Source organism: Paraburkholderia sediminicola (assembly GCF_046027825.1).
GTDB classification, from domain to species: domain Bacteria; phylum Pseudomonadota; class Gammaproteobacteria; order Burkholderiales; family Burkholderiaceae; genus Paraburkholderia; species Paraburkholderia sediminicola_D.
The window spans coordinates 1-56797 of sequence record NZ_JAQQDU010000047.1 but is presented as its reverse complement, the minus strand read 5'-3'; the positions used below and the strand labels follow the sequence as shown (position 1 = coordinate 56797).

The following is a 56797-nucleotide window of genomic DNA, read 5'->3' as shown; positions in this document are numbered from 1 at the left end:
AGTTGCTTATGGAAGAGCTTCCACAGGTCCCGATACGGCTGGAAGATGCCTGGGCCGCGTGCGCGTTGCACACGCTCTTCCCATTGCAGGATGACGCCTTGCAGAAGCGGTGACAGTGCGATGACGGTCACCACCTGGGCAATCTGGAGGGCGACGTCGCGCATGTTCATGCACCCTCCGTGAAGACGAAGGGTTGCCGAACGACACCTTGGGACCGGATTTCAACGCACGGGCTGATCGCTACGCGAAGGCGCGGCAAAGCGTACGGACGGGGGCGGCAACCATTGCCGCGCGGCGACTCGCTTGCGCATTCCATGTTTTTTGCGTTCTTGTAGGCAACGATATGCCCGGAATGCTCGAAAAGGCGAGCCGGCTGAAAAATGCCTACCGGCCCCGAAGCGCCCGGGGACCCTGTAGGCATCATTAGCCGCAAAGCCTGCTAGCGGCGGTTAGGGAGGAATGCCATCTCCACAAAAATCAGTTTTGAGTATAGGTGACGCGCCGACGCTTGCAAGGTTTGCGTTTCCTTCTATCCCGTTGACCGGCCGAACAGGGAAAAATGCTTCGACGGTTTGTGCGGGACGTCGTTACCGATCACACCGAACTCAATCGGAAAGCGCATGTAGAAAACGTGCACGTTTTCTGCGCGCACGAGATCCAGAAGCTGCCCAGCTTCCTTTTCAGTCACAGCAAGAATGATCTGCACCGGCTGATCGTCGAGCCTGAGCATGTGGGCCGCATGATGCGAGCCCGCGTGGCCGATGCCTTCGGCGCAATTGATGACGGTCGCGCCACCGATACCGAGTTGGCGAACCTCATGCAGCAGCCATTCGCATACGGTCTGATGGCCGTGCTTCCTGTTCTGCTCCGTATAGAACGTCAGTTGATAGCCGTTCATCGTGCATCTCCGCCGCCCACCGGGTCCTTGCGGCACGAGCGGCGCGCACGTGGCTGCGTCCACTACCCGGAGTAACACCGCGTTGCTCGACCGGGGCAGGCCCGGTCATCACCGCTTGATTCATTCTAGTTCACAGCCACTGCAACACACGATTGTGCCATGCAGCATCGCGCCCGCGCAGCGGGCGATCGTCCGTGCCGGGTGACGGAACTCGCGCGTGACACCCCATGACTGGATCCAGCCTTGCCGTCAGGCACCTTCTATGAGTGCTGCCGGAATGAGTCCTTGCCGGCAAACACGGCGTCCCGCCCCAGCATTCTTTCGATTGCAAGCAAACGGTTGTACTTCGCCACGCGTTCGCCGCGCGCGGGTGCCCCGGATTTGATCTGGCCACAGTTAAGCGCGACCGCCAGGTCCGCGATGCTCGTATCCTCCGTCTCGCCCGAACGGTGCGACACCAGGCACGTGTATCCCGATGACTGCGCGAGCCGCGCAGTATCGAGCGTTTCTGTCACCGTGCCAATCTGGTTAAGCTTGATCAATATGCTGTTGCAGCAGCCCTCCCGGATACCACGGCTCAGGAACTTGCGGTTTGTGACGAACAGATCATCACCGACGATCTGCACGCGCCCGCCAAGCTGCGCGGTCAGACTGGCGAATCCCGTCCAATCGCTATCCGCGAGCGGATCTTCAAGCGAGACGATGGGGTACCGGGCAACCCACGTTTTCCAGTAGTCAATCATCTCGTCCGACGACAATGTCAAACCGTCACGCGTCAGGTGATACCGGTCATCGTGATAGAACGACGATGCCGCAGGGTCCAGACCGATTGCGACATCGTCTCCCGGACGATAGCCCGCACGTTCGATTGCGCGCATGATCGCTTCCATTGCCGCGACGTTCGACGGCAGGTGCGGAACGAACCCGCCCTCGTCGCCTACGTTCGTCGCCGTCCCCAGTTCTGCGAGAACTTCGCGCAGCGCGTGATATGTTTCAGTGCCATAGCGCAGTGCTTCCCGAAACGTCGGCGCGCCGAGCGGCACGAGTTTGAATTCCTGAACATCGGGACCGTGATGTGCATGTTTGCCGCCGTTCAACACGTTGAACATCGGCACAGGCAGCACGTGTGAATTGGCGCCTCCCAGGTAGCGGAACAGCGGCAACCCACAGGCCTGTGCGGCAGCTTTCGCGCACGCCAGCGATACGCCGAGAATCGCATTGGCCCCGAGGCGACTTTTGGATTCCGTGCCGTCCAGCTCGATCAGGGTCGTGTCAATGCGCCGCTGGTCGTCCACTCGCATACCTTCCAGCGTCTCGGCGATCGATTCGTTGACGTTGCGCACGGCATCAAGCACACCCTTGCCGCCGTAGCGGGAGCTATCACCATCGCGCAACTCAACGGCTTCGAATTCCCCCGTCGACGCACCGGAAGGAACCGCAGCGCTTGCCTGGATGCCATCCAGCAACTCAACGGTGACCTCGATCGTCGGGTTGCCCCGGGAATCGAGCACTTCGTCCGCGGTAATGCGCTCTTTCGCTGCAAGCGTGCCCATGGTCGTGCTCCTCGCCGGCGCTGTCGCCGACATCGACTGACTCCATGACGGATCGTCGCGCGGGCCTGAATGACCTCCCGCGGTAAGTTCTCGCCGTTCGGCATAGCACTGGGGTCCGCTACTCGCCGCCGTCTCTCACGCCTGCGCCCAACACCTCGTATTCGATACGACAGCGCGTGTAGAAGAGTTCAACACCGCCGTGTCGAAGGATATCGAGCAGTGCATCGATGCGTGCATCCTCCGCGGCCACCGTGACCACGACGGGCTGGTCAACCAATTCAAAAAAGCGCGCCGCGTGGTACTTGCCATGCGCGTCGATGCTTTCGCTCACTTCGATCACCGTTGCGCCCTCAATGCCGGTTTCTTTTGTCTTGCCCAGAATCCAGTCGACGACGGTCATGTGACTCTTGCGGTGGCTCTGATTGGCTGCAAACACCGTCAATTGACTGCCTTTCATGAGGCGCTCCAATTGGTCCACGAAGAATGCATGAAACGTCGTTGCGCGCCGGACGCGCCACGATACGCACGGATGCTTCGAGTGACGGACACGTACAACCTTGCCGCAATGATGATAAGCACAGGAAGCCAGATTCGAGTCGGGTACAAATCTGGCCAGCGGGACGCGGGGACATGCCCACGACCTCCTGACTCAGGAACTCGTAGGCATCATCAGCCGGGCTAGACCGGCGGTTCGGGGAGGAATGCCATCTCCACTGCATTCAGTGTAGCAAGGAAACTGCAGGGCGGTTCAGCTGTAGCTTTGTGCCGGGACTACGGTCCTGATTGCATTTCGCACCGCAGCAGTTCGATCCCGTGACCAAAAGCTCTGATCAAAAGGCTCGCAACAAACGCCGCAGAGCTCGTGATTGCGCGCGTTGCAAAGCGCGAACGCGGTGAATAGAATGAAAATGTCAAGACGGGAGATGGCATTCCTCCCTGAATCGCTGCTTGCATACGCTGCGGCTGATGATGCCTACAGTCCCCTGGAGAAGGGCAGTAGAGCGGCAACACCCCTCTTGTCCAGGTTTGCTTCGCTGTTCGCAATCTGGGCATTCTGACGTGCGCACCTTCCCCTCGGTTTCCCCAAATTGCGTCTCGCGTGCCGACGCTTCGGGTTTCACGCGCATGCGTGGTCACGACCTATCCGGGAGACGATGCCATGCATGAAGCAGGTAAAGCCGAATCCGCGCGAACCTTCGTGCTATCAGACGGTGAAGTGGATTTCCTCTGGTGGTTTATCCAGGGCAGCATCATGGACCCCGGCGTGCGCGCGCGCCTTTATGCGCACTGGGGCCTGTGCTCGCGCCATAGTCTCGCCTTCTTTGTCGTCGAAGCGGCATTCCGCCCTCATCTGATTCACGGCTGCACGATTCTGTATGGGGAACTGATGCGCCGCGCGATACACGTCCTGGACGATCGTGGCATCCATAGCCTTGTCCCGGGCAGTGTCTCGCGGCACCTCTTGCATGCGCCCGGCCCGTGCCATCTTTGCGACCTCGGCTACCACGAGCGCTCCGAAGGCAATGCGCCACCCGATCGGCTGGCGCAGGGACGGGACATGACGAACGCCGCGCGCTTCGCGGCGGACAACCGGCGTGGATGGCTCCCGTATGTATGCGGCCGGTGTGCAGGGACCGATTCGCCCGTCCTTTGCCGCTTGCATCTGATCGAGGCTATGGAGCGTGAAGGCGCGCAAACCGCAAAGTCCCAGCATGCAAACATCGTCAGCATTTCCGCCCACCTTTCGACGTTCGAGAACGCGTTCCGATGGGATCTGCGGGGCACCGATACGGAGGAAGATCGGGGCGCACTCATTAGCGCCATCGGCTGGTGCAGTGGATGGGCCGAATTGGTCCGAAGTCTGTTACCGCTTGAGGGAAAGATATGCAGGCCATGAACGTCATGACGGCGTCCCGGCTCCGTCCGCTACAGCAATCAGGAAATGGCGAATGCGTCGGTTACGTTCGACCGGACTGCTGCGTGTGCGATAGGCGGTACGCTAAACAACCTTCGACAGATCGGCAGAAGCGGGCTCGCCATGGGCGTGCTCTTTACCTTGTGACAGAAAGATCTGCCTATACAGATCTTCTCCATAGCTGGTCTCCAATGGCTCAGCATCTACCAATCTGAACGTGCGCTCTCCGTCGGGTCGCCGCTCCGCTCTCAGGAACATCATGCCCTGCGTCTTCTGCTCATGCAGCCCGTGAGCCAACGCGTACAGGTGCGTCACGAATACGATTTTCACGCGTTTCTGCAACAACGCCACGATGATCTGTCGTGCGATCTCGGAACCCTCGCGCTCGTTGGTTGCGGAAAAGGATTCGTTGCACAACAACAGTGAGTGTTCCTTGATGTGTTCGACAATTTCGCCCATTCGCTGGAGTTCCTCATCGAGCTTGCCGCTCTTCATCGATGCATCTTCCTGCCGCTTGTAGTGGGTCAAGATCCCGTCGCACACGTTCGCCGAGAACGACGCCGCTGTGACGAACATTCCGCATTGCATCATGATCTGCGCCAGTCCAACCGCTCGCAGGAACGTCGACTTGCCGCCCTGATTGGCACCCGTGATGACGACGAGTTCCTTGCCATCCCCGTGCACGTCATTGCCGACGGGGGCGCGTCCACTGCGCAGTGCCAGGCTCGCGCCGTACAACCCTTCAATGGCGTGCCGTCTTTCAATACGCTCCCGCGGAACCGGAACGCACATGGCGAGGCCCCGCCGTGTCAGTTCGTGATGCAGATTGACGCAACCGAGGTAGAAAGCCAGTTCAGTGCGCAACATCGTAAAGAAGCTGAGAATATGGTCGGCTGATTGCGCAAGCGCATTGGCGACGAGATTGATCCCCCGCGCCTCCAGTTCCGCCAATGCACGGGCGCCATTCTCGTCTCGATCGGCAATACGGAAGGTCAACGACGGCGACCGTTTGACGAGCAGGCGCATCAGAAAATTGGGATCCTTTCCGTGCGGCTTTCGAAGCACGTAGCTGATTCCCTTGTTGCCCGTGCCCAGTCCGGCACTGATCAGCACTCCTCCACCGAACTTGAGCTCCTTGAGACATTGCCGGATCGCCACAAAATACTCGTTCGTCAACTCAAGCTGGATCATCGAGAAAAATTGGGCGAACCCTTCTGACTGGAACTGCCCCGCCTGCGAGTCCGCCACAGTCCTCAGCGTCTTCAGCACACCGACAAATTGCTGGATCATTTCCCGCGCACCGTACAACACCGAACTGGCTGACGAGGAGAAGAAACTGTAGTAACTCTTGCGCTCTGTTTCGATCGCCTCGATCGCGATAGCGTACAGCTGTCGAACCGTGGCTTCGTGAATGATGCAGTCGTTGAGAATGCTCTGGCGATAGGCAATTTCGTCCAGAATGACCGAGCTGACCGGTACGACCCGCTTGATGACGTCGTAGAGAAACGCGTCTCCCTGCGCCATCGTCTGATAGAGCGTGTTCAGTTCCAGGTCCTGTACCAGCGCCGGCTCGTTCCACTGCGCCTCCCGGTGCATATTGAAGTCGTGGTCCCTGTAGAGGAGATATGCCTTCATAGCCCGAGCCGCTCCTTCAGATGGTCATAGGTCAAGCCATAGTGTTCTGCAACCGACACCGCATACGCCCGACCGTCAGCGGGTTTTCTTCTCACCCGGTAGGTGCGGGAAGCCGGGGCCCCCGGCTTGATCTCGCTGACCATGCTCACGACCTGTTCGCCGAGATGCGCGAGCTCCTCGATGAAGGTGACGCAAACGCACAACGCTTCACGCTCCAGTATCTCGCCGACGACTTTCCTACTCAGGAGGAGTGCGTCAGTCAGCGTTGTCGAGCTGAAGATCTCGTTCATGATGATGACGCTGCGCGACGTGGCGTGCGTCATGATGTGATGAACGCGCATCAGGTCGTCCTGGAGTTTGCCGCGCAGATCCTTGGTATTTTCTTCGCGCTCGAAATGCGTAAATAGCCGGTCGTACAGAAAGAGCGTGGCATTGCGGCCAGGAACTGGACAACCAATCCTCGCCAGATAATGCAGTTGGCCAAAGGTGCGGGCAAAGGTCGTTTTCCCGCCGTTGTTGGGACCCGATACAACAATCAGGCGTTCTTCGCCATTCAGATGAAAATCATTCTGGACGACACGCGCGTTTTCTCTCGCAAGCTTGTGCGCGAGCGCCAGATCGAATGTCTCGTCGCAGCGCTCGGCCTTGTTGCTGGATGACACGCGCGGGTAGCAAAAAGACAGGCCCGCCGCTTTACAGCTATCGATGTAGTGGCGGTACGCGAGGTAAAACTGGACTTCCCGGTCGAACGTCCGGATCGTGGCATCGAGATAGCTCGCGTTGTTCGCGCAGTATGTGGCGAGCTCCGCGAACTCCTGCGGGTGCAGTTGCGCGACGAAGTCCAGGACGTGGGCTTCGACGTGATTCATGTCCAGCCAGTCGCGCAACTCGACGCGATGATCCTTGACCACCCCCTGCTTGAATTTTTCGAAGATCCGCAGAACGTCGCCACTGTAGTCAATTTCCGCATCGTAGTGGCGTACCGTGACGGCGTGTCCCTTGATGAGCACGCAATATCGAATCGCCGAAAGGCACTTCTTGATCTGGTCTGCGTCATGTGTGAGCGACTGAAAGCGCTCCGATGCAACATATCCAGTCAGGTATTGATGAAACGTCCTTAGTCCTTTCGACATGGGCGCCGCCAGCGGCAGATCCCGGGCAAAGGCCGCAAGTGTCTCGCAGTGGACCACGATCGCTTCGAGGAACCACCACTCCTTCTGGAGCGGGTAGCGGAGCTTTTCCGCCTGTGCCAGGTGCTCGCGCATTTTGCGCATGCCCTGGGCGAAAGCATTGATGCTGCCAAGCACACCGGCATTGTCGAGATCCTGCATGACCTCGTGCCGATACGCGATCGCTTCCTCACGCGACAGCTCGGTATAAAAGAACGGCTTCAGATTGTAGTCGTCCCATCCGATCGTGACGGCGGAGACTATCTGGTCGAGATTGAGATCACGGAAAAAATCCGACTCCGGCACGTCATCGCGCGTGGGTCCGTCCCCTGATTTTTCGAACAGGATGCTGTGAAAGACCATGCGTACCTCTTCCCGTTTGGCAGCCGCACACCTGCGCCTGCAACCAGATTCCGTCCACCGCGCGAGTACTACTTCCACGCGGCGGGCAGAGCCTGAGCAGAGATTCCTACGTCCGGCTACGCGCTCAACTGCAATCAGCGACGCGGACAGAAGTGATCGGTACGGTGATGAGAACTGGGAGGGAACGCCAGCTTGACGATGGCGCGCGCTTCAGACAAACGAAGCGAGTCGAGGCGTGCCCACAGTACCCTAACCCAGGCCTGTAGGCATCATTAGCCCCTGCGGGCGGTTTTGGAGGAATGCCATCTCCACTTCAATTCTCAGTCTATGCCGTGCAACACACGGATACAAGCTGCTGGCGGAGTCAGCCTCGCCGCGCGGACCTGCAGCCCAGTTCGACCCGTTGCCGACATTCAGTATCGGCGTTGGTGCGGCGGTTACGGGTTGCTTTGCGGACATTCACACCTCGACAGCCGCGAGACGCTATAGGGGACCATGTTGGTGAAGACAGCGAGGTCGACGAGCGCCTCGAACTATCCGGAGAGATTTGGCGAGATCGTGGACTGGGCCGCGTCTGGTTGGCCGGCGCTACGTGCGTTAGAGCCACACCCGTCGTGGCGGCCGACGCAACTCTAGCTGCCTTGCGCGCATGCCGAACCCTGAGCGCCCAATCAGGAAACAGCGAATGCTCAGTGCCCGACGTCCTTGCGCGTCGCCGACGCCGCCGTGGCCCGCTTCCTCCCCGGCCTGGCACGCGGACTCTGTCCTGACGCGTTGAACTGGCTTGGACTGCATCCGAAACGCGATCTGAACCACCGAGTGAACGCGCTCGGCTCCGAGAATCCGAGCAAGCCCGAGATTTCCGAAAATGGCCGTTCGCGCCGCTCCAGATAGCGCAACACCAGTTCGCCGCGCACCGCATCCAGTATCGACGAGAACGTCGTGTCCTCTTCGGCGAGATGTCGGTGCATCGTGCGACGGCTCATGCCCATCAGCCGCGAAATCGTGTCAATCGAACTACGACCTGAGGGCAGGAGCAGAAATACCAGCTTGTGCACCTCGTCGGCCAGCGGGAGATCGCCCGCATTAACCACGTCGCCCAGATAGCGGTGCACATATCGCACCATCACCGGGTCTGCCGATGGCAGCGGTAGCTCGAGATCCTTGACGTCACAGACGATACCCGTGAACGCATGGCCGAACCCGACGTTCGGCCCGAATACGCGCGTATGGACCGTGCGTTCGGCGGGCGCTCCGTGCGTGAAGCAAACCGCTTTCGGATGCCACTCGTCGCCGAGAAAAAAGCGCAGCAAGCGGAACATGACCGCGAGCGCTAGCTCGGCTCCCTGGCGCACAGGCACGCCCTCGCCTGCCAGCAGTTCCTCGCGAATGATCGCCACATTCGCCTCTTCCTCGATGCTGATGAACAGCGCCTCGTTCTGGAGATGGCTGTAGCGTGCCGCGGCGTTCAGCGCGTGGCGCAGCGTCGGCTCGTCGCGCACCGCGAGCGCGAGCGGACCCAGATTCGATGCCCGGCGCGTCTCGGCCATGCGCAATCCGAATGTCTCGACGCCACTCCTCTGGGCTGACAGTTCGAGCAGCAGCGCAACCTTTTCGGCCGGAATCCTGAGGTCGATCTCGCTCAGGCAGTCCACCGGCAGCCCGACTTCCGCAAGCATGCGATAGGGGTCGAGCCCCGAGGCGCGGGCAACGTCCGCGTAATGGGTCAGGCTCGCGCTGCGTACGAGTTTCGGCATGAGGGTCTTCCCGGGTTGTCCCCATATGTTAAGAAGTTGACCCGTAAAGTCAAGCCTCGATGAGGACCGGCACCTAGAATCGGTTCATCACCTGCACGACTGTTGCACAGAAGCGCGATGCAGGTTTCCCCATTAAATGCGAAGGATTTCTTCTTATGAACACGAACGGCGCCAAGGCCACCCCGATCTGCGATGCGCTGCGCGCGAGCGGCAACTGGAATCCGAACTGGGAGCCGTTTGCGAAACTCGATCCTGCCTGGACCGAGCAATTCATGGCGATGGGAATGGCGCCGATGATCTCAGGCGTGCTCGACGCGAAGACAATTGAGTTCATCGCAATCGCCGTCGACGCGTCGTGCACGCATCTGTACGCGCCCGGCGTGCGGCGGCACATCGGCAAGGCACTCGAGTTGGGCGCGACGAAGGAAGAAATCACCGCCGTGCTGCAGTGCGTATCCGTGCTCGGGATCCATACGATGAGCCTTGCGGCCCCGATCCTGATCGAAGAGGCGGCAGCGTACGAAAGCCGGGTAGAAGCCACCCCAAAGTAAGCAACAACCGATTCCAGATTCCACAAGGACACATCATGCAATTTCTTGACGACTCCCTGTTGCCCGAGAACCAGGACAAGCTCGTGATCCAGGTCGCGCCCTATGGCCCTCAGTTCCTGCCGAGCGACTCCGACGATATCGCGGTGAGCATGGACGCGCAGATCCAGAAGGCCGTCGACTGCTACAACGCCGGTGCCACTGTGCTCCACGTGCATGTGCGCGAGGAAGACGGCAAGGGCGCGAAGCGCCTGTCGAAGTTCAATGAAACGTTGGCCCGGTTGCGCGAAGCGGTGCCCGACATGGTGCTGCAAGTGGGCGGCTCGATCTCGTTTGCGCCGGAGAGCGAAGGCGAGGCGGCCGAGTGGCTCAATGACGACACGCGGCACATGCTGGCCGATCTCACACCCGCGCCTGACCAGGTGACCATCGCCATCAACACCAACCAGATGAACGTCACCGAGCTGCTCACTCCCGAGGACTGCGGCGATACCTCGATAGGCCACCCCGCTTACTTCCACGCCTACAAGGAAATGTGGATCCCCTCGGGGCCGACCTTCGTCGAGGAGCACCTCAAGCGGCTGCAGGCCGCCGGCATCCAGCCTCACTTCATGCTCGGCGATGTCGGTCAGCTCGAGAGCGTGGAAAGGCTGATCCGGCGCGGCCACTATACCGGTCCGCTGGTGCTGAACTGGGTCGCCATCGGAGGCGGGGCCGATGGCCCCAATCCGCGCAACCTGATGGAGTTCATCAATCGCTGCCCGCAAAACGCGGTGCTGACCGTCGAAAGCCTGATGCGCCACGTGCTGCCGCTCAACACGATGGCCATCGCGATGGGCCTCCATGTGCGGGTCGGTATCGAGGACAACCTCTGGGGCAGACCCGGCGAACGCATGACATCCGTGCAGCAGATCGAACAGGTGGTTCGCATTGCTCGCGAACTGAACCGGGACGTCGCAAGCGGCGAGGATGCGCGCCGCATCTACAGGATCGGCGAGCGCTACGGCAGCGTCGACGAGACCTTGAGCGCACTGGGCTACGCGCCGAACCGCCGGCCCGGCCAGCGCGGATTCCGGATCGCGGCCTGAATGCGCGGGGCTGCGGGCGCACCCGCCACGCAGCCCCGCTTCACACCCGTCGTAGAAGAGCACGACAAGACATCACTCGAGCGGAGCGGATCCATGGAAACATGCATGGCCTGGAAGAAGTACCCCAGCGCGATATTGGCGACGCTGCTGCTCACCCATATCCTCGCGCACATCGACCGCAACATCCTGCTCGGCTTCTCATCGAGCCTGATCGCCGACCTCGGGCTTTCCAACCTCCAGTACGGGCTTCTGGTGGGCGCCGTGTGGGTCCTCAGCTATGCGGTGATGGCCCTGGTCACAGGCACATTCGCGGACCGTTTCAGCCGCACCTGGGTCATCGCGGCAGGACTGCTCGTCTGGAGCATCTGCACGGCCGCGTCCGGCTCCGCCCACAGCTTCGGGCAACTGGTCGCCGCCCGTTTCTTCGTGGCGACCGGCGAAGCAGCGCTGGTCCCGGCAGCGGTCGGAATCCTCGCCGAGGTCTTTTCGGCGCGTCGCCGCGGCACGGCGCTCGGACTGTTCTTCATCGGCATTCCGCTCGGAGTCGGCTTCAGCTTCCTGCTCGCCGGAACCTTAGGCGCGGCGTACGGCTGGCGCACGACGTTCCATGCGCTCGGGGCAATCGGCGCCCTCATGGCAGTGTGCCTCGCACTCCTCAAGGACGACCGCGCGCAAGATGCCGGCACCGCACGCGGAGCGCCGTTCGCCGAGCAATTGCGCGAAGTCCTGCGCGTGGTGCGCGGCAACCCTGCGCTGCAACTGGCGATCGTCGGGTTCGTCCTCGCGCATCTGGTATTTGTCGGCCTCTCGTTCGCCCAGCTTTGGCTCGCGCGCGAACGCGGACTGGATCCGGCCGGCATCACGCGCGTCATGGGCGGTGTGCAGATCGTCTTCGGCACGCTCGGTGCCATCCTCGGCGGCGCAACGGGCGACCGTTTCGCGCGGCGCTGCGCCGGCGGGCACGCAGGTTTCATGGCGATGCTCGTAGGCGTATGCGCGCCGCTGATGATCGCTTACCGCTTCGCACCTGCGGGCTCCCCATTGTTCTACGCCGGCATGTGCGCGGGCGCCTTCCTGCCGCTCGCGCTCTACGGGCCGGCCATCGCCGTTATCCAGGGCCACGTGCCGGCGCGGATGCGCTCGACGATCACGGGTCTGACGATGACGCTCATCAACATCTTCGCGATCGCGCTCGGTAACTTCGCTGCCGGTGCGCTGATCGACCGGCTCGCGGCTGCCGGCGTCCACGGGCCGTTGACCCTGGTACTGCTGGGGACCGACCTGCTCGCCATTGCGTCGTTGCCGTGCTTTCTCGCACTCGCCCGACGCTCCGGTTCGCGAGACACACAAGGTGGCGCGGAACTGGAGAGCGCAGGCACCGATTCGCCCCACCAGCAACCCCAGAACTGAAGGAATACCAATCATGCAAAGCACCATCGAGCAATCCCGCGCGGGCGAGCGCCCGCTGACTCAGCGCGTGGCGCTGGTGACGGGCGTCGGGCCCGGTCTTGGCCGGGCGTGCGCAGTCGCGCTGGCCCAGGCCGGCGCCGACGTTGCAATCTGCGACGTCGACACCGCGACCCTGGAGGCGACCCGCGCCGCTGTCGAAGCCGAGGGTGCGCAATGTCTTGCAGTTCGCTGCAATGTGTCGTCCAGCGTCGACGTGCAGGGCATGTTCTCGCGGTTGACCGAGCGGTTCGGCACGCTTCACATCCTCGTGAACAATGCGGCACTTACGCCGAACCGGCCGGAGGACGCGCGCCGGCGCAACATTCACTACGGCTATGTCACGACGCCCGTGCCGAGGCAGTCGCTGGGATTTACGAGCGGCATGAGCGACGAGGACTGGCAGCGTTACTGGGGGGTGAACGTTCATGGCGTGTTCCATTGCACGCGGGAAGCACTCAGGCTGATGGAGCCGCAGCGCTACGGGCGGATCGTCAACGTCGCGTCGATTGCCGGCATCAGCCCCATGAGTGCGCACAGTCCGCATTACAGCGCGAGCAAAGGGGCCGTCATCGCATTCAGCAAGTCGCTGGCGGCCGAGGTGGCGGGCGCCAACATCTATGTCAACGTACTCGCGCCCGGCGGGGTCGCCACGCCGGAGTTCAACGCCTATCTCGGCTCGCTTGGTGAAGAGGCGCGCAACCGGCTGTGGCAGATGGTTCCGTCAGGTCGCCTCGGCACACCCGAGGAATACGCATCCACGGTCATCCACCTGGCCGGCGATCACTACCTCGTCGGGCAGGTCATCAGCCCTAATGGCGGAGCGGTGATCTGAGTCTCACTACGCCCGGTTGTCCGCCCGATGCCGGACGACCGGGCGCCCCGGTTTCATTCGAGCATTGGCCTTACGTCCGCCGGATCGATCCGGTCATCCCACACAAATCTGGAGACGAAATGAAATTGAAGTGGAGTGGCGCTGCGGCGCTTGTGGTGTTCGCCGGTGCGGCGCACGCGCAATCGTCGGTGACGCTGTATGGCGTCATCGATTCAGGTTTCCTCTATCAGAGCGCGAATGCGGCGAACTTCCAGTCCAAAGTTGATCTCGGCCATGTCTACGAGCTCAAGGACGGCGGCATCTATTCGAGCATCTGGGGTTTGAAGGGCACGGAGGACATCGGCGGCGGCTACCAGGTCAACTTCAAACTGCAGGGGGCCTTCAACAGCAGCAACGGGAAAACCGGATTGGCCGACGCGCCGACCGCCACTGCGATGTTCAACCAGCAGACGACTGTGGGCGTTTCGTCTCCGTACGGCTCCCTCGACCTGGGCCGGCAGATCGTGCCGATGATCTACGCGATGGCCGACACCGACGTTCGCAACGCCCAGTACTTCGGCTCGGTCCTGACCGGCTGGCTCGGCCTGAACCAGGCTGCGGGCTGGCAGGGCACCAGCACGAACGGCCCGATCGGCGCGCTCTATGACGACAACGCGATCGTCTACCGGTCTCCGAAGTTCTATGGCGCATCGCTTGCGCTCGAGTATGCGCCAGGTGGCGTCGCGGGCCAGTTCCAGGGCGGCACGCGCGAATCGGCCGTGCTGCAGTACTCGAACTACGGCCTGAACCTCGCGGCCGTGTATTACAACGGACATGACACCAACCCGTTCACGACGACGTCCACCGGCACCATCGTCACCGCGCCGTCGACCGGGCTGAACAACAATCAGTTCTACTATCTTGGCGCGCAGTACACGTTCCGCGGCTTGTCCGTATCGTCGTCATACAGCCGCGCCAGGGATCCCGCGAATACGGGCGGGCCTAAAGGGTTCAACCTGGAGATGTTCTCCGGAGGGCTCGGCTACAGGTTCGGCCCGACCTTCAAGGTCACGTCGGGCTTCTATTACCTGCACGACCGCAACGTTGGAGCCAATCACTCGACTGAATACGCTCTGGGCGCCGAATACAACCTGTCCAGGAGCACCCTCGCCTACGCTCAGTTCGGCTACGTCGACAACCATGGCGACATGAGCCAGACGATCACTTACGGCGCGCCAGTTCCGGAAGGCAGGTCGGCCACGGCGGCAATGATCGGCATTCGCCACAGCTTCTGATCCCACTGCACACAACAACTGGAGCATTGCATGACGACAAAGAGGATACCCAGGATCGCCGGCGCCGTACTGTTCGCGCTCGCATCCGTTCATGCCTGGGCGCAGGCGGACGCAAGTGCAGCAGGCGCCGCTTCGAACGCGACCACCGCCGCCTCAGGCGGCTTGACAGGCAAGGACACCCGCGCGGCCAATCGCGCGCTGCGCAGGAAGGTCTACGCCGCCATCGTCGAGCACAAGGAGATCAACGCCGGTGACATCAGCGTCGTTGCGAAGGGCGGCGCGGTGACGCTCAACGGCACGGTCGTGGACGCTTCGCAGATCAACAAGGTCGCCGGGATCGTCCAGGGTGTTCCCGGCGTGAGGTCTGTGACCAGCAAGCTGACCGTCAAGAAGCCGTTCGGCGGCCAGTAGGCGAGGTAGGCCGGTCAACCGGCGCGGCAGCGGCTTCTCGCGGCGTCTGGTTCCATGCATCGGCCACTCGACGGTGCGTGCCGGCGAGCCGGCACGGAACCTCTAGCCAAGGGTTGGGGCGCACGCATCGTTCGGGACGGATACATCGGAGGGCAACCCGGCCATGAGCTTTATCTTGCCGACTATCGTTGCTTCAGAAACGACAATCATTCTGCTGTTGCTGACTCTGCGGAGAAGGCCACAGCAGGCTCCGCTGGCAAAGTGGCGCGTCGAACTTCAAAATCGCTTGATGCGTTACGTCGCGCGCGCCATCAGTGATGCCGCGGCGGTGCGGCCAGACACGTCGGTGCAGGCTAACGGAGTCGAACTTCCCGACATTTCCGTCGATCTGCCCCGCCCACTAGCGCCCCCCGAGCGCGCTCGGATGGATGCCTTCGGGCGTGAAAATGGCGAAAATTACTTCCGCGAAATTCTGACATCATTGCTGGTTGCGATCCTGATTCTGAACGAGCGCGGCATAATCGTGATGCTCAGTCCACACGCCGCGGAGTTGTTTGGGTACGGATCCGATGAGCTAATCGGCAAACCCGTTGAACTACTGGTTCCTGATCTTCGTTTCAACACCAACGCTGCTGATCACGCAGAAGTCCTGACGCTCCTACGATCACGCTTGACGACACTTCCGCGTGAATATGTTGCGAGGCGAAAAAACGGCATCGAATTTCACGCGGACATCGAACTCAAGGCATTTCGCTTTGGCGAAGAGAGCGTTACGTTAGCGTTCATCGCAGACAGAACCGATCGATACGAGCTAGCCTGCAGCCGCCGGGAACTGTTCCACGTCGCCCGCGTGTGCACAATGGGGCAACTCGCCCCATCGCTCGCGCATGAACTGAATCAGCCACTCACCGCAATCCTGAGTAACACGCAGGCCGCCCAGCGATTCATGATGGCCGACCACGTCGATCTCGTCGAAGTGCGTGAGATTCTCGCGGACATTGTTCGCGATAACTATCGGGCAAGTGAAGTGATCCGGCATATTCGCTCTTGCGTCCGGAAAAGCGATCCAGAAGTCGCGCCACTTTATCTCGCGAGCCTGATCCGGGAGGTGGTTCTTCTGGTGCGCAACGACGCGATCGTGCGCGGCGTACGCGTCGTGCTTGATATCGACAACTCCTTGCCGACGGTGCAAGGTGACCCGGTGCAGTTGCAGCAGGTTCTGCTCAATCTGTTGCTCAATGCTTTCGATGCGACCGCGCTGGTGCCTGCTGTTGACCGGGTGGTGACGGTGACGCTAAAGAGCGCCGGCAGTAACGTGGTATGCATGTCCGTACGCGATTGTGGTCGTGGGCTCACTTCGAAAGAGCTCGAAGAGATATTCAAGCCCTTCTATACGTCAAAGCCCCAAGGGCTCGGTCTGGGACTGTCGATCGGCCGATCCATTATCGACATGCACCACGGACGACTCTGGGCCGAAAATAACGCTGATCGAGGCGCGACGTTCTTTATCACATTGCCGACCGGTGATGCGACAGAGCGGAAACAGTCGCGATAGAGAGCCATGAATGATTGCGATTCGCTTGTGTTTGTCGTCGACGACGACGATTCTGTGCGCCGGGCATTGGGGAGGTTGATCCAGTCTGCCGGCTATCGGGTGCAGACGTTCGGCTTGGCCCGGGAGTTTCTCGACGCGATGCGATCTGTTGCATCACCGGCGTGTCTGATCCTTGATGTCCGCCTGCCAGATATCGATGGGCTGGAGTTACAAGGCGAGCTGAAAGCGGCGTTGCCTATCATTTTCCTCACCGGTAACGGCAACATTGCTATGACAGTCCGTGCGATGAAGGCGGGTGCTACCGATTTTCTGACCAAACCGGTGAGCGATACCGATCTGCTTCGTGCGGTTTGCGCGGCGCTGGAGCGCGCCGCGCAAACACACGCCGTCCGTTGCGAGCTTGACGCGATCCACCTCCGTTTCGAAAGGCTAACCCCGCGTGAGCGCGAAGTCATGATGCTCGTTGTGAGGGGTCTTTCAAACAAGCAGGTGGCCGAAGAACTAGGCACGGTCGAAAAGACTATCAAGGTCCATCGCGCGCGAGTAATGGCGAAGATGGAGGTTACGTCGCTGGCGCAGCTGGTTCGACTTGCGGACAGGGCCGGATTCGGTGGTGCCACTGAACTGTATGCTTCGCGCTGAGGCTTTACGTCGAATTGTTAAACCGTCCGCAACAGCGGATCGTTTATGCGCCCGGGGCCGCACTCCAGGACGAAGGAAAAGGCCTCAACATCATCACCCATCGTCCATTACTCGCTCGCAAGCGGCCGCTCGAAAGGGTTAGTTGGATGGCTGAAGATGGCCGGTCCTTGCCCATCGGCAATCGGCGGCAAGCAGGCCGCTGGCTTGCGAGCGGCTATCGACTCCAAGCGAGCCGATGAGAACACGACGGTTTTTTCACTTACTGCGGCCGTGCGCGACGGATATTTCACTTTCCGTGGCACATGCTGACCGCTCGGTGCCACTCTTCCCGAAAAATCGCCTTAAATTCAACGACGCATTTCAGTAATGGTGGCGCCCGACACGTAGGGTAAGAGACTAGTCGGAGCCCGGTATATCCTTGCCCTTGCGCCAATTTCGCTGCCATCTCTCTACCACTTGCGTGCTTCCAAGGTCAGCGTGTTGCTGGACAGCGGCCAGCGCAAACTTTGCATTGTTCGGGAAATTCTCTTGGCCGTTTTGCCACCGCCTCCACAGGTCATATACAGCCGCCTTTGCCTTCTGTTTCGGATCGATTCGGTGACGTGCCTTAGCGCCTCGCCGGCCAATTTCGCTTAGGATCGCCTCTTCGCCGTCGAACACAAGATCCATCGCTTGATTCGAAGTACTGGCGGCCAGCAATGCGTACCGGAGAGCTTGGTCTACACGTTCTGCACGTCGAGCCAGCAGCGCAAGTTCGACGTAACGCAACGATGCGATCGCATAGTGTCGGGCAAGGAACTGGCGACGCTGGCCAACCTCGACCCCGAACGAAAACGCATGCTGGAACGACACAGGATCGTCGAGCCAAAGACAGGCTACGCACGCCAGATGCGCATCCAAGCTTTCCCATGGATCTTCGCCACAGAGAATCATCTCAACCGAGTAATCAAACTCTGTCGCACGCGCGATTTTCTCGTCGTCCGATATCGATTCGGCCGTGCTGTAGACGCGCTGTCTGAATGCAGAAAACTCTGCAAACATCGCACGGAGTGTGGTCCGCGAGGCATTGCTGATCGCGCAACCCAACCGTGCCATCACTAGTTCAGTGCGCCACGAAACCGCCGAGAGCTCATCAGGTACGCCTGCCACAGCAAGCTGACCGCGTCCTAATGGGTCAATGGATCGCGAGTTGACGAGAAACTGAGACGCAAATCGATAACGGTAGCGCATATGAAGGGAGTAGTGACCGCAACGGCCATGCAAGGGCAATCCCCGCATTTTCGCCGATAAGATAGTCTCAAGAAAACCCATGAAAGACCAAGCTGTCTCGCGGTCACGCAGTACCGTCGTGAACAGGTATGTACAAAACCGGTCCCTTTTGTACGCTCCTTTGAGACGTGTCCAAAAGTTAGCCACGCTGCCCGCCCACAGTTCTGCGAGTTGACCTGATACGGGAATCGTCTCGCTATCCGCCTTGCCATCGCCTCCCCCCGTCGGCCCCGTCTGGGGACGCAGGTTTGGGCAGATTTCCTTCTCCGCAAGACGGCGCGCAAAATAGGCGAATTCAGTTTCCTGGCTGCGGCTCGTGAGCGTTTCAAGGTGATACTCAAGGAAACCCTGTGTCAACTCAAGCGAGGATGTGGCTTCGGAGTCCGAGTACTCGCTGGGGCGTCGGCCACGCATGTAGCTGACAGGATCCGGGGCAGGGTCAATACCACCGTGGTTTTTAAGTTCGGTGGTCAACATATTTGGGCACTTCCTTTTCCACTCTCCGGGGCAACACACAAGGTTTCGGGAAATCCGCGGTTATCTCCCGGTACTTTCGCGGATCAGTGAAACTGCGTCGTCAAATCTCAATGCGTACACGTCTGCGGTGTTGTGTTTGATTCGCTCAACTACCGCACGGTGTTCAAAGTCATTCGTCACAAACTCGGCAACGCCGTAGCGTAACGCTATGTCTTCGACGGCTGCCTTCCCCCACGAATCTTCCGCCATTCCGTCGGGATGCAGGACCACACTGTGAAAGTAGCCACTTTCGCTTATCTCCGTTCCCTCCCAACCGGACAAGAGCCGGATCGCCATAAGCGCCGTTGCCCGCAATCCGGTGCGCTGGCTTAAAGCCTCTGCAAACACGGAACATGACCCAAAGCTGAATCGCGCGGCGTGGTGGGCGGGCAATTTGGGCAGACCTCTCGCCGGAACGTTTGAAAGATAGTTGGGGTGTGCGCTAATGGCCTCGACCGCATCTTTGATCTTTTCGGCGTCTGGCTGGTATCGCAAAGGCAACCTCACGAACTTGTCTTCACCATAGAATCGTGTCAGCACACTGCCCGGGCCGTCGTGGCCTCGCATACGGATTTGCTTCGTAACAATCCGGTCGCGGAAATCGAATATCGACATGACTCCGCGCGGATCGAATATCAGGTTTCTGTTATCCCCGACAAAAACGCGAAGCGGTTTGAAGCCGTCTTCCTTCCCTTCAGGCGGCCGCTGCGTTGCTGGAGTCCACCAGTCAACATGAAGCAACCAGCCCGTAAGTCGCGAGAGCGCGAAGGCGAAATCGATGCAATCCCGGCTCTCCCACCCGTCTATTAAATACGGCGCGAACGCCGCGCCCCGCTTTATCTTCGCTTGCCCCATCTGCTCCTCCACATTGATCTCGGCGCGGATACCGTATTGCCGATGAATCTACCACAACGGCCTACGGCTCCAAGTCGGCCCGGTGTGTGAAATGGCATGCTATCTAAGGCGAAGATGTGTGCTCGCAAACACTTCCATTTGTTGAACCCTGGCGCGTATCCGATTGGTGAATTCATTGACGGTCGAATCGCGCTTATCGAACACTTCGTTTCGAATCCGCAAGCCAAAATCACTGCCGGGTTGATATCCATTCTAATTTCGTCGTTTTGTGGCCGAAGCGAATCGCCAGCCGGCCCGCAGCCCGAAATCTGCGTTGTCGATGTTTCTAGCTGCGCTCGTCTCGTCAAACGCCGCCAATCGGCCCGTAAGCGGTCGAAAGGGACTGACCGAGAAACTTCCGCATAGAGTCGTCGCAGCCTGTCACGTCACAGGGACTACAAATCGAATGTGCCAATGCAAGCCAGGGCGTTCGCTTGCCCTTGGGGCGGAGGCGGCACGGGAAAGCTTTCGCGCGGCTATGTGCCAGCCCGGGGTATTCTGCGACCGTTCAGCAGGCATTGCCGTTCAACCTTGGCTCGGATTCCGAGCGGGGAACCAACTGCGAAACCCGATGCCGATGCCGACGTCACCAACTTGTCACCACATTTATGAGTGTTTTGGTGACACTCTTGGTGACAGGAAAAAGCCCGCCCCGCTTAGCTTTGGCGGCTTACCTAAAGGCCCGTCACCGTGTCACCAACGAAATGCGCAATCGGCCGCCGAGTTATTCCGTGTGGAGCTATGTTTCGACGCACTCGGCACCATTGGGGGTACGCTTGGGGGTATGAAGCACTCAAAAAAAAGTTACGCGCCCGTCAGGCAACGCATTTCCGCTCATTTTGCGTGTCCGGCCCTGGCACCAAAAAAGATTCGAGCAGTACCGCATAAAATCAGAAAGCCCCGCCCAGCCATGCTGCGCGGGGCTTTTTGTTGCCCTGCTTTTGTTGCCCTTCATAAAGCAACGAAATGAGGCATTGAAGCCGCATTACTGGTGTTGGCCTGCAAGACTTCCGTTCGAACTCACTCGACGGCCGATCATGAGGCCGGCATCGTAGGCCGCTTCCAGCGCTCTCGCGAGACTATCGACCCGCACGATGCGTAAATCCGCGCTCGCCTTGCCGCTCAGTTCGAACGTCGCGATGCCGAGCGTTTCATGCGCGATCGATAGCAACAAGTCCAAACGTGCGTCGTGTTCGATGATGGTGTTCATATTCGGCTCCTGACATGCGACATTGCACTTATCAGCTTAGGCAATAATTGCCTGAGCAATATGTGACGTTCCGCCGCATATTGAAGCTCTTCTCGATATTGGGCGGCCCGGCGCCAACGACGCCGGCGCCCACTATCCGTCTTACTGCTCTGCCACGCGCGCGCCGCCATGCATCGCTGCACGCCGACGTTTGAACACATAGCCGGCCCACATCACGATCAGCCACGCGGGCACGAGCCACACCGAGACCGACAGGCCCGGCGTCATTGCCAGAATCACGAGGATCAGCGCCATGAAGGCGAGGCAGATCCAGTTGCTGACCGGGAACCAGAACGACTTGAACACGAGCGTCTCGCCTGCCGCCACCATCGCCTTGCGCGACTTCAGATGCGTCAGGCTGATCAGCGCCCAGTTCAACACCAGCGCGGCCACCACCAGCGCCATCAGCAAACCGAGTGCTTCGGCCGGAATCAGATAGTTGATGATCACGCAGGTGAACGTGGCGAGCGCCGACAAACCAATCGCCATATACGGCACGCCGCGGCGGTCGACCTTCATCAGCGCGCGCGGTGCATTGCCCTGTTCCGCCAGACCGTACAGCATGCGGCTATTCGCATACACGCCGCTGTTGTAGACCGACAGCGCGGCGGTCAGCACCACCACGTTGAGGATGTTCGCGGTCAGCGTCGAGCCGATCTGCGAGAAGATCATCACGAACGGGCTGCCGCCGGCCGCCACCTGATTCCACGGATACAACGAGAGCAACACTGCCAGCGAGCAGATGTAGAAAATCAGAATCCGGTAGATCACCTGATTCACGGCCTTCGGAATGCTCTTTTGCGGGTCGGCCGCTTCAGCAGCCGTAATACCGATCAATTCGAGCCCGCCGAACGAAAACATGATGACCGCGAGCATCATGAACAGGCCGTGAAAACCGTGCGGGAAAAAGCCGCCGTCGGCCCAGAGATTGGTGATCGAGGCTTGCGGCCCACCATGGCCGCTGATCAGCAGATAGCCGCCGAACAGGATCATGCCGATCACCGCCACGACCTTGATGATCGCAAACCAGAATTCGGTTTCGCCGTACGCTTTGACGTTAGCGAGATTGATGGCGTTGATGACGGCGAAGCACACCAGCGCCGAGACCCACGTGGGCACCCCCGGCCACCAGTAATGAACATAGGTGCCAACTGCGGTCAACTCGGCCATACTCACGAGCACGTACAGCACCCAGTAGTTCCAGCCGGACAGAAAGCCGGGAAAGTCGCCCCAGTATTTGTACGCGAAGTGGCTGAACGAGCCGGCAACCGGCTCCTGTGCCACCATTTCACCAAGCTGCCGCATGATCATGAAGGCGATGATGCCGCCGATCGCGTAGCCGAGAATCATCGACGGGCCGGCTGCCTTCAACACGCTGGCGGAGCCGAGAAACAAGCCGGTGCCGATCGCCCCGCCCAGCGCGATCAGCTGGATGTGGCGATTTTTAAGCCCGCGCTTCAGGCCGTCTTGCTGCTGTGCACTATTCAAAATTGCGCCCCAGTGTATGGATATCGATCACCCGATCGGACTTATGGTCCGCTCCGGCACAACCTGAAATTTTAGCGCGCCCGAAATTACCTCAATACTGGGACCAACCCGCGCTTGGTTCTGCGCCGCACTTAACGGCAAGGATAGTGATTGTCACTGGCGTGGTGCTTCGGTATGTTGCCCTAGTCGAGGTTTCAGCCTTCGGAGATTCAACATGTCGCTCAATCGTCTGCTTGGCGCCGCTGTTTTGTGTCTCTGCTTCGCTGGGGCCGGTGCCCTCGCGCAAACCGCAGCGCCTGCGGCAGAACCCGCCGCCGAACCCGCCGTGATGCCAGGCATGGAGTCGAGCGCACCTGAAGCACCGGCCCCTCCTCCCGCCGAGCCTGCCGCAGTCCCCGCGCCCCCTGCCGCTGCACCCACGCCCGCCGCACCCGCCACCACAAGAGCGAACGCCCCCACACCGCCCGCAGCGCCGATGACCGGCCCCGTGCGCAACGTCGTGCTGGTTCATGGTGCGTTCGTCGACGGATCGAGCTGGAACGGTGTCATCGCGAAGTTACAGCAGAAGGGTTATCACGTGAGTTCGGTGCAGAACCCGCTCACGTCGCTCGCCGACGATGTCGCCGCCACCCGCCGCGTCCTCGCGCGCCAGGATGGCCCAACTATCCTGGTCGGGCATTCTTGGGGCGGTGTCGTGATTACCGAAGCGGGTGCAAACGCACCGAACGTCGCGGGTCTCGTCTACGTGGCGGCCATTGCGCCGGACCTGCATGAATCGACGATCGACCTGATGAAACGTGCAGCGCCGGCGCCGGCGAATCAAGGCATCACCGCGGATTCCACAGGCTTTCTTTGGCTCGACCGCAGCAAGTATCACGCCGACTTCGCTGCCGACGTACCCGAGAATCTAACGCGCGTGCTCTCCGCCGCGCAGCAGCCGATCGCCGCAAGGGCCTTCAGCGAAACGGTGAACCAGGTGGCGTGGAGAGAAAAGCCGTCGTGGTACATCGTGACGACGAGGGACCGCGCGATACCGCCCGAAGTCGAACAGTTCATGGCTAACCGGATGGGCGCGAAGATTGTGCCCATCTCATCGAGCCATCTCGTGCCGGTGTCGCATGCCGGGGCGGTGGCGGATGTGATCGATCGTGCAGCGCGGGAGTTGAGCCGGCAACAGTAGGCTGTCGCCGTCACGCCCTCCGTCACACGGCTCAGCGCAGCATGAACGACATCGCCGACAGGCAATTCAGCATGCGCACCACATGTTCCGCCGACTCCGCGCTAAAACGCAACGTGACGGCGTCCACGCGCGTGAGCGTCGGCCATTGGCAGAACAGATCGGCAAGTGCGGTAGTTTGCACACGCAACTCGCATTCGACGGGCTTCGTGGTAGCGCGCGTGGCTTGCGACGCATAACCCTTGTCGATGTAATGCCGCACCACTTCGCGCGCGGCAGTTTCGATGGCATCGCGAGCGCTTGCCGGCGTTTGCGTGACGCCGCTCGCGTGCCCCGTCGCGCTCTTGGTGACGACAAAGCGTGCGCCAGGAAAACGCGGCGCAGTTTCCTCGGCGAATACATCGTCGCCGGATAAAAGCACTACCTGTGCGCCATATTCTTCCGCCAGCGTTCCATACAATCCTGCCTCGCCGACCTCGACGCCGTTCAGCGAGACGCGCGCGAATGCGAAGCTGTTGATCGTATGCGAGAGAACGCCGTGCGTCTGCGACCTGGCGTGATAGCCGATCATGAACACCAGCGCCGCGCCATATTCAAGGCCGGCCATCATGCCGAGTGTGCGCGGTTTGCCGAGCACGATCTGGGCACGCGCGTCGAGCAGATCCGGTAACAGATTGCGGAAACCGCCGTGCGAATCGTTGACCCATACATGCGTCGCGCCGCCTGCGAAAGCGCCTTCAATCGCGGCGTTGGCCTCGAGTGTCATCCAGCGGCGCGCGGCTTCGTATTCGCCGTTGCCCGCGCGCGTTTGCTCGGGATGGAACACGCCGGCCACACCTTCGATGTCGGCGGAAATCAGGACTTTCATCAGGAAGATTACTTGAGAAGTTGAGCGAGATCGGGGACGGTGTCGTGCAGCGATAGGCGACGATGGCCGTCGCGGCCCGTGACGGAAGTTGCGCTCCACAAAGCATCGACGATCGCCTGCTCGACGCTGTCCGCGCAGGCACGGAATAGCGGATCGAGCCGAGCATCGGCGAGCACCGGCGGCAGCGCGACAAAGTCGGACTCGTGCGGCACGGTGTAGGCCGTTGAAAACGCCAACGCAATGTCGCCGCTGCCGTGGCCGTACACCGAACCGGTTCGTGCAAGACCGGCCGCGGCGCGCAATGACAGACGCCTGAGCTGGCGAGCGTCGAGCGGCGCATCCGTGGCGACGATCATGATGATCGAGCCTTGCTCGGGTTTCGCGCTGGCTTCGGCCGCGCGTTCGGCCAGCACGCGACCGAGCGGCGTACCGTCGATCGTCAGCATCGGCAGGCGACCGAAGTTCGCCAGCACCAGCGCGCCGACGGTATAGCGCTGCCCTGCTACGTCGACCACGCGCGATGCATTGCCGATTCCGCCCTTCAGATCGAAGCACGACATGCCGCGGCCTGCGCCGACCGAACCGCTCGCGACATCAACGCTTGCCGCTTCACACGCATCGTTGTAGTGCCGTTCGCTTACCGCCAAAGCCTGAATATCGTTCAGGTATCCGTCATTGCATTCGAACACCAACGGATTGACGGTCGACCACTCGCGTCCGATCTGCGGATGGGCATGAATTGCCGCACGAATCTGCGCTTGGGCGACCGCAGCGACACCAAAGGTATTGGTTAATGCAATGGGTGTTTCCAGCACGCCGAGTTCTTCAACCTGCACGAGCCCGATGCTTTTGCCGAAGCCATTGATCACTGAAGCGGCCGCGGGCACCTTCGCGAGAAACGGATCGCCCCGGTGCGGACGAATTACGGTCACGCCGGTTTGCACAGCGCCCTCATCCAGCGTGCAATGTCCTACCGTCACGCCTTCTACGTCGGCAATCGTCCCGCGCGGGCCGCTCGGCAACACGCCGATATGCGGCGTGTTTTCACTGGCAGTATTAGTCAGACTCATGGCCGGTCGAGCTTCGGATCGAGCGCATCGCGCAGACCGTCGCCGAGCAGATTAAACGCCAGCACGGTGAGGAAAATCGCCAGACTCGGAAACAGCGCGATATGCGGCGCGGTGACCATATCGGCACGCGCTTCGTTGAGCATAGCGCCCCACTCCGGCATCGGCGGTTGCGCGCCGAGTCCGAGAAACGACAAGCTTGCCGCCGTGATGATCGACGTGCCGATCCGCATCGTGAAGTACACCACGATCGACGAAATCGTCCCCGGCAGAATATGCCGCACGATGATGGTCCAGTCCGATGCGCCGATGCTGCGTGCCGCTTCGATATAGGTAAGTTGCTTGAGCATCAGCGTATTGCCGCGCACGAGGCGGGCGAACGCCGGGATGCTGAAAATCGCCACGGCGCAGATTACATTGATCATGCCGTTGCCGAGAATCGCGACCACACCGATCGCCAGCAGAATGCCGGGAAACGCGAACAGCACGTCGGCGACACGCATGGTGATGCGGTCCCACCAGCCTTCGTAGTAACCGGCCAGCAAGCCGAAGAATGTGCCGATCACCGCGCCGATCGCCACCGACAGAAAACCGGCCTCGAGCGAAATACGCGAACCCGCCAGAATGCGGCTGAAAATATCGCGGCCCAGCGAATCGACCCCGAACCAGTGCGCGGCCGAGGGCCCCGCATTCAACGCGTCGTAGTCGAAGAAATTCTCCGGGTCGTATGGCACGATATGCGGCGCGAGAATCGCGACCGCGACCAGCAGCAGCACAAAAATGCCGGCGGCGAGCGCCACATGCTGCTTGCGGAATTTGCGCCAGAATTCACTCCACGGCGTGCGGATCGCGCTTTCTACAAGAGCGGCCTTGGCCGCATTCGCCTCGGTAGCTGAGATGCTCATGCCGGCCTCACTTGAAACGGATAGTCGGGTTGATGACGGCGTACAGCACGTCCACAACCAGGTTGATGATGATGAACTCAAGCGAGAACAGCAGCACTTCAGCCTGAATCACCGGATAGTCGCGCATCGCCACGGCATCCACCAGCAGGCGTCCGAGGCCCGGCCAGTTGAATACCACCTCCACCACGATCGAGCCGCCCAGCAGAAAGCCGAATTGCAGTCCCATCATCGTGATGACGGGAATCATCGCGTTGCGCAGGCAGTGTTTGACGATCACGAGCCGTTCGGGCACGCCCTTGGCGCGCGCGGTGCGCACGAAATCTTCATTCATCACTTCGACGAACGAAGCACGGGTGAAGCGCGCCATCACTGCCGCCACGGCCGCGCCGAGCGTGAGCGACGGCAGCACGTAGCTTTTCCAGGAACCGTCCCCGACGATCGGCAACCAGCCGAGCTTCACCGAAAAGATCTCCATCAGCAGCATGCCAAGCGCGAACGCGGGAAACGAAATACCCGACACCGCCAGCGTCATGCCGAGTCGGTCGGGCCAACGATTGCGCCATACGGCCGAGACGATACCGATGCCCATGCCGAGCACCACCGCCCACACCATGCTCGCGAGCGTCAGCAGCAACGTCGGCATGAAGCGCTCGCCGATTTCCTGACTGACCGGCCGCTTGCTGCGCGTGGACGTGCCGAAGTCGCCGTGCGCGATCTTCACGAAGAAGTTGACGAATTGCTCCGGCATCGGCTTATCAAGACCGAGATCGGTACGCACCAGCGCAACGGTCGCTTCGTCCGCTTCGGGGCCGGCCGCGAGACGCGCTGGATCGCCGGGCAACAGATGCACGAACAGGAACACCAGCACGGCGACGATGAAGAGCGTCGGCAGCAGGCCAAAGATACGTTTGACGAGGAAGTTCAGCATGAAACCAATCCGGCAATGATGCGGGTAACGAAGAATCGTTAGAAAGCGGCCACCCGGCCGGCGTGTTCGTCTGGAATACGCCGGCCGGGCGATCAACTCATCACTTGATTGCGATCTCGTCGAAATTGAACGAGCCGTCCGGCGCGACATACGCACCCGACAAACGCTTGCTGCGCGCGTACACGACCTTTTCCTTGACGAGGAAGATCCACGGCGCGTCGGCCCAGATGCGTTTTTGTGCGTCGGTGTAGAGCGCGGCCTTCTTTGTGCGATCTGTGGTTTCGAGCGCCTGCTTCAGATCGCTGTCAACGGTGTCGTTCTTGTAGTACGCAGTGTTGACCATCTTCGGCGGGAACGAGACCGACCCGAGCAACGGCGTAATCGCCCAGTCCGCTTCACCCGTCGACGAGGACCAGCCCGCGTAGTACATCCGCACCGGTGCGGTCGCCGGGTCCTGCGCGCTTTCCACCTTCGCGACGCGCTGACCCGCTTCGAGTGCTTCAACCTGCGCCTTGATGCCGACTTGTGCCAGTTGCTGCTGCACGAACTGAATCACCTTCTGCGCGGTCGAGTAGTTATACGCGGACCACAGCGTCGTTTCGAAACCGTTCGGATAGCCCGCTTCCTTCAGCAACTCACGCGCCTTCGCCGGATCGTACGGCCACGGGCCGAGCTTGACGGCGTAGTCGACACCTTGCGGCACCACGCCATCAGCCGGCGTCGCATAACCCGCGAACGCGACCTTCGTCAGCGCGTCCTTGTTGACCGCGTAGTTCAGCGCCTCACGCACCTTCGGGTTGTCGAACGGCTTCTGGTTGACGTTCAGGCTGATATAGCGCTGGATGATCGACGGCGACGCGATCAGGTCAACCTTCGGGCTCGACTGCAACTGCGCCGCCTGCTCGAACGGCACCTGGAAAGCAAAGTCCGCCTCGCCGGTGCGCATCAACGCAGCGCGCGTGTTGTTGTCGACCACCGGTTTCCAGTCGATCGCATCGATCTTCGGATAGCCCTTCTTCCAGTAGCCGGCGAATTTCTTCACCGTCAGGTCGCCTGCCGGGTCCCACTTCACCAGTTCGAACGGGCCCGTGCCGACCGGATGGAACGCGATGTCCTTGCCGTACTTCTTCAGCGCGTCGGGCGAAATCATCACCGCCGACGGATGCGCCAGCACGTTGACGAATGCCGAGAACGGCGCCTTCAGGGTGACCTTCACCGTGTACGCATCGACCACTTCGGTCTTCTCGATACGGTTGAACATGTTGTAGCGCTTGAGCTTGTTCGCCGGATCGGTCACGCGGTCGAAGTTTGCTTTGACTGCCGCAGCGTTGAAGTCAGTACCGTCCTGGAACTTCACGCCGTGGCGCAGCTTGAACGTGTAGACCTTGGCATCCGGGCTCGCTTCGTAGCTGTCGGCCAGCACGTTGACCAGCTTCATGTCCTTGTCGAACCCGAACAGACCTTGATAGAACGACTTGGCCACGGCTTGCGACAGCGTGTCGTTCGCGTCGTACGGATCGAGCGTCGTGAAGGTCGACGCAACGGCCATCACAGCCGTCGTGTCGGCGTGCGCCACATTGCCCGCGAGCATCGCGAACACCATCGCGCCGCCGCTGACCAGCGCGCGCAAACGAAACGGAGAAGACGGGACCAGCAGGTTCATGAGGTTGGCTCCAGGCTGCGAATTGAAACAGGGTTATGTGCTGCGAGAGAAAATGGCTTTGCTTCAGGTCTGGTACTTCGGTCAGGACTGCGTTCGGGCTTTCGCTCAGGTCTAGTAAGCGCCGCCAACCCGATGCTGAGCCACGAAATGATCCGGTCCGACCGCCACCAGCGGCGCCACAATCGGTTCATCGTTCAGTAAGCGAATCGGGCTCGGAATTTCGTCGGCGGCGAGCATGCGTTTCGCGTGACGGCGTGCGGGATCGGCGACCGGCACCGCGCCCATCAGCTTTTTCGTGTACGGGTGCTGCGGCGCTTCGAACACCGCGCGGCGCGGACCGATCTCGACGATCTGGCCGAGATACATCACCGCCACGCGATGGCTGACACGCTCCACTACCGCCATGTCATGCGAAATGAACAGATACGCAACGCCGAGCTCGCGTTGCAGATCGAGCATCAGGTTGACGATTTGCGCCTGCACGGAGACGTCCAGTGCGGAGACGGATTCGTCGGCGATCACGACTTTCGGATTCAATGCCAGCGCCCGCGCAATCGCAATGCGTTGCCGTTGTCCGCCCGAAAATTCGTGCGGATAGCGGCGCGCGGCTTCGGGCGGCAAGCCGACCTTTTCGAGCAGCCACGCCACGCGTGCCTGGGCTTCAGCGCCTTGAGCGACGCCGTGCACGAGCAGCGGCTCCATGATCGAGAAGCCGACCGTCAAGCGCGGATTCAGCGAAGCAAACGGGTCCTGAAAAATAAACTGGATATCGCGGCGCAGCGCTTGCAACGCCGGGCCAGTGAGCGAGCTGATTTCCTTGCCGTCGAATTCGATCGAGCCGCTCTGACTTTCGACCAGACGCAGCAATGAACGGCCCGTCGTCGATTTACCGCAACCCGATTCGCCGACCAACGCGAGGGTTTCACCCGGACGCAGATCGAAGCTGACCTTCTCGACCGCATGGACGCGGCCCGTCAAGCGACCGAACGCCCCGCTCTTGACCGGAAAACGCGTGACCAGATCGCGCACGCGCAGAATCGGCGGCGTGCTGTCGTGGATCAGCGGTTGGGATTCTTGCGCTACAGCGGCAGCGGGACGAACCCGTTCGTCAGTGCCGGTGAGCGCTGCCTGCTCGACAGTCAGAATCGGAAACTTGGCGGGCAGATCGGTGCCCTGCATCGCGCCAAGGCGCGGGACCGCGGCAAGCAATGCCTTCGTATAGGGATGCGACGGCGCGGCGAACAGCACATCCGACGCACCCTCTTCCACTTTCTCGCCGCGATACATCACCAGCACGCGATCGGCCACTTCGGCCACCACACCCATGTCGTGCGTGATAAAGATCACGCCCATGTTCATCTCGTCCTGCAGGCCGCGAATCAGTTGCAGGATCTGCGCCTGAATCGTCACGTCGAGCGCGGTGGTCGGCTCGTCGGCGATCAACAGGGCGGGCTTGCACGACAGCGCCATCGCGATCATCACGCGCTGGCGCATGCCGCCCGATAGCTGATGCGGAAAACGCGCAGCCACCCGGCGCGCTTCGGGAATGCGCACGAGTTCGAGCAGACGCAGCGTTTCGGCGTGCGCGGCAGAACGGCTCTTCCCTTGATGCAAGGCAATCGCTTCGCTGATCTGATCGCCAACCGTGAATACCGGATTGAGCGAGGTCATCGGCTCCTGGAAGATCATCGCGATGTCGGCGCCGCGAATCGAACGCATCGTGCCGGACGACGCTTTCGCGAGGTCGAGCACGCTGCCGTCGCGGCGCCGGAAGGCGATGCTGCCGCCGGCAAGGCGCCCACCGCCATGCTCGATCAGCCGCATCAAGGCAAGCGATGTCACCGATTTGCCCGAACCCGATTCACCGACGATCGCCAGCGTCTCGCCACGCTCGACCGTCAGCGACAGATTGCGCACCGCGTTGAAGGTCTTGTCGCCTCTGCGAAATGCGACCGACAGATCGTCGACCGCAAGCACGCGTTGCGGCGGCAAGGTTTCGATAAACGGACGGGCAGTGTGCGATGAAGTCGGCACGATGGTTCCTTTGGATTCGGACGCGGCTAGCGGTGATTCAAGCGAAAGTTCCAGCGAAGATTCAGGCTGCAATTCAAGCGAGGGAGCAGCGCGGCAGCATTAGCGATAGATCGCCGTTACTGGCGTCTCACCGATCCGCGCGAACCCGCGATACATGCCCTCGGTATTGAACGGCAGCGTGATGTTGCCGCGTGCATCGACCGCGATCAGACCGCCGCGGCCGTCGATCTTCGGCAGACGGTTCATCACCACGTCGTGCGCCGCTTCTTCGAGCGAAACGTTGCGGTATGCCATCTGCGCCGCGACGTCGTATGCAGCGATCATGCGAATGAACATCTCGCCGGAGCCGGTGGTCGAGACCGCGCAGGTTGCGTCGTCCGCATAGCAGCCCGCGCCGATCAGCGGTGTGTCGCCGACGCGGCCCACCTGCTTGTTGGTGACGCCACCCGTCGAGGTCGCCGCAGCTACGTGGCCATGCTGATCGAGTGCGACCGCGCCCACGGTGCCGAACTTGCGATTCGGGTCGATCGGCTCGTGTGGCGTGGGATCGTCGTTTTTCGAATCCAGCGTCGCGCCGTCGTGATCGAGCATCGCGCGATTCTGACCGCGTGCAAGCTGCCATTGGCGATGACGCGCTTCGGTATGGAAATACCCGGGCTCGACGAATTCGAGTCCTTGCGCGGCCGCGAAGGCTTCCGCGCCTTCGCCCGTGAATAACACGTGTTCGCTGCGTTCGAGTACGCGGCGCGCCGCCAGAATCGGATTGCGTATGCGCTTCACGCAGCAGATCGCGCCGGCCTCGAGCGTGCTGCCGTCCATGATGGCAGCATCGAGTTCATGCGTGCCGGCTGCCGTGTAGACCGCGCCGCGGCCCGCGTTGAAGAGCGGGCAGTCTTCGAGCAGACGCACGGCTTCGCTGACGGCATCGAGCGCGCTGCCGCCGTCGGCAAGCACACGCTGCCCGGCGCTCAGCACCGCATGCAAGGCGGCATGGTACTCAGCTTCGGCGCTACCCGACATCGATGCGCGCAGGATCGTGCCTGCCCCGCCGTGAATGGCAATGACTGCGTTGGTGTTCATTTCTTGGCTTTCGTAGTGCGGGTGGTACGGATAGAAGCGCGCACGGGCTGCTCAGTCGTGCTGGACGGCTCGGCTTGAGGATCGGTCAGCCAGGGCAAGACGAATTCGCTGACGCCGGCGGCGGCCTCAACCGAACGTTGGGCGCGATATGCGACCGCATCGCAGAGTGCTTCGATCACGGCCAGCACAGCCGAATCGGCATTGGCAGCGAGCCGCCGCTCAGAACGGATATAGAGCTTGAGATCGGCAAATTGCGCGAGCGGCGAGCGCGGGCCGTCGGTCAGCGCAAGCACGCGTGCCCCGCGACTTGCTGCGCGCCGCGCGAGTTCGATTGTGTCTTCAACGTAACGCGGGAACGCGATTCCGATCACCAGATCGTCTTCATTCGAAGCGAACAGACGCCGCGCAGCATGCGACGGTCCGCCGACAAACGCGAGCGACTGCACGTTGTCGTGATACGGCATCAGGCCGTGCTCCATCAGGCCGGCGAGGAACGCGCTCGAACCCGCGCCGAGCACGAAGACACGACGCGCGGAAATTATCGCTTCGACCGCGGCCTCGGCGGCAGCGCTGTCAATCGCGGAGCGGGTGGATTGCAGATTGGTTGTGGCCTGTTCGAGCGATGCGTCAACCAGATCATCGCCGGAAGCGAGCGATTCCTGCGCGCTACGCAGCCGCTCGACCGGTGCGAGCGTCGCTTCGAAGCCGCGGACCAGCGCTTCCCGAAACTGCGGATAACCGTCGAAGCCGAGTGCGCGAGCGAAACGATTCGCCGTTGCGACCGATGCGCCAACCACGCTCGCCAGTTCGTCGATCCGCATCGTCGCCGCGCGGAACAGATTCGCCAGCACGTATTCGCCCATGCGTCGATGGATCGGCGTAAGCGTCGGCATCGCTGCAGCGATGCGCGCGGCGATGGCCTGCTCGGCAGGGTTCGAAGCAACGGACGAGTGATGGATCATGCGTGCGAACTGGCGTGATGGTTGTCCCCCAAGGGGACTTCCTCCGGGGCGTAAGCAAAATGCATGAAAGTATATTTACATAGAAACCTATCAGAAAAAAATTCATTTTCATTTTTGAGGGTTTTCCCCGATGGGTCGCCAACACGCCGGCACACAACACCGCCATCCGATGAAAACCAGTTTTCATTGAGCGATTGCAGTGCCCTCGGGAATGTTCGCGAGCCGTGCCGCCGGCGACATGACGATGATCAGCGCCTGCACAAGGAACGCTGCGGCAGCCGCCACCAGACATGCGTCCATCCCCCAGCGCACACTTATCGCCGCACCGAGCAATGCGCCCAGCGGGCGCGCACCAAAGGTCGCGGTGCTGTTGAGCGCCGAGACACGGCCCATCATCCGTTCGGGCGTGATCGCCTGACGCAGGGTGGTCGAACCCACCACCCACAGAATCGGTCCGGCGCCGAGCAGGAAGAAGCTCAGCATCGCGAGCCAGAACGACGGCGTGACGATCGTCGCCACCATCACGAGCGAGGCGAGCAAACCGCACGACGGTCCGATGATCAGCACGCGGCCGAACGCGAGGCGTCGCGCGATGGCCGGTGCGGCGAGCGCGCCGCACACCATGCCGACGCCGTACGCGCCGAGCGTCACACCGACCATCGACGCGCTCAATCCCAAGCGATGCACGGCATATGGCACATACACCGCTTGCAGGACGAAGAAACCGAGATTGAAAAAGATCGCGGTGGCGAGCATCGGACGCAGCAGCGCGTCGCGCAGCACAAAGCGCGTACCGTCGCGCAGTTCAAGCAGGAAGTGACGCTCCGGAGCGGCCGCTCGCGGCGGTTCGCGCAGCCCCGCGAGCAACGCGACGGCCAGCGCCGATAGCCCAGCCGCGCAGCCATACGCCCATCCCGCGCCGATCCAGCCGACCAGCAGTCCGCCGAGCGCCGGACCCGCTGAATACGCGACACTGCGCGCCAGTTCGAGCCGGCCATTGGCCTGGGCGTACGCCTCGCGCGGCACGATCGAGGGCACCAGCGAAGGCGCCGCGACGTTGTAGGCCACCGTGCCAGTCGCGGCAATAAAACCGAGCGCGGCGAGCAGCGACAAGCTAAGCGAATGGGTCATCACCAGCAGCAGCACGCAGAGCATCGCGACCACACGCACGCTTTCGGCGAGCGTCATCAACGTGCGGCGCGAGCGGCGGTCGGCCCACACGCCGAGCGGAATCGACAACAACAGGAACGGCAGCGTCTGCGCGGTTTGCAGCAGACCGGTCTCGCGCGCGCCTGCACCGAGCGCGAACACGGCGACGAGCGGCGCGGCGGCGAGACTGACCTGCTCAGCGGATTGCGCGACCAGATTCGACCATGCGAGCCGCTGAAAGGCGGCCGGCAGACGGATCGCGGATGAAGACGGCGAAGAGGAAGCGGTATGCATCGATGAACTCCTGTGACGGGACGGGGAGAACTCATCGTGGTCGCTAAGGCGCTGCGCGGCGCTCCGCTTCTTGCGGTGTTATTCTTCGCTCGCCATGAATCTCGAAAGCATCCTCTTCACTCAAGGTTTCGGCTCGCGCCGCCAATGCCGGGCGCTGATCGGCGACGGCCGCGTGAGCATCGGCGGTTCAGTCTGCGCCGACGCCGATACCGATTTCCCGACCGACGACAGCACGTTCTGCTTCAGCGTGGACGGTGTCGTCTGGCCGTATCGCGAGCACGCCTATCTGCTCCTGAACAAACCCGCAGGCTACGAATGCTCGCGCGATCCGCAGCATCATCTGAGCGTGTTCAGCCTGCTGCCGCTGCAGTTCGCCGAACGCGGCGTGCAATGCGTGGGCCGCCTCGATCAGGACACCACCGGCCTGCTGCTGCTCTCCGACGACGGCAAGTTCGTTCACATGTTCACGTCGCCGAAACGCAAAGTGCCGAAGCGGTACATCGCGACCACGCGGCATCCCATCGACGACGCCCAACTCGGTGCCTTGCGCGACGGTGTCATGCTGCACGGCGAGCCCAAACCGATCGTCGCCGTCGATGCCCAGGCGCGCGGCGAACACGCGCTGGCCCTCACCGTGATGGAGGGCAAGTATCACCAGGTCAAACGGATGATCGCGGCGGCCGGGAACCGTTGCGAAGCGCTGCATCGCGAGCAGATCGGTGGACTCGCGCTGCCCGCGACGCTCGCAGAAGGCGCGTGGCAATGGCTCGACGAAACCGACCTCGGATCTTTACGGAGCGGGTAAACCGGTAGGTCCCTTTTAAAGCCTTGATGCGTCAGGAGAATCGTGTGCGCGCCCGCACACAGGCCTCGCGGAACGCCTGATTACACGCTGCGGCGCAGCATGCTCTTCCTTACGAATCGCCCTATACTCGATTAAACAAAGACTACAAAGGGTTCAAGGAGAGGCGCCATGGTCATCCACGACACTATCGTGATCTCATCCGTGATGATTGCTTTCACGTGCCTCGGGCTGGTTCTGGTCGGCGGACTGCTGGTTGTGATGCGGCTGCGGCACAAATATCACCCGAACCTGATCGGCGCACTGATTGGCGCGATGCTGTGCTTCCTGTTGCTGGAGGCATTGCCGGCGCTGACGTAAAAGCCTAAGAAGTCTCACGCAAAAAATCATCAACGCTCGGGTACCGCAAGCGTACCCGCAGCTCCTCTTTGAGGCGGCGGTTCACAAGCCGCCTCGATTCGCGCATGAAAGACAGCAAGGTCGGCTCGATCTGCTGCTCTGCCTCCGTACGCGTGATGCGAGGCGGACGCGCCAGACCGAACGCATCGGCCACCACATCGAAGTACGCCCCCATTTTCAGCGACGTGTCGTCGGACGCGTGAATCACGCGCGCCGGCCGCCCATGCGTGGCGAGGCGCAGTAGGATCGCGGCGAGGTCGTCGGCGTGGATATGGTTGGTGTAGACGTCGTCGTCGTCGATCAAGGCGGGCGTGCGCTTTTCCAGCCGCGCGAGCGGCAGGCGGTTGCCCGCGTAGATGCCGGGAATCCGTGCAATGCTCGCGGCGACCACGCCTCGCGCGGTGGCGCGCCGCAACTGCTGTTCGGCCGACACGCGGCGTTTGGCGCGCGCATTGGCCGGTTGCAGCGCGCGCGTCTCGTCGATCCACGCGCCGCCGCAATCGCCGTAGACACCTGTCGTGCTCGCGTACACCAGCCTCACAGGCGCGTGCGGAGCGGCGGTCCAGCGCACCCTGTCGGGTACAATATTGGCTGCTTCAGATTCCGCCCACGAGGCACTTATGTTGCTCAACCCGCGGCGTAGCCGCCCGACCGGCGCCACCGCGCCGCGCGCGGCACGCAGCGCCCGATTGCGGCGCGCGCTTAGCGTAGCGAGCAAAGCACGGGTACGGCTGTCGTCATCGCCGGTCTTTTGCGGCGGCGCGAGATGCAGCACCGTCGGCGCGAGGCCGGCAAGCCGTTTCAGGCTGCGGCGCGCGTCGAGATCACCGACCAGCGGCGTGACGCCGGCAGCGCGCAATTCGGCGCTGCGCCCGGCGTGGCTGGTCAGCGCGAAGACATGCGAGTGTGGCTGTAACAAGGGCACGCAGCGCATGCCGACGTCACCGCAGCCAACAATCAGCACGCGCGGCCGGCGTAATTTTCGTGTCGCTTTCATGGTGGACGCATTGTAGCCGTCAAGCGCGGCAGGTACCGCACAGTTGCACCGCGGGTCCGATAACGATTACCGACTTCTCGATTTCGAACACTCTATGGCATTTAACGTCACGCTCCGGCAAAGCGGCCGGCAGTTTCAGGTAGAACAGGACGAACCGGTCCTGATCGCGGCTTTGCGCCAGGGCATCGGCCTGCCGTACGGCTGCAAGAACGGCGCCTGCGGCTCATGCAAAGGCACCGTGATCAGCGGTCAGATTGAACAGCGTCAGCATTCGTCGTCGGCTTTGTCGAACGACGAAAAAACGCGTGGCATGGCGCTCTTCTGCTGCGCGACGGCCTGCTCCGATCTCGAAGTGGATATCCGCGAAGTAGCGGGCGTGGGCGACGTGCAGGTCAAGAAACTGCCGTGCCGCGTGAACGCCATCGAGCGCAAGGCCGACGACGTCGTCGTGCTGAAGCTGCAATTGCCCGCCAACGAACGTCTGCAGTATCTGGCCGGCCAGTACCTCGAATTCATTCTGAAGGACGGCAAGCGCCGCAGCTATTCGATGGCAAGCGCGCCGCACGCGGAAGGCCCCATCGAATTGCACCTCCGTCATATGCCGGGTGGCGCATTCACGGACCACGTGTTCAGCACGATGAAGGAGCGCGACATCCTGCGCTTCGAAGCCCCGCTCGGCACCTTCTTCCTGCGTGAAGATTCGGACAAGCCGATCGTGCTGCTGGCCTCGGGCACCGGCTTTGCGCCGCTGAAGGCGATCGTCGAACATGCGGTGTTCAAGAACCTCAACCGGCCGATGACGCTGTACTGGGGCGCACGCCGCAAGAAGGACCTGTACCTGCTCGATCTCGCCGAGCAATGGGCTCGCGAGATCCCGAACTTCAAGTTCGTGCCGGTGCTGTCGGAACCGGACGCGAGCGACGCGTGGACGGGTCGCGTCGGCTTCGTGCATCGCGCGGTGATCGAGGATCTGCCGGATCTGTCGCCGTACCAGGTGTACGCGTGCGGCGCACCGGTGATGGTCGAGTCGGCGCAGCGCGATTTCACCCAGCACCACGGTCTGCCGGAAGACGAGTTCTACGCGGATTCGTTCACGAGTGAGGCGGATCTGGCGAACGCGGTTTAAGGGAGTGCATAGCATCGGCGCTAGCGCCCCGATGCTCGCGAAGCCGAGTTCTGAAAGCGCGGCTATGCAAATGGCCGCGCTTTGCGCAGGCAGGGTTTGCGCCAACGAAAGCGTCGATTCTGATCTGCAACGCGCGCGCTTGATTCTCTGGAGCCGCATGCTCAGGCTGGAGCATTTTGTGCAACGGCGTGCATCCATCGCTGCCGGCCATACCCAGATTCGAAACAACATAATCGATCGCGGCCAATGTCTCGAAGAGTCTGCGGCCATACACTGGCTCGTGGTGCGCGACGCGATTACGCATCTGATAGATGTGCTCCAATTGCGTGGCTACCGCAGACCGGTCGACCCGCTTGTCCGGGAAAATGCGCTTGAGCGACGATTTCCACAACGTCTGTTCGTAGTCGTTGGAAAACAATCTCTTCCAGAAGTACATCGTGAGTTGGGTGATAACCTGCCCGCCGGGAACAACGATCGCTTTTTGCCGCGCATCGAGTCGAAACTCGTGACCCAGCCCCGGCGGCACACCGCGGCGGAACGCAGCCTTATCGAGCGCGCGCTTCTCGGACGGGCTTAGTTTGGCATAGGCGGCGCGCTGCGCACTGCGAACCGCCGCTTCGACCTTGCCTCGCTCCTCGTCTTTCCAGGCAAACGGCGCCGGTGGCCGACGTAACCAACCTTCGACACCGAAGTGCTCTGTCAGTTTGTCGCACACCGCGTTGCGCAATGCAATTTCGACCACCGCAGTGACGCTCATCAGGGTGCCAGCAAGCTGCAACATCTGCTGATGAAGCGCGATGGTCGCGCGAGTGCTGCCTGCCATTGCCTGAAACGTACCGAGGCGTTCGCCCGAAAGCAGTGCGGCAACTGCCGTAATTTCTTCGTCTGTCAGGCGTTCCATTGACCTTTGGCTCCTACGCTTTTAGAATTGTTAGCGATAGGTCGGGATCAGCGTCGGCAGCTATCTTCGGATGGGCGGACCCCGGCTTCCTGATTAAAAAATGGGCGCTCTCTCGAGCGCCCATTTGCATTTCTGCCGGTCGTTTGTACTGGCTTTTCCGTTCTGGCGGACAACCGCTCAAACGACCCATGTCACATTTTAGTCAGCCGTACATCTCATAATCGGCGGACAACCGGAGTTCGTGCGCCAGACAAAAATATCGGTCTGATGCAAATTCATGGTTTACACCAGCGCTTTCCTTGTCGTATTCTTTCGCGCATGAACCGCACTCAATCCGAACTCCGACGTCGCCGCTCGCCGCTCCCTTAGGGGCGCCGCTGGCTTCGTCACGGATTCGCGCCGCACAAAGGCGCAGGCAGTTCGAATCATGAAAGCCACGGCATGCCGTGGCTTTTTTGTTTGATTTTTTTGTTTTTGCCGGCCCCTGTTTCATATCCGGCAACCGTTCATTCACCCTTCACCCCGCTGTCTGGAGCCTGCCGTCATGAATTTCAATGAGTATCCGATCGAGTCGCTGATGTACATCACGAACCGGCCCGAAATCGTTTTCACGCACGGCAAGGGCTCCTGGCTCTACGACAATAACGGCAAGCGATATCTGGACTTCATCCAGGGCTGGGCGGTCAACAGCCTCGGTCACTGCAACGACGGCATGATCGAAGCGCTGAACAAGCAGGCGCAATTGCTGCTCAATCCGTCGCCGGCCTTCTACAACGGCCCGATGGCTCAACTCGCCGGGCTGCTCACGCAGCACAGCTGCTTCGACAAGGTGTTCTTCGCGAACAGCGGCGCCGAAGCGAACGAAGGCGCCATCAAGCTCGCGCGCAAGTGGGGCAAGAAGTTCAAGGATGGGGCGTTCGAAATCATCACGTTCGATCACAGCTTCCATGGCCGCACGCTCGCCACCATGTCCGCCAGCGGCAAGCCGGGCTGGGACACGATCTACGCGCCGCAAGTGCCGGGCTTCCCGAAAGCGGATCTGAACGACATCGCGTCGGTCGAAAAGCTCATCAACCCGAAGACGGTTGCGGTGATGCTCGAGCCGATTCAGGGCGAAGGCGGCGTGATTCCCGCCACGCGCGAGTTCATGCAGCAACTGCGCGCGCTGACCAAACAGCACAATCTGCTGCTGATCGTCGACGAAGTGCAAAGCGGTTGCGGTCGGGCCGGCACCCTGTTCGCGTACGAACTGTCGGGCATCGAGCCAGACATCATGACGCTCGGCAAGGGCATCGGCGGCGGTGTACCGCTCGCGGCGCTGCTCGCGAAAGCCGACATCGCCGTGTTCGAACCGGGTGACCAGGGTGGTACGTACAACGGCAATCCGCTGATGACCGCGGTCGGCTACTCGGTGATCTCGCAACTGACCGCGCCGGGCTTCCTCGAAGGCGTACGCGCGCGCGGCGAGTATCTGCGTGCCAGGCTGCTCGAGTTGTCTGAAGAACGTGGTTTCGAAGGCGAGCGCGGCGAAGGTCTGCTGCGCGCCCTGCTGCTCGGCAAGGACATCGGCAATCAGATCGTCGAGAAGGCTCGCGTGATGCAACCCGACGGCCTGCTGCTGAACGCGGCGCGTCCGAACCTGCTGCGCTTCATGCCGGCGCTGAACGTCACGAGCGAAGAAATCGACCAGATGATGGCGATGCTGCGTTCGATTCTCGACACGCTGTAATCACCCAGGAAAACGCGTATGACGACGACCGCAACGCTATCGATCCGCCGCTTCGAAGCGAGCGACACCGATGCCGTGGTCGCGCTGTGGCAAGAAGCGTTCCCCGAGTACCGGGACGTGACGAGGCCGCAGCGCAATCCGCATCTGTCGATCGCCAACAAGCTGGCGACGCAACCGGAACTGTTCTTTGTCGCGGTGTTCGGCGAACGTATCGTCGGCACCGTGATGGGGGGCTACGACGGGCACCGAGGCTGGCTGTATTCGCTCGCAGTGGATGAATCGTTGCGTCGTCACGGCTTCGGCGCACGTCTGGTCGCGCATGTCGAAAACGCGTTGACCGAACGTGGATGCCCGAAGCTGAATTTGCAGGTGCTATCCGCGAAGGCCGACGTGCGCGCGTTCTATGAGGCGCTCGGTTATCGCGCGGATGCCGTGATCAGTCTCGGCAAACGATTGGGCGAACTGGCGGAAACGCCAGCGGCTTAGGCGCAGGCAATCGCCCGAATAGAATAAGGCCGCATGCGTGATTGAAACGCATGCGGCCTTTTTTGCGGCTAAGGCAAACTTAGTCCAGCTTATTCACCCAACTCATTCACCCAGATAAGCTGCGCGCACCTTCGGATCATCCAGCATCTGCTTCGCGTCGCCAGACATCGTCACCAGACCCGAGTCCATCACGTAACCGCGATTGGCCGCCTGCAACGCCAGACGCGCGTTCTGCTCGACCAGCAGCACGGTCATGCCTTCGGCCGAGATCGCCCGCACCACTTCGAAGATCTTCTCGACCATGATCGGCGAAAGACCCATCGACGGTTCGTCGAGCAACAACAGCTTCGGCTTGCTGATGATCGCGCGCGCCATCGCCAGCATCTGCTGTTCGCCGCCCGAGAGCGTGCCCGCGTACTGCGAGGCACGTTCCTTCAGGCGCGGGAAGAAGCCGAACATGCGATCGACGTCCGCCTTGATGCCGTCCGTGTCGTTACGCAGATAAGCACCCATCTGCATATTTTCGACGATCGACATGCGCGAGAAAATGCCTCGGCCTTCCGGCACCATCGCCAGACCGCGCTTGAGCAGTTCGTGCGCCGGGATGCCCTTGATCGACTCACCCATGTACTCGATGTCGCCTGCCGAGTACGGCTTCAGACCCGTGATCGCCTTCATCGTCGTGGTCTTGCCTGCGCCGTTCGCGCCGATCAGCGTGACCAGTTCGCCCTGCGCAACTTCGAGATCGATACCCTTGACTGCCTGGATGCCGCCGTAATTGACCTGCAGGCCCTTGATTTTCAACATTGCCGTAGCCATTAGTGGACCCCCGCACCCAGATAAGCTTCGATCACCTTCGGATCCTTCTGCACGTCTGACGGCAGACCTTGCGCAATCACCTTGCCGTAGTCGAGCACGGTCATCTGGTTGCACAGACCCATCACCAGTTTCACGTCGTGTTCGATCAGGAGAATCGTCTTGCCGTCGCTGCGGATTTTGTCGAGCAGTTTGGTCAACTCGACCTTTTCCGTTGCGTTCATGCCGGCAGCCGGTTCGTCGAGCGCGAGCAGCTTCGGATCCGTTGCCAGGGCGCGTGCGATTTCCAGACGACGCTGGTGACCGTACGACAGATTGCGCGACGTGTAGTCCGCGTACTGCGCAATGCCGACGTACTCCAGCAGTTCGATTGCGCGCTCCTTGATCTCGCGCTCTTCCTTGCGCTCGGCCGGCGTCTGGAACACCGCGCCGATCAGGCCGTGTTTCGTACGCACGTGACGGCCAACCATCACGTTTTCCAGTGCGGTCATGCCGCCGAACAAACGGATGTTCTGGAACGTACGCGCAATCCCCGCCTTCGCCACCTGATAGACCGCGGTCGGCGTGTACGGCGTACCGTCGAGCTTGAACTCGCCAGAATCCGGCGTGTACAGCCCCGTGATCACGTTGAAGAAAGTCGTCTTGCCGGCGCCGTTCGGGCCGATCAGGCCATAAATCTGGCCCGACTTGATCTGCAAGCCGACGTCGGAGAGTGCCTGCAGGCCGCCGAAGCGCTTGTTCACGCCCTTCACCGACAGACGGATCTGGTCGCTGCCCACACTGTTGTTTACGTTATTGCTCATATGATTTCTCCCCGGGCCTTAAGCACGCACCGGCTTCTTGCCAGCGCGCTTCGCCAGTTTCGCAATCTTGTCTTCGTGCTTCGGCGACGGCCACAAGCCTTCCGAGCGGTACAGCATGATCACGACCATCGCGAGGCCGTACAGCAACTGACGGATCACTTCGGTATCGACGATTTCATGGCCGAAGATTGCGTTCTGCAGCGGACCCATCGTCGAGCGCAGGAATTCCGGGAACACGGAGAGCAGCACCGCCCCGAGAATCACGCCGGGGATGTGGCCCATGCCGCCCAGCACCACGCAGGCCAGCACCACGACCGATTCCCAGAAGGTGAACGATTCCGGCGACACGAAGCCCTGGAAGCCGGCGAACATCGCGCCCGACAGACCGCCGAACGACGCGCCCATTGCGAAGGCCAGCAACTTCACGTTACGGGTGTTGATGCCCATGGCCTTGGCGGCGATTTCGTCCTCGCGGATCGCGGCCCATGCACGGCCGATACGGGAGTGCTGCAAGCGCGTACACGTCCAGATCACCAGCAGCGAGCACAGCACGAACAGGTAGTAATACATGTACACCGACGGGAACGAGAACCCGAGGAACGTGTGGGTCTGCGCAAGACTGAAGCCGCCCACCGACACCGGGTCGATCCCCGTGATCCCCTTCGGCCCGTTGGTGATGTTCACCGGACGGTCGAGGTTGTTCATGAAGATCCGCACGATTTCCCCGAAGCCCAGGGTCACGATCGCGAGATAGTCGCCACGCAGACGCAGGGTCGGCGCGCCGAGCAGAATCCCGAACGTCGCGGCGAGCCCCATGGCGATCGGCACGATGATCCAGATCGGCGTGTGCAACCCGTTCGGGAACAGATGCGCGATCCACTCGAACTGCGAGGTCAGGTGCGGCGAGGACAGCAACGCCGCGACGTAGGCGCCGATGGCGTAGAACGCGATGTAGCCCAGGTCCAGCAGGCCGGCGAAGCCGACCACCACGTTCAGGCCCAGCGCGAGCATCACGTACAGCATCGCGAAGTCGAGCACGCGGACCCAGTAGTTGCCACCGGCCGCGCCGATGATCATCGGCGCCGCGATCACGAAGAACGCGGTGATGATGCCGACGGTCAGCGTCTTCGTCAGGTTCTTTTCAGGAATGAGCGTCGTGGACGGCTCGATCGGTTGAATTGAGGTCATGTTTGATTTCTCCCAGGGATCAAGCGCGATCCGCAACACGTTCGCCGAGCAGACCCGACGGACGGAACACCAGCACGACGATCAGCACGATGAATGCGAACACGTCCTGATAGTTACTGCCGAACACACCGCCGGTCAGGTTGCCGATATAACCCGCTCCCAACTGTTCGATCAGACCGAGCAGCACGCCGCCCACCATCGCCCCGCCGAGATTGCCGATCCCGCCCAGCACCGCCGCGGTAAAGGCCTTCAGACCTGGGATGAAGCCCATATAGAAGTGTGCGTTGCCGTATTCGGACGCGATCATCACGCCGGCCAGAGCAGCCAGTGCCGAGCCGATCATGAAGGTCGCCGAAATCACGAAGTTCGGGTTCACGCCCATCAGGCTGGCAACGCCCGGGTTCTCAGCAATCGCACGCATCGCGCGGCCCAGCTTGGTCTTGTGAACCAGCAGCAGCAGGCCGCCCATCACGAGGAACGCCACCACGATGATCACGATTTCGGTCATCGAGATCACGGCGCCTGGCGTCGTGTCGGTGGCCTTGATCACGTTGATCGGGTCGGTGGGCAACAGCTGCGGGAACGGCAGCGGGTTGCGCGACCAGATCATCATCGCGAGGGTCTGCAGCAGAATCGACACGCCGATCGCGGTGATCAGCGGGGCGAGACGCGGCGCTTTACGCAACGGCCGGTAGGCCACGCGCTCAATCGTGTAGCCGACCAGCGAGCAAACCACTGCCGCGATGATCAACGCGATGATGAGCGTCGGCACATTGCCGAGGCCGGGGAAGTGGTTCTGAAGCACGCCTATGGCTGAGAGCGCAACCATCGCGCCCACCATCAACACATCGCCGTGCGCGAAGTTGATGATGCCCAAGATGCCGTAAACCATCGTATAGCCCAGTGCGATGATGGCGTAAACGCTGCCAAGCACCAGCCCGTTGAGGACCTGCTGGATGAAGATATCCATTTAATGCTCCTTAGCCCGTGCGACTGGATTCGCGTTCTTCATCAGCCGGTGGGCGGTGATGCGGTACGCCAATCTCAACGGCACTGCGGGTACTGATGTAAAAGACCGGTAAGGGTTATCCGCTGCCCGGTTCGTCTTACGACTGGGATGCAGTCGTGGACTTGCCGATGGCGGATGCAAAAACGGCACCGTTGGGTGGTTTCGGTGCCGTCAGGCTGAACGTCCCGTCATCACATCTTCACGACGTCGAGGACCGCTTTCTTGCCGTCCCTGAAGTCGTAAAGCGTAATGGCGCTCTCTTTCAAATCACCCTTGTCGTCGAACGCGATGTGGCCGATTACCCCGTTGTAATCGGTGGACGGCATCGCAGCCAGCACCTTGGGCGCCTCGATCGAATTAGCGCGCTTCATTGCATCGACAATCACGTACACAGCGTCATACGTGAACGGTGCGTAAATCTGCACCGGTGTGTGGAAGCGGTCGACGTACTTCTTTTCGAAGTCCGCTCCCTTATCCATTTTCGAAAGCGCGAGTCCCGCCTCCGAACAGACCAGGTTTTGCACGGCGGTTCCCGCCAGCTCACCTACCTTGTCGGTACACACACCGTCGCCGCCAAGGATTTTTGCCCTGATACCGAGCGCCGCCGCCTGTTTGGTAAACGGCCCGCCCGTTGCGTCCATGCCGCCGAACATGATCACGTCCGGCTGAACACTCCTGATCTTCCTAAGGACGGCCTGAAACTCCGTAGCCCTGTCATTCGTGGCTTCGCGCGCGACGATCTTCGCCCCGCTCGCCTGTACCGCCTTCGCGAACTCGTCGGCCAGTCCCTTACCGTACACGGTCGAGTCGTCGACGATCGCGATGCGTTTCGCGCCGAGCACTTTCGTCGCGTAGTTGGCAAGCGCCGGCCCCTGCTGGGCATCAGTCGCGACCACCCGATACGTTGTCTTGAAACCTTGCTGCGTGTACCCCGGATTGGTCGACGACGGCGAGATCTGCACAATCCCGGCGTCGCTGTAGATCTTCGAGGCGGGAATCGAGACGCCCGAATTCAGGTGCCCGACCACGGCGACAACATGATCCTCGACGAGTTTTTCAGCGACCGCCGTACCCGTTTTCGGGTCCGCCGCATCATCTTGTGCGTCGAGCTCCAACTGGATCTTGTGACCGTCGATGGTCAGACCCTGCGCATTGATTTCCTCGACCGCCAGACGCGCGCCGTTTTCATTGTCCTTACCAAGATGCGCAATGCTGCCCGTTAATGGGGCCGCATGACCGATCTTCACGACAATCGCTTCGCTCGCGGGGGCCGCCGCTGCCGTGGCAGCCGATGCACCTGCTCGCGCTTCGCTATCCTGCTTTTTGCCGCACGCGGTCAGCATCGCAACCGCAGTCACGATGGACACGGCGTAAGCAAACTTGACTCGCATTAAGTAGGTCTCCTGCGCCTTGCAAAATCTATTGTTCGGGACCCGGAGGCCTTGAGAACGCGCGCATTGTAACTCCAATTATGCGACGGGCAATATTGTTGAAACGGTGGGGTTTTCCTGCATTGCAACCTTATTTTGAGAGAGGAATCCCACAAAAGGCGCAACCGGGTTGCGACTATTTTCTGTGCATCAGTTGCACCACCGTTGGACCCAATGGCATCAAGTGTTGCAGCGATATGGCCCGATCCCCGATTGCGCCGTGGTTTGCGTTACGTATTACGTTTTCATTGATATCAAGGCGAACGCACTATTTTAGTGCGTCAAAAATAAGCGCAACGCGTTGGAGATGATTTAAATGGGGCCACATCGTTACGCCATCAATAAAAAGCCACATCGCAATTCAAAAGAATTTGTGTAAGAGAACACTTAAAACGGTTCTTTTTAGTGATCTGGCACTTTATTGCCGACGGGCTCACGAATCTGCAGACGTAAAAAAAGCGCGCCCAAGGGCGCGCTTTTCTTTCAGAAACGTCGGCTGATTGTCAGGCAGGCAGACCCAGCCCGCGCGGCAGCGGAAACGCGATGTTTTCCTCGATGCCTTCAAGCGCACGCACGTTGCGCACGCCGACGAGCTCACGCAACCGGCCTATCACCGCTTGCGCCAGCACTTCCGGCGCCGAGGCGCCCGCTGTCACGCCGATCCGGCGCTTGCCTTCGACCCAGACCGGATCGATCTGATCCGGCGAGTCCACCATATAAGAAGGTACGCCGAGCTTTTCGGCCAGCTCGCGCAACCGGTTCGAGTTCGAACTATTCGGGCTGCCGACCACAATCACGACGTCGCATTGCGGCGCCATGAACTTGACCGCGTCCTGGCGGTTTTGCGTGGCGTAGCAGATGTCCTGCTTCTTCGGCTCGCGGATCGCCGGATATTTCGCCTTCAGGGCGCCAATGATCTCGGCAGCGTCGTCGACCGACAGCGTAGTTTGGGTCACGAACGCGATCCGCTCGGGATCGGCCAGCTGCAAAGCCTGCACATCTTCGATGTCTTCCACCAGATGCATGCCTTCGCCTGCCTGCCCCATCGTACCCTCGACTTCAGGGTGGCCCTTGTGGCCGATCATTACGATGTCGAAGCCGTCCTGGCGCATCTTCGCGACTTCGATATGCACCTTGGTCACGAGCGGGCAGGTGGCGTCGTACACGCGCAGGCCGCGCGACTCGGCTTCCGAACGCACCGCTTTCGACACGCCATGCGCGCTGAAAATGACCGTATTGCCGGCCGGCACCTCTTCCAGCTGCTCGATGAAGATCGCACCCTTCTTGCGCAAATCCTCGACGACATAGGCGTTATGGACGATTTCGTGGCGCACGTAGATCGGCGAACCATGCAGCGTGATGGCCCGTTCTACGATTTCGATTGCCCGATCGACGCCGGCACAGAACCCACGCGGCTGCGCCAGCAGGATCTCAGCTTCGGCAAGAGTCGTATCCGTGATGCTCATGTTTACAGAATCCCGATGATTTTCACTTCAAACGCCAGCGCCTGGCCGGCAAGCGGATGGTTGAAATCGAACAACGCCGACGTTTCGCCGACTTCCTTAAGGACGCCCGCGTAGCGGCCGCCACCCGGCGCGTTGAATTCGACCAGATCACCCGGCGAAAAATCCTCGCCGATCATGCTGTTTTCGCGCAGCGTGGCCAGCGAGACCCGCTGAATCAGCTCAGGATTGCGCGGACCGAACGCCTGATCCGGCGTTAGCTGAAAGCTCGAGTGGTGGCCCACCTTCAAACCCAGCAGAATATCTTCCAGCGGCGGCGCCAGTTGACCCGCGCCGAGCAGCAGCGTAGCCGGCCTGTCAGTAAATGTATTGATGACTTCAGCGCCATCGGCAAGGGAAAGCCGGTAATGAAGCGTCACGTGTGAACCGGGTTTCACTTCAGAAATGTCGATGATGCTCATGCAATGCTCGCTCAGTCGATGCGCGCTGCACGCGTGCGCCGCGGGCGCAGGCGACACGTGTGGCAAACCGTCGGGGTGCCGTGCGCAAAGCGTCTATTGTAAGCCACCTAGCGAGCGGCGGCTTGCGTCCGTCGCGCGCTGCGCCAAGGCTGCGCATCGGCCGCCGCCCCCAACCCCGAAACCGGAGGACGCAAGATAGATGGCAGACCACGCCTGTACGATAGATGAAACGCCGCCGGTAGTCGCCCTGCCGGAGCCTGCGCCGTCCGCAGCCGTAGCGCTTTCCGCCAGACGCCCAGCCCGAAAGCTCGTGCGCGGCAAATGACATAAACACGATATGCCCCGTGAGCGCCTGATCGAGAAAGGCGCGAGCGCGCTGTCCGATACCGAAATGATCGTACTGGTGCTCGGCGCGGGCCTGCCCGGCCACGACGTGTTCGACGTCGCGCGCACGCTGCTCGACCGGTTCGGCTCGCTGCGCGCCATGCTCGATGCGAGCTACGCGGACTTCGATGGCCTGCGCGGTATCGGCCCGGCGAAAAAGGCCCAGTTGCTGGCCATCATGGAAATGGCGCGACGCTCGCTGGTCGATAAGCTGCGTGAACGCTCGCTCATGAACTCGCCTGAAGCCGTGCAAGACTACCTGCGCCTGCGGATCGGCGGCAGTCCGCACGAAGTCTTCATGTCGCTCTTTCTCGACGCCCGGCACCGGCTGATCCACTGCGACGAGAGCGCACGCGGCACGCTGACACGCATGGCGGTGTATCCACGCGAGATCGTGCGGCGAGCGCTGAGCCTGAATGCCGCCAGCCTGATCGTCGCGCATAATCACCCTTCCGGCGCCGTTCAGCCGAGCGCAAGCGACTGCCGGCTGACGCATACGCTGCGCGCCGCCCTTACGCTGATCGACGTGCAATTGATCGATCATCTGGTGATTAGCGCAGATCGCACCTACTCGTTTGCCCGCGCCGGCTGGCCCTGACACGGCACAAACCAGGGTCGCGACAACGTTGTGCCGAGTTCGGCATCGCAAATAAGGTTTGATTTTGCGGCTTTTTTTCTGCTAGAATTCCGGTTTGCCTATTTCCAACCCCCTGTTCCGAAGCCATTAAGGCCTTCCGGGAAAGAAAAAGCGTCTGCGGTTTCAGCAAAACTCAGCGCGGCTCTTCTCGGGAAACTTTCACGGCGTTCGAACTCAGAATTAGCGTATTAGGAGTGCTCTCATGGCACGCGTATGCCAAGTAACTGGGAAAGCGCCGATGAGCGGCAACAACGTTTCCCACGCGAACAACAAAACCAAGCGCCGGTTCCTGCCGAACCTGCAAAACCGCCGTATTTGGGTGGAAAGCGAAAACCGTTGGGTGCGTCTGCGCGTTTCGAACGCCGGCCTGCGCCTGATCGACAAGAACGGTATCGACGCTGTGCTCGCAGATCTGCGCGCACGCGGTGAAGCCTAAGGAGTAAATCATGGCGAAAGGCGCACGCGACAAGATCAAGTTGGAATCGACCGCAGGCACGGGTCACTTCTACACGACGACGAAGAACAAACGCAACATGCCGGAAAAGATGCTGATCAAGAAATTTGATCCGGTCGTCCGTAAGCACGTTGACTACAAGGAAACCAAGATTAAGTAAGTCTTGGCTCCTGCCTGACGAAGGCAAAAAAGATTTGCAAAAAAGCCTCGCATTCGTGCGGGGCTTTTTTGTTTCTGCGCCCCAATATCGCGCTGTTTAGCCGTCCTTTACCGACCTGAACAGTCTTATCCCATTCGGCCAGCTTTCCCTCATTCGTCGCGACGCGTATCCTTTCTCGTTTTAGCGGCATGCACACAGCATGCCGTCATGGCAAAACGAAAGGCGGAGATGCGGGCGATGGAATTCGATGTAGCGATTGTCGGTAGCGGTCTGGCAGGTTTGAGCGTCGCGCTCAATCTCGCGGAGACCCGGCGGGTTGCGGTGGTCGCCAAGCGATCGATGACCGAAGGGGCGAGCGATTGGGCGCAAGGCGGGATCGCCGCCGTACTGGATTCAGCGGACAGCATCGAAAACCACGTCCGCGACACGCTCGTCGCCGGTGGCGGTCTGTGCGACGAGGCGGCGACACGCTTTATCGTCGAGCACGGGCGTGCCGCGATCGAATGGCTGATTGAGCAAGGCGTGCCGTTCACCAAAGACGACGCCGCCGAACTCGGCTTTCATCTGACACGCGAGGGCGGTCACAGCCATCGCCGGATCATTCATGCCGCGGATGCAACGGGCCATGCAGTGGTCGCCACGCTCAGCGAGCGTGTACGCAACCATCCGAACATCACCCTGCTCGAAGATCACTACGCGATCGATCTGATCACCTCGGATCGTCTTGGCTTGCCGGGGCGCCGCTGTCACGGTTTGTATGCACTCGATCTGCAAAGCGGCCGCACCGTGACAATCGAAGCGCCGCATACCGTGCTCGCGACCGGCGGCGCCGGCAAGGTCTATCTGTACACCACCAACCCCGATACCGCGACCGGCGACGGCATCGCGATGGCCTGGCGTGCGGGTTGCCGCGTGTCGAATATGGAATTCATCCAGTTCCATCCGACCTGCCTGTTCCATCCTTACGCGAAGTCGTTCCTGATCTCGGAAGCCGTACGTGGCGAAGGCGGCATTCTGAAGCTGCCGGATGGCACGCGCTTCATGCCGAACCACGACGAACGCGCCGAACTCGCACCGCGCGACATCGTCGCGCGCGCGATCGACTTCGAGATCAAGAAGCGCGGCATCGATTGCGTCTATCTCGACATCAGCCATCAGCCGCCTGAATTTCTGCGCGAACACTTCCCGACGATTCTGGCTCGCTGCCTGGAATTCGGTATCGACATCACCAAAGAGCCGATTCCGGTTGTGCCTGCCGCGCACTACACGTGCGGCGGCGTCGTGACGGATCTGGCCGGCAAGACCGATCTCGCCGGCCTCTATGCGGTCGGGGAAACGTCATGCACCGGCCTGCACGGCGCGAACCGGCTTGCCAGCAACTCCTTGCTCGAGTGCCTCGTGATCGGACGCTCCGCTGCGCAGGCCATCGAGGAAGAAGGCTTCAGCGCCGCCGTTCATGCGCCGCTGCCGGACTGGGATGAAAGCCGTGTCTCCGATCCGGACGAGGAAGTGGTGGTCGCGCACAACTGGGACGAACTGCGCCGCTTGATGTGGAACTACGTCGGCATCGTGCGTACGGACAAGCGACTCGCGCGGGCCAAGCATCGGCTTGCCCTGCTCCGTGACGAGATTCACGAGTATTACGCCAATTTCAAGGTGAACCGCGATTTGCTTGAACTGCGCAATCTGGTCGACGTGGCGTCGCTAATCGTCGAAGGCGCTCGCTCACGGCGTGAAAGCCGAGGCCTGCACTTTAGCCGCGATTGGCCGGCCACATTGCCTAAAGCGTTGCCGACGGTGCTGTCGCCCGAGCATGTGCGTAATCGCAACATCTGATTTCTGATGCTGAAATAAAAAGGCCATCGCCGGTTCTCCGGTGATGGCCTTTTTACTGATCGTGAAAGCTTAGACTTAGTTGCGCGCGACTCAGACGATCCGCATCGAGTAATCCGTTGCGCGTACATCTTTGGTCAACGCACCGATCGACACGCGATCGACGCCGGTTTCCGCAATGGTCCGCACGGTCTCGAAGTTCACTCCGCCGGACACCTCCAGCACCGCCCGCCCTGCCGTGATACGTACTGCGTCGCGCATCGCATCGAACGAGAAGTTGTCCAGCAGAATGGATTGCGCGCGATGCGCCAACGCGGTTTCCAATTGGGCCAGCGTTTCGACTTCGATCTGGATCGACACGCCCGCATTCAGCGCAAGTGCCGCATCCATTGCCGCACCGACGCCGCCGGCTGCGGCAATGTGGTTTTCCTTGATCAGAATGCCGTCGTACAAAGCGAGCCGCTGATTCGCCCCGCCGCCCACGCGCACTGCGTATTTCTGCGCGAGCCGCAAACCCGGCAAGGTCTTACGCGTATCGAGGATGCGCGTTTGCGTGTGAGCAATGGCGTCGACGAAGCGGCGCGTTGCGCTCGCTACGCCCGACAGCAGTTGCAGGAAGTTCAACGCGTTGCGTTCAGCAGTCAACAGCGCACGGACAGGACCGCGCAGCGCGCAGACCGGCGTATCCGCCGTCATCCGATCGCCCTCGCGATAACGCCACTGCACCTCGATACGCGGATCGACGTGGCGCATCACCGCGTTGAACCAGGGCACCCCGCACAGCACGGCATCTTCACGCACGATGATGCGTGCATCACGCACGTCGTCTGCGGGGACAAGGCGGCCAGTCTGATCGCCTGTGCCCACATCTTCGGCCAGCGCGTCGGCGACGTTGCGTTCTAACGCGGCATCGAATGCCGCGCCATACTGCGCATGAATCTCAGCGAACAGCGGCGACACCGCCTCGACCTGATTGCGTTCCACCGCCCCCATTACGCCGCCCCCACGTTCGAATACAGTTGCGCGTCGCGCGCGAGATCGCCGCTGGCTTGCACGCGCTTCTTGTGACGCGCCGCGAAGTCGAGCATCCGGTCGATCGGCAGACGCGCCCGCTCGCCAATCGCCCGATCGACGAAGATTTCGTTGTGACCGCGCTCGAGCACGTCGGCGAGATTGGCGAGGCCGTTCATCGCCATCCAGGGGCAATGCGCGCAGCTCTTGCAGGTCGCGCTGTTGCCGGCCGTCGGCGCGGCAATCAACGTCTTGCCGGGCGCAGCGAGCTGCATCTTGTGCAGAATGCCGAGGTCAGTCGCCACGATGAAATGCGTCGCGTCGAGTTTTTGCGCGGCATCGATCAACTGGGTTGTCGACCCCACCACGTCCGCTTGCGCGACCACGTTAGCCGGCGACTCTGGATGCACCAGCACTTTCGCGCCCGGATATTCGGCACGCAGCAGATCGAGTTCAATGCCCTTGAATTCGTCGTGCACGAGACACGAGCCCTGCCACAGCAGCATGTCTGCACCAGTCTTGCTCTGGATATAGCTGCCGAGGTGCCGATCCGGCGCCCAGATAATCTTTTCGCCGCGCGCGTGCAGATCAGCAACGATTTCCAGCCCGATCGACGACGTCACCATCCAGTCCGCACGCGCCTTGACGGCCGCGCTAGTGTTCGCGTACACGACCACCGTGCGATCCGGATGAGCGTCACAGAACGCCGAGAATTCATCGACCGGACAGCCGAGGTCGAGCGAGCAGGTCGCATCGAGATCCGGCATCAGAATGCACTTGTCCGGGCTGAGGATTTTCGCGGTCTCACCCATGAAGCGCACGCCTGCCACGACCAGCGTTTGCGCCTCGTGATCGCGGCCGAAACGCGCCATCTCCAGCGAGTCGGCCACGCAGCCACCGGTTTCGTCGGCGAGTTCCTGCAATTCCGCGTCGACGTAATAGTGCGCCACGAGCACGGCTTTCTCGCGCTTGAGCAATGCGCGGATGCGCTCCTTCAGCGCTACCCGCTGTTCCGCGGACGGCACGTCGGGCACCTTCGCCCACGCCTGCCCGATCCCGCAGGTCGTGCCCTGCGCCTGTGGCCGGTCGTATTCGACGGTCCTGATCGCCTGCTGATCCATGATCTCCTCTGCCTTCGCTCTGCCGCCGCGGACTCTCAATCGCGTGTCGTTGAATTTGCCGCGGCCCAAAAAGCAAAACCCCGCCAACGCGGGGTTTTGTGACGTAGCGAAATTTTAATGGATTTCGCGATCGGGCATACGATCAAGCATAACGGCGCAGACGCATCGCGAATTCTTGCAGCGCCTTAATACCGCTCTGCTCAGCGCGATGACACCAGTCTTGCAACTGGATCAGCAGTTGATCGCGCGACGCATTCGAGCGCTCCCACATCGCCGCCAGTTCATTGCGCATGTCGATGTAGGTCTTCAGCTTCTGGCTGTTCGCGAAGATTTGCGGCAACTGGCGCTTCTGCGGTTCGTTGAGACCCGCTTCTTCCTTGTGGAACCAGCTACGCGCACCACGCATCACCTGATACTTCTCGCGTGCGCCGACTTCCTTCAGATGCGCCAGTTCCTGGCGGTAAGCGCGCTTGAGCGCCTTGCCGTAACGCGCCATCACTTCGTAGCGGTTTGCCAGCACGGCTTGCAGCGTGTCCTGATCGAGCACCAGCTTGCCGGTGGTCAGGCGCGGCGTAGGCGCGACCTTCTTCACCTTGGCCAGACGGAACGCCGACATGATGCGGATGTACATCCAGCCGATATCGAACTCGTACCACTTGTTCGACAGCTTGGCCGACGTCGCATACGTGTGGTGATTGTTATGCAGCTCTTCACCACCGATGATGATGCCCCACGGGAAGATGTTGGTGCTGGCATCCGACGAGTTGAAGTTACGGTAGCCCCACCAGTGCGCAAGGCCGTTCACCACACCGGCTGCCCAGAACGGAATCCACACCATCTGCACGGCCCAGATCGTCAGGCCGACGACGCCGAACAGCGCGACATTCAGCACCATCATCAGGCTCACGCCGAGGATCGGGTACTTGGTGTAGACGTTGCGTTCCATCCAGTCGTCCGGCGTGCCGTGACTGAACTTGCGCATCGTTTCTTCATTCTTGGCTTCGGAGCGGTACAGCTCCGCGCCTTCGAGCAGCACCTTCCAGATGCCGCGCGTTTGCGGGCTGTGCGGATCTTCTTCGGTCTCGCACTTGGCGTGGTGCTTACGGTGAATCGCGGCCCATTGACCGGTCAGCATGCCGGTGGTCATCCACAGCCAGAAACGGAAAAAATGACTGACGATCGGATGCAGCTCCAGCGCGCGGTGCGCCTGGCAGCGATGCAGATAGACCGTTACGCCAATGATCGTGATGTGCGTCGCGACCAGCGTGTACAGCACAAGTTGCCACCACGAGAAATGCAACAGGCCGTGGGCAAGGAAATCGAGCAAAGAATTCAACAAGGCAATTTACCTGTGGAACAAGAGACGCCAGACACACGCGAAATGCGCGTGTCAAGAAAGTGAAAGCATACAGCGGGATTGGACGATATTCTACTTGAAGCGTTCCAAGTGTTTGTAACAAATAGGGATTTTTTGTGCGGCATCAACGGAAAGGAACGCACCGGAGGTGATTTTTAGACCTGCCGGCGGGTTCGAAGTGCCCGTCAGCGGGCGCTGTCAGCCTGATTGGCCGCAGGAGCGGTCATTGTTACCGCTTGCGGCATTGCGTCGCTCACGTTGCCGACGATTCGCACTTCGCGTTGCGCGAAAGGAATCGAGATGTCGTGTTCGGAAAACAGACGCCAGATGTTGCGATTCACGGCCGAGCGCACGCCTGCCGTGCCTGTCGCCGCCTCATCGATCCAGAAGCCCAGCTCGAGGTTGATCCCGTCGGCGCCAAAGCTTGCCAGATAAGGCGTGGGCGCCGGCTCCTGCAGCACCCGCGCCACGCCCTGTGCGGCTTCGGCGAGCAACGCCATCGCCTGCTCGACGTCTGAGGAGTAAGCGACCTGCACGGCCACCTTGGCGTAGCCGCGCGTCAGATAGGACGACTGGTTCTGCACCACGTCCGTAATCAGTTTTTCGTTCGGGATCAGCGTTTCGATACCGTCCAGGCCGCGCACCACCGTATAACGCGTACGGATCTGCGTGACCATGCCCTGCAGTCCGCTGACGTTGATCGTGTCGCCGATGCGCAGCGAGCGGTCGATCAGGATGATGAAGCCCGAGACGTAGTTGCTGGCGATCTTCTGCAGCCCGAACCCCAGGCCCACACCCAGCGCACCGCCAAAAACGCCCAGCACCGTAATATCGATGCCCACCAGCGACAGGCTGATCAACACCGCCGCCAGCACGAATGCAGCCCGGCCGACGCGCGCCATCACCACTTTGAGGTTGGCGTCGAGGGTCGTCGAGCGAATCAGGCGGTCTTCGAACGTGGCGCCGAGCCACATCGCGACGATCATCGTCACGCACACCCACAGGAGGCCCGTGGTGAGCGAGAGCAGCGTCATGTGCGCATTCGCGACCTTGAAGTGCACGCTGCCCATCCAGGCGAGCACGTCGTCCTGAATGCCCATCACCGTGAGCACCATGCCGATCCAGACGATCAGCGAGACAATCTTCTCGACGAGAAACAGCCACGGATGGTTCGCGCCGTCCTGGCTGAAAACCCGCCGCGCGAAGAAAAATACGATGTAAATCAGGCCGATACCGATTAGCGGCACCAGCGCCAGATCAAGCAGCGAAGTGTGCATGAACTGGCCGGTGATCGCCTGCGCAAGCCACACAAGCGCAGCCCCGATCAACGGAAAGAACGCCCGGTTCAGGCTTTCCGCGCCAAAGCGCAGGGTCTGGTAACGCGTCTGACGGCGCAGATCGAGCGACCGGCGAACAAGACGCGCGAGCAGCCAGGCAACGGCAAGCGTCCCCAGCAGGACGCCAACCTGCCACAGCATCACCGGCTGGCCGAAGTCGCGCGCGAGGTCGCCGAACATGTGAGGGAAAATGCGGTTTTGCATGATGTCGCCGAAATCGCCGACGCGGCCCGGGTGAGGGAAAGGACCCCGCCCCGGGGG

At 61.1% G+C, this 56797-nt stretch carries 52 protein-coding genes, 1 pseudogene and 4 riboswitches (1 of these 57 cut by a window edge); of the genes and pseudogenes, 19 read left to right on the top strand and 34 right to left on the bottom strand.

The window, feature by feature from the left end:
* From PQQ96_RS24340 to PQQ96_RS24325, 4 genes are all read right to left on the bottom strand, one after another.
* A protein-coding gene (locus PQQ96_RS24340; RefSeq protein ID WP_408297433.1) for a respiratory chain complex I subunit 1 family protein crosses the window boundary here: on the bottom strand, nucleotides 1-170 show its beginning. It extends 778 nt beyond the left edge of the window; 170 of the gene's 948 nt are visible here — the first part of the coding sequence; the start codon lies at nucleotides 168-170; the stop codon falls past the left edge of the window.
* Nucleotides 171-407: 237 nt separating this feature from the next.
* A riboswitch (Fluoride riboswitch) is annotated at nucleotides 408-479 on the bottom strand.
* Nucleotides 480-529: 50 nt separating this feature from the next.
* The gene (locus tag PQQ96_RS24335; protein WP_408297431.1) at nucleotides 530-898 is read right to left on the bottom strand and encodes a DUF190 domain-containing protein; all 369 of its coding nucleotides are present in this window, start codon (nucleotides 896-898) and stop codon (nucleotides 530-532) included.
* Between the two features lie 260 nt (nucleotides 899-1158).
* Entirely contained in the window at nucleotides 1159-2451 is a 1293-nt protein-coding gene (gene eno / locus PQQ96_RS24330; protein WP_408297429.1) for a phosphopyruvate hydratase, read from the bottom strand.
* A 118-nt stretch (nucleotides 2452-2569) separates the two neighbouring features.
* Nucleotides 2570-2908 (bottom strand): DUF190 domain-containing protein, encoded by a 339-nt coding sequence (locus PQQ96_RS24325; protein WP_408297427.1) that lies wholly within the window; start codon nucleotides 2906-2908, stop codon nucleotides 2570-2572.
* A gap of 196 nt (nucleotides 2909-3104) precedes the next feature.
* Nucleotides 3105-3172: riboswitch (Fluoride riboswitch) on the bottom strand.
* 189 nt (nucleotides 3173-3361) lie between these two features.
* Nucleotides 3362-3434, top strand: a riboswitch (Fluoride riboswitch).
* Between the two features lie 176 nt (nucleotides 3435-3610).
* Here PQQ96_RS24325 and PQQ96_RS24320 point away from each other — a divergent pair.
* A complete protein-coding gene (locus PQQ96_RS24320; RefSeq protein WP_408297425.1) occupies nucleotides 3611-4348 on the top strand; it encodes a hypothetical protein in 738 nt (245 codons plus the stop codon).
* A 102-nt stretch (nucleotides 4349-4450) separates the two neighbouring features.
* Here PQQ96_RS24320 and PQQ96_RS24315 read toward each other — a convergent pair whose 3' ends face one another.
* The 3 genes from PQQ96_RS24315 to PQQ96_RS24305 form a co-directional block, all read right to left on the bottom strand.
* On the bottom strand, nucleotides 4451-6001 hold the full coding sequence (locus tag PQQ96_RS24315; protein ID WP_408297423.1) for a MutS-related protein: 1551 nt from the start codon (nucleotides 5999-6001) through the stop codon (nucleotides 4451-4453).
* Nucleotides 5998-7332, bottom strand: coding sequence for a MutS-related protein (locus PQQ96_RS24310; protein WP_408297422.1), 1335 nt, complete (start codon nucleotides 7330-7332; stop codon nucleotides 5998-6000). The genes PQQ96_RS24315 and PQQ96_RS24310 overlap by 4 nt, the downstream gene beginning before the upstream one ends.
* 457 nt (nucleotides 7333-7789) lie before the next feature.
* A riboswitch (Fluoride riboswitch) is annotated at nucleotides 7790-7852 on the bottom strand.
* A 370-nt stretch (nucleotides 7853-8222) separates the two neighbouring features.
* Nucleotides 8223-9290, bottom strand: coding sequence for an AraC family transcriptional regulator (locus PQQ96_RS24305; RefSeq protein WP_408297420.1), 1068 nt, complete (start codon nucleotides 9288-9290; stop codon nucleotides 8223-8225).
* Between the two features lie 155 nt (nucleotides 9291-9445).
* Between PQQ96_RS24305 and PQQ96_RS24300 the strand changes: the two genes are divergently transcribed.
* The 8 genes from PQQ96_RS24300 (at nucleotide 9446) to PQQ96_RS24265 (ending at nucleotide 17089) form a co-directional block, all read left to right on the top strand.
* Nucleotides 9446-9841, top strand: a complete 396-nt coding sequence (locus PQQ96_RS24300; RefSeq protein WP_408297418.1) for a carboxymuconolactone decarboxylase family protein — start codon at nucleotides 9446-9448, stop codon at nucleotides 9839-9841.
* 35 nt (nucleotides 9842-9876) lie between these two features.
* Nucleotides 9877-10926: a beta-keto acid cleavage family enzyme gene (locus tag PQQ96_RS24295; RefSeq protein WP_408297416.1), complete on the top strand. Its 1050-nt coding sequence runs from the start codon at nucleotides 9877-9879 to the stop codon at nucleotides 10924-10926.
* Nucleotides 10927-11031: 105 nt separating this feature from the next.
* Entirely contained in the window at nucleotides 11032-12336 is a 1305-nt protein-coding gene (locus tag PQQ96_RS24290) for an MFS transporter (protein ID WP_408297414.1), read from the top strand.
* Nucleotides 12337-12349: 13 nt separating this feature from the next.
* On the top strand, nucleotides 12350-13207 hold the full coding sequence (locus PQQ96_RS24285; protein ID WP_408297413.1) for an SDR family NAD(P)-dependent oxidoreductase: 858 nt from the start codon (nucleotides 12350-12352) through the stop codon (nucleotides 13205-13207).
* Between the two features lie 119 nt (nucleotides 13208-13326).
* On the top strand, nucleotides 13327-14481 hold the full coding sequence (locus PQQ96_RS24280; protein WP_408297411.1) for a porin: 1155 nt from the start codon (nucleotides 13327-13329) through the stop codon (nucleotides 14479-14481).
* Nucleotides 14482-14511: 30 nt separating this feature from the next.
* Nucleotides 14512-14892 carry a BON domain-containing protein gene (locus PQQ96_RS24275; RefSeq protein WP_408297409.1) on the top strand — a complete coding sequence of 127 codons (381 nt, stop codon included), beginning with the start codon at nucleotides 14512-14514 and terminating at the stop codon, nucleotides 14890-14892.
* Between the two features lie 163 nt (nucleotides 14893-15055).
* Nucleotides 15056-16447 carry a two-component system sensor histidine kinase NtrB gene (locus PQQ96_RS24270; protein WP_408297408.1) on the top strand — a complete coding sequence of 464 codons (1392 nt, stop codon included), beginning with the start codon at nucleotides 15056-15058 and terminating at the stop codon, nucleotides 16445-16447.
* Nucleotides 16448-16453: 6 nt separating this feature from the next.
* Entirely contained in the window at nucleotides 16454-17089 is a 636-nt protein-coding gene (locus PQQ96_RS24265; RefSeq protein WP_408297406.1) for a response regulator transcription factor, read from the top strand.
* A 396-nt stretch (nucleotides 17090-17485) separates the two neighbouring features.
* On the opposite strand, the gene PQQ96_RS24260 is transcribed toward PQQ96_RS24265, so the two are convergent.
* The 4 genes from PQQ96_RS24260 to PQQ96_RS24245 form a co-directional block, all read right to left on the bottom strand.
* Nucleotides 17486-18835, bottom strand: coding sequence for a hypothetical protein (locus PQQ96_RS24260; RefSeq protein WP_408297404.1), 1350 nt, complete (start codon nucleotides 18833-18835; stop codon nucleotides 17486-17488).
* A gap of 60 nt (nucleotides 18836-18895) precedes the next feature.
* Nucleotides 18896-19729 (bottom strand): hypothetical protein, encoded by an 834-nt coding sequence (locus PQQ96_RS24255; RefSeq protein WP_408297403.1) that lies wholly within the window; start codon nucleotides 19727-19729, stop codon nucleotides 18896-18898.
* A 1024-nt stretch (nucleotides 19730-20753) separates the two neighbouring features.
* A complete protein-coding gene (locus PQQ96_RS24250) occupies nucleotides 20754-20978 on the bottom strand; it encodes a DUF6900 domain-containing protein (RefSeq protein ID WP_408297401.1) in 225 nt (74 codons plus the stop codon).
* 141 nt (nucleotides 20979-21119) lie between these two features.
* Entirely contained in the window at nucleotides 21120-22505 is a 1386-nt protein-coding gene (locus PQQ96_RS24245; protein ID WP_408297400.1) for an amino acid permease, read from the bottom strand.
* Nucleotides 22506-22719: 214 nt separating this feature from the next.
* Here PQQ96_RS24245 and PQQ96_RS24240 point away from each other — a divergent pair, with 214 nt between their 5' ends.
* On the top strand, nucleotides 22720-23685 hold the full coding sequence (locus PQQ96_RS24240) for an alpha/beta fold hydrolase (protein WP_408297398.1): 966 nt from the start codon (nucleotides 22720-22722) through the stop codon (nucleotides 23683-23685).
* A gap of 31 nt (nucleotides 23686-23716) precedes the next feature.
* Here the strand turns inward: PQQ96_RS24240 and PQQ96_RS24235 are convergent, their stop codons facing one another.
* The 9 genes from PQQ96_RS24235 to PQQ96_RS24195 form a co-directional block, all read right to left on the bottom strand.
* Nucleotides 23717-24550, bottom strand: coding sequence for a M55 family metallopeptidase (locus PQQ96_RS24235; RefSeq protein ID WP_408297397.1), 834 nt, complete (start codon nucleotides 24548-24550; stop codon nucleotides 23717-23719).
* A gap of 8 nt (nucleotides 24551-24558) precedes the next feature.
* Nucleotides 24559-25620, bottom strand: a complete 1062-nt coding sequence (locus PQQ96_RS24230) for a DmpA family aminopeptidase (protein ID WP_408297395.1) — start codon at nucleotides 25618-25620, stop codon at nucleotides 24559-24561.
* Nucleotides 25617-26522 (bottom strand): glutathione ABC transporter permease GsiD, encoded by a 906-nt coding sequence (gene gsiD, locus PQQ96_RS24225; protein WP_408297393.1) that lies wholly within the window; start codon nucleotides 26520-26522, stop codon nucleotides 25617-25619. The genes PQQ96_RS24230 and gsiD overlap by 4 nt, the downstream gene beginning before the upstream one ends.
* Nucleotides 26523-26529: 7 nt before the next feature.
* Nucleotides 26530-27450 carry a glutathione ABC transporter permease GsiC gene (gsiC, locus tag PQQ96_RS24220; RefSeq protein WP_408297391.1) on the bottom strand — a complete coding sequence of 307 codons (921 nt, stop codon included), beginning with the start codon at nucleotides 27448-27450 and terminating at the stop codon, nucleotides 26530-26532.
* Between the two features lie 100 nt (nucleotides 27451-27550).
* Entirely contained in the window at nucleotides 27551-29113 is a 1563-nt protein-coding gene (gene gsiB / locus PQQ96_RS24215) for a glutathione ABC transporter substrate-binding protein GsiB (protein ID WP_408297389.1), read from the bottom strand.
* 111 nt (nucleotides 29114-29224) lie between these two features.
* Nucleotides 29225-31147 carry a dipeptide ABC transporter ATP-binding protein gene (locus PQQ96_RS24210; protein WP_408297387.1) on the bottom strand — a complete coding sequence of 641 codons (1923 nt, stop codon included), beginning with the start codon at nucleotides 31145-31147 and terminating at the stop codon, nucleotides 29225-29227.
* A gap of 99 nt (nucleotides 31148-31246) precedes the next feature.
* Nucleotides 31247-32227, bottom strand: coding sequence for an isoaspartyl peptidase/L-asparaginase family protein (locus PQQ96_RS24205; protein ID WP_408297385.1), 981 nt, complete (start codon nucleotides 32225-32227; stop codon nucleotides 31247-31249).
* Entirely contained in the window at nucleotides 32224-33189 is a 966-nt protein-coding gene (locus PQQ96_RS24200; RefSeq protein ID WP_408297383.1) for a MurR/RpiR family transcriptional regulator, read from the bottom strand. The genes PQQ96_RS24205 and PQQ96_RS24200 overlap by 4 nt, the downstream gene beginning before the upstream one ends.
* A gap of 183 nt (nucleotides 33190-33372) precedes the next feature.
* Nucleotides 33373-34632, bottom strand: coding sequence for an MFS transporter (locus PQQ96_RS24195; protein WP_408297381.1), 1260 nt, complete (start codon nucleotides 34630-34632; stop codon nucleotides 33373-33375).
* Between the two features lie 94 nt (nucleotides 34633-34726).
* On the opposite strand from PQQ96_RS24195, the gene PQQ96_RS24190 reads away from it, so the two are divergent.
* Nucleotides 34727-35437, top strand: a complete 711-nt coding sequence (locus PQQ96_RS24190) for a pseudouridine synthase (protein ID WP_408297379.1) — start codon at nucleotides 34727-34729, stop codon at nucleotides 35435-35437.
* 168 nt (nucleotides 35438-35605) lie between these two features.
* Nucleotides 35606-35794, top strand: coding sequence for a hypothetical protein (locus tag PQQ96_RS24185; RefSeq protein ID WP_408297377.1), 189 nt, complete (start codon nucleotides 35606-35608; stop codon nucleotides 35792-35794).
* 4 nt (nucleotides 35795-35798) lie between these two features.
* Here PQQ96_RS24185 and PQQ96_RS24180 read toward each other — a convergent pair whose 3' ends face one another.
* Nucleotides 35799-36830: an NAD-dependent epimerase/dehydratase family protein gene (locus PQQ96_RS24180; RefSeq protein WP_408297375.1), complete on the bottom strand. Its 1032-nt coding sequence runs from the start codon at nucleotides 36828-36830 to the stop codon at nucleotides 35799-35801.
* A 94-nt stretch (nucleotides 36831-36924) separates the two neighbouring features.
* Here PQQ96_RS24180 and PQQ96_RS24175 point away from each other — a divergent pair, with 94 nt between their 5' ends.
* Nucleotides 36925-37956 (top strand): CDP-6-deoxy-delta-3,4-glucoseen reductase, encoded by a 1032-nt coding sequence (locus PQQ96_RS24175; protein WP_408297373.1) that lies wholly within the window; start codon nucleotides 36925-36927, stop codon nucleotides 37954-37956.
* Here the strand turns inward: PQQ96_RS24175 and PQQ96_RS24170 are convergent.
* Both PQQ96_RS24170 and PQQ96_RS24165 read right to left on the bottom strand, forming a co-directional pair.
* On the bottom strand, nucleotides 37922-38698 hold the full coding sequence (locus PQQ96_RS24170) for a hypothetical protein (RefSeq protein ID WP_408297371.1): 777 nt from the start codon (nucleotides 38696-38698) through the stop codon (nucleotides 37922-37924). The genes PQQ96_RS24175 and PQQ96_RS24170 overlap by 35 nt on opposite strands.
* 361 nt (nucleotides 38699-39059) lie before the next feature.
* Entirely contained in the window at nucleotides 39060-39371 is a 312-nt protein-coding gene (locus PQQ96_RS24165) for a hypothetical protein (RefSeq protein ID WP_408297369.1), read from the bottom strand.
* Between the two features lie 30 nt (nucleotides 39372-39401).
* Between PQQ96_RS24165 and PQQ96_RS24160 the strand changes: the two genes are divergently transcribed.
* The gene (locus tag PQQ96_RS24160) at nucleotides 39402-40586 is read left to right on the top strand and encodes an acetylornithine transaminase (RefSeq protein WP_408297367.1); all 1185 of its coding nucleotides are present in this window, start codon (nucleotides 39402-39404) and stop codon (nucleotides 40584-40586) included.
* Between the two features lie 18 nt (nucleotides 40587-40604).
* Nucleotides 40605-41072: a GNAT family acetyltransferase gene (locus PQQ96_RS24155; protein ID WP_408297365.1), complete on the top strand. Its 468-nt coding sequence runs from the start codon at nucleotides 40605-40607 to the stop codon at nucleotides 41070-41072.
* 102 nt (nucleotides 41073-41174) lie between these two features.
* On the opposite strand, the gene PQQ96_RS24150 is transcribed toward PQQ96_RS24155, so the two are convergent.
* The 7 genes from PQQ96_RS24150 to PQQ96_RS24120 all read right to left on the bottom strand — a co-directional run bounded on the left by PQQ96_RS24150 (nucleotide 41175) and on the right by PQQ96_RS24120 (nucleotide 48242).
* Nucleotides 41175-41891: an ABC transporter ATP-binding protein gene (locus PQQ96_RS24150; protein ID WP_408297363.1), complete on the bottom strand. Its 717-nt coding sequence runs from the start codon at nucleotides 41889-41891 to the stop codon at nucleotides 41175-41177.
* Nucleotides 41891-42691, bottom strand: a complete 801-nt coding sequence (locus PQQ96_RS24145; RefSeq protein ID WP_408297361.1) for an ABC transporter ATP-binding protein — start codon at nucleotides 42689-42691, stop codon at nucleotides 41891-41893. Before PQQ96_RS24145 ends, PQQ96_RS24150 begins: the two co-directional genes overlap by 1 nt.
* 18 nt (nucleotides 42692-42709) lie before the next feature.
* A complete protein-coding gene (locus tag PQQ96_RS24140; RefSeq protein WP_408297359.1) occupies nucleotides 42710-43879 on the bottom strand; it encodes an ABC transporter permease subunit in 1170 nt (389 codons plus the stop codon).
* 19 nt (nucleotides 43880-43898) lie between these two features.
* Nucleotides 43899-44849, bottom strand: a complete 951-nt coding sequence (locus tag PQQ96_RS24135; RefSeq protein ID WP_408297357.1) for a branched-chain amino acid ABC transporter permease — start codon at nucleotides 44847-44849, stop codon at nucleotides 43899-43901.
* A 230-nt stretch (nucleotides 44850-45079) separates the two neighbouring features.
* Entirely contained in the window at nucleotides 45080-46279 is a 1200-nt protein-coding gene (locus PQQ96_RS24130; protein WP_408297355.1) for a branched-chain amino acid ABC transporter substrate-binding protein, read from the bottom strand.
* Nucleotides 46280-46821: 542 nt separating this feature from the next.
* Nucleotides 46822-47784, bottom strand: coding sequence for a 4-hydroxy-3-methylbut-2-enyl diphosphate reductase (gene ispH / locus PQQ96_RS24125; protein WP_408297353.1), 963 nt, complete (start codon nucleotides 47782-47784; stop codon nucleotides 46822-46824).
* A 2-nt stretch (nucleotides 47785-47786) separates the two neighbouring features.
* Nucleotides 47787-48242 (bottom strand): FKBP-type peptidyl-prolyl cis-trans isomerase, encoded by a 456-nt coding sequence (locus PQQ96_RS24120; RefSeq protein ID WP_408297351.1) that lies wholly within the window; start codon nucleotides 48240-48242, stop codon nucleotides 47787-47789.
* A gap of 199 nt (nucleotides 48243-48441) precedes the next feature.
* Between PQQ96_RS24120 and radC the strand changes: the two are divergent.
* The 4 genes and pseudogenes from radC to nadB all read left to right on the top strand — a co-directional run bounded on the left by radC (nucleotide 48442) and on the right by nadB (nucleotide 51713).
* Nucleotides 48442-49224, top strand: a pseudogene (gene radC, locus PQQ96_RS24115) (RadC family protein).
* Between the two features lie 241 nt (nucleotides 49225-49465).
* Nucleotides 49466-49699, top strand: coding sequence for a 50S ribosomal protein L28 (rpmB, locus tag PQQ96_RS24110; protein WP_007180631.1), 234 nt, complete (start codon nucleotides 49466-49468; stop codon nucleotides 49697-49699).
* Nucleotides 49700-49709: 10 nt separating this feature from the next.
* Nucleotides 49710-49877 (top strand): 50S ribosomal protein L33, encoded by a 168-nt coding sequence (gene rpmG / locus PQQ96_RS24105; protein WP_006050116.1) that lies wholly within the window; start codon nucleotides 49710-49712, stop codon nucleotides 49875-49877.
* A gap of 237 nt (nucleotides 49878-50114) precedes the next feature.
* On the top strand, nucleotides 50115-51713 hold the full coding sequence (gene nadB, locus PQQ96_RS24100) for an L-aspartate oxidase (protein ID WP_408297447.1): 1599 nt from the start codon (nucleotides 50115-50117) through the stop codon (nucleotides 51711-51713).
* Between the two features lie 90 nt (nucleotides 51714-51803).
* On the opposite strand, the gene nadC is transcribed toward nadB, so the two are convergent.
* From nadC to PQQ96_RS24080, 4 genes are all read right to left on the bottom strand, one after another.
* Nucleotides 51804-52703 carry a carboxylating nicotinate-nucleotide diphosphorylase gene (gene nadC / locus PQQ96_RS24095; RefSeq protein WP_408297349.1) on the bottom strand — a complete coding sequence of 300 codons (900 nt, stop codon included), beginning with the start codon at nucleotides 52701-52703 and terminating at the stop codon, nucleotides 51804-51806.
* On the bottom strand, nucleotides 52703-53842 hold the full coding sequence (gene nadA, locus PQQ96_RS24090; RefSeq protein ID WP_408297347.1) for a quinolinate synthase NadA: 1140 nt from the start codon (nucleotides 53840-53842) through the stop codon (nucleotides 52703-52705). The genes nadC and nadA overlap by 1 nt, the downstream gene beginning before the upstream one ends.
* 142 nt (nucleotides 53843-53984) lie before the next feature.
* Nucleotides 53985-55181, bottom strand: a complete 1197-nt coding sequence (locus PQQ96_RS24085) for a DesA family fatty acid desaturase (protein ID WP_408297345.1) — start codon at nucleotides 55179-55181, stop codon at nucleotides 53985-53987.
* A gap of 203 nt (nucleotides 55182-55384) precedes the next feature.
* The gene (locus PQQ96_RS24080) at nucleotides 55385-56740 is read right to left on the bottom strand and encodes a mechanosensitive ion channel family protein (RefSeq protein WP_408297445.1); all 1356 of its coding nucleotides are present in this window, start codon (nucleotides 56738-56740) and stop codon (nucleotides 55385-55387) included.
* Between the last annotated feature and the right edge of the window lie 57 nt (nucleotides 56741-56797).

Excerpts from the sequence above, each read along its gene's own strand:
- PQQ96_RS24335 (WP_408297431.1), bottom strand. The coding sequence starts at position 898 with ATGAACGGCTATCAACTGACGTTCTATACGGAGCAGAACAGGAAGCAC.
- eno (WP_408297429.1), bottom strand. The coding sequence starts at position 2,451 with ATGGGCACGCTTGCAGCGAAAGAGCGCATTACCGCGGACGAAGTGCTC.
- PQQ96_RS24325 (WP_408297427.1), bottom strand. The coding sequence starts at position 2,908 with ATGAAAGGCAGTCAATTGACGGTGTTTGCAGCCAATCAGAGCCACCGC.
- PQQ96_RS24320 (WP_408297425.1), top strand. The coding sequence starts at position 3,611 with ATGCATGAAGCAGGTAAAGCCGAATCCGCGCGAACCTTCGTGCTATCA.
- PQQ96_RS24315 (WP_408297423.1), bottom strand. The coding sequence starts at position 6,001 with ATGAAGGCATATCTCCTCTACAGGGACCACGACTTCAATATGCACCGG.
- PQQ96_RS24310 (WP_408297422.1), bottom strand. The coding sequence starts at position 7,332 with ATGCAGGATCTCGACAATGCCGGTGTGCTTGGCAGCATCAATGCTTTC.
- PQQ96_RS24305 (WP_408297420.1), bottom strand. The coding sequence starts at position 9,290 with ATGCCGAAACTCGTACGCAGCGCGAGCCTGACCCATTACGCGGACGTT.
- PQQ96_RS24300 (WP_408297418.1), top strand. The coding sequence starts at position 9,446 with ATGAACACGAACGGCGCCAAGGCCACCCCGATCTGCGATGCGCTGCGC.
- PQQ96_RS24295 (WP_408297416.1), top strand. The coding sequence starts at position 9,877 with ATGCAATTTCTTGACGACTCCCTGTTGCCCGAGAACCAGGACAAGCTC.
- PQQ96_RS24290 (WP_408297414.1), top strand. The coding sequence starts at position 11,032 with ATGGCCTGGAAGAAGTACCCCAGCGCGATATTGGCGACGCTGCTGCTC.
- PQQ96_RS24285 (WP_408297413.1), top strand. The coding sequence starts at position 12,350 with ATGCAAAGCACCATCGAGCAATCCCGCGCGGGCGAGCGCCCGCTGACT.
- PQQ96_RS24280 (WP_408297411.1), top strand. The coding sequence starts at position 13,327 with ATGAAATTGAAGTGGAGTGGCGCTGCGGCGCTTGTGGTGTTCGCCGGT.
- PQQ96_RS24275 (WP_408297409.1), top strand. The coding sequence starts at position 14,512 with ATGACGACAAAGAGGATACCCAGGATCGCCGGCGCCGTACTGTTCGCG.
- PQQ96_RS24270 (WP_408297408.1), top strand. The coding sequence starts at position 15,056 with ATGAGCTTTATCTTGCCGACTATCGTTGCTTCAGAAACGACAATCATT.
- PQQ96_RS24265 (WP_408297406.1), top strand. The coding sequence starts at position 16,454 with ATGAATGATTGCGATTCGCTTGTGTTTGTCGTCGACGACGACGATTCT.
- PQQ96_RS24260 (WP_408297404.1), bottom strand. The coding sequence starts at position 18,835 with ATGTTGACCACCGAACTTAAAAACCACGGTGGTATTGACCCTGCCCCG.
- PQQ96_RS24255 (WP_408297403.1), bottom strand. The coding sequence starts at position 19,729 with ATGGGGCAAGCGAAGATAAAGCGGGGCGCGGCGTTCGCGCCGTATTTA.
- PQQ96_RS24250 (WP_408297401.1), bottom strand. The coding sequence starts at position 20,978 with ATGAACACCATCATCGAACACGACGCACGTTTGGACTTGTTGCTATCG.
- PQQ96_RS24240 (WP_408297398.1), top strand. The coding sequence starts at position 22,720 with ATGTCGCTCAATCGTCTGCTTGGCGCCGCTGTTTTGTGTCTCTGCTTC.
- PQQ96_RS24235 (WP_408297397.1), bottom strand. The coding sequence starts at position 24,550 with ATGAAAGTCCTGATTTCCGCCGACATCGAAGGTGTGGCCGGCGTGTTC.
- PQQ96_RS24230 (WP_408297395.1), bottom strand. The coding sequence starts at position 25,620 with ATGAGTCTGACTAATACTGCCAGTGAAAACACGCCGCATATCGGCGTG.
- gsiD (WP_408297393.1), bottom strand. The coding sequence starts at position 26,522 with ATGAGCATCTCAGCTACCGAGGCGAATGCGGCCAAGGCCGCTCTTGTA.
- gsiC (WP_408297391.1), bottom strand. The coding sequence starts at position 27,450 with ATGCTGAACTTCCTCGTCAAACGTATCTTTGGCCTGCTGCCGACGCTC.
- gsiB (WP_408297389.1), bottom strand. The coding sequence starts at position 29,113 with ATGAACCTGCTGGTCCCGTCTTCTCCGTTTCGTTTGCGCGCGCTGGTC.
- PQQ96_RS24205 (WP_408297385.1), bottom strand. The coding sequence starts at position 32,227 with ATGAACACCAACGCAGTCATTGCCATTCACGGCGGGGCAGGCACGATC.
- PQQ96_RS24200 (WP_408297383.1), bottom strand. The coding sequence starts at position 33,189 with ATGATCCATCACTCGTCCGTTGCTTCGAACCCTGCCGAGCAGGCCATC.
- PQQ96_RS24195 (WP_408297381.1), bottom strand. The coding sequence starts at position 34,632 with ATGCATACCGCTTCCTCTTCGCCGTCTTCATCCGCGATCCGTCTGCCG.
- PQQ96_RS24190 (WP_408297379.1), top strand. The coding sequence starts at position 34,727 with ATGAATCTCGAAAGCATCCTCTTCACTCAAGGTTTCGGCTCGCGCCGC.
- PQQ96_RS24185 (WP_408297377.1), top strand. The coding sequence starts at position 35,606 with ATGGTCATCCACGACACTATCGTGATCTCATCCGTGATGATTGCTTTC.
- PQQ96_RS24180 (WP_408297375.1), bottom strand. The coding sequence starts at position 36,830 with ATGAAAGCGACACGAAAATTACGCCGGCCGCGCGTGCTGATTGTTGGC.
- PQQ96_RS24175 (WP_408297373.1), top strand. The coding sequence starts at position 36,925 with ATGGCATTTAACGTCACGCTCCGGCAAAGCGGCCGGCAGTTTCAGGTA.
- PQQ96_RS24160 (WP_408297367.1), top strand. The coding sequence starts at position 39,402 with ATGAATTTCAATGAGTATCCGATCGAGTCGCTGATGTACATCACGAAC.
- PQQ96_RS24155 (WP_408297365.1), top strand. The coding sequence starts at position 40,605 with ATGACGACGACCGCAACGCTATCGATCCGCCGCTTCGAAGCGAGCGAC.
- PQQ96_RS24150 (WP_408297363.1), bottom strand. The coding sequence starts at position 41,891 with ATGGCTACGGCAATGTTGAAAATCAAGGGCCTGCAGGTCAATTACGGC.
- PQQ96_RS24145 (WP_408297361.1), bottom strand. The coding sequence starts at position 42,691 with ATGAGCAATAACGTAAACAACAGTGTGGGCAGCGACCAGATCCGTCTG.
- PQQ96_RS24140 (WP_408297359.1), bottom strand. The coding sequence starts at position 43,879 with ATGACCTCAATTCAACCGATCGAGCCGTCCACGACGCTCATTCCTGAA.
- PQQ96_RS24135 (WP_408297357.1), bottom strand. The coding sequence starts at position 44,849 with ATGGATATCTTCATCCAGCAGGTCCTCAACGGGCTGGTGCTTGGCAGC.
- PQQ96_RS24130 (WP_408297355.1), bottom strand. The coding sequence starts at position 46,279 with ATGCGAGTCAAGTTTGCTTACGCCGTGTCCATCGTGACTGCGGTTGCG.
- ispH (WP_408297353.1), bottom strand. The coding sequence starts at position 47,784 with ATGAGCATCACGGATACGACTCTTGCCGAAGCTGAGATCCTGCTGGCG.
- PQQ96_RS24120 (WP_408297351.1), bottom strand. The coding sequence starts at position 48,242 with ATGAGCATCATCGACATTTCTGAAGTGAAACCCGGTTCACACGTGACG.
- rpmB (WP_007180631.1), top strand. The coding sequence starts at position 49,466 with ATGGCACGCGTATGCCAAGTAACTGGGAAAGCGCCGATGAGCGGCAAC.
- rpmG (WP_006050116.1), top strand. The coding sequence starts at position 49,710 with ATGGCGAAAGGCGCACGCGACAAGATCAAGTTGGAATCGACCGCAGGC.
- nadB (WP_408297447.1), top strand. The coding sequence starts at position 50,115 with ATGGAATTCGATGTAGCGATTGTCGGTAGCGGTCTGGCAGGTTTGAGC.
- nadC (WP_408297349.1), bottom strand. The coding sequence starts at position 52,703 with ATGGGGGCGGTGGAACGCAATCAGGTCGAGGCGGTGTCGCCGCTGTTC.
- nadA (WP_408297347.1), bottom strand. The coding sequence starts at position 53,842 with ATGGATCAGCAGGCGATCAGGACCGTCGAATACGACCGGCCACAGGCG.
- PQQ96_RS24080 (WP_408297445.1), bottom strand. The coding sequence starts at position 56,740 with ATGCAAAACCGCATTTTCCCTCACATGTTCGGCGACCTCGCGCGCGAC.